54 protein-coding genes, 1 tRNA gene and 1 riboswitch (2 of these 56 only partly in view) are annotated in these 56,270 nt (G+C 67.6%); of the genes, 20 read left to right on the top strand and 35 right to left on the bottom strand.

What is annotated here, in order from left to right; genetic code table 11:
• Window positions 1–404, bottom strand: the 5' portion of a protein-coding gene (gene pyrE / locus ABZ345_RS03570; protein WP_359843105.1) for an orotate phosphoribosyltransferase. 151 nt of this gene lie to the left of the window's left edge; only the first 404 of its 555 coding nucleotides appear in the window; its start codon is at window positions 402–404; its stop codon lies off the left edge, out of view.
• A gap of 65 nt (window positions 405–469) precedes the next feature.
• Here pyrE and ABZ345_RS03565 point away from each other — a divergent pair, with 65 nt between their 5' ends.
• Window positions 470–1,042, top strand: a complete 573-nt coding sequence (locus ABZ345_RS03565) for a hypothetical protein (protein ID WP_359842541.1) — start codon at window positions 470–472, stop codon at window positions 1,040–1,042.
• A gap of 9 nt (window positions 1,043–1,051) precedes the next feature.
• Here the strand turns inward: ABZ345_RS03565 and ABZ345_RS03560 are convergent, their stop codons facing one another.
• The 5 genes from ABZ345_RS03560 to ABZ345_RS03540 all read right to left on the bottom strand — a co-directional run bounded on the left by ABZ345_RS03560 (window position 1,052) and on the right by ABZ345_RS03540 (window position 4,698).
• A complete protein-coding gene (locus ABZ345_RS03560; RefSeq protein ID WP_359842539.1) occupies window positions 1,052–1,495 on the bottom strand; it encodes a hypothetical protein in 444 nt (147 codons plus the stop codon).
• The gene (locus ABZ345_RS03555; protein ID WP_359842537.1) at window positions 1,492–2,418 is read right to left on the bottom strand and encodes a hypothetical protein; all 927 of its coding nucleotides are present in this window, start codon (window positions 2,416–2,418) and stop codon (window positions 1,492–1,494) included. Before ABZ345_RS03555 ends, ABZ345_RS03560 begins: the two co-directional genes overlap by 4 nt.
• Entirely contained in the window at window positions 2,415–2,729 is a 315-nt protein-coding gene (locus ABZ345_RS03550; protein WP_359842535.1) for a hypothetical protein, read from the bottom strand. The genes ABZ345_RS03555 and ABZ345_RS03550 overlap by 4 nt, the downstream gene beginning before the upstream one ends.
• Window positions 2,730–2,766: 37 nt before the next feature.
• Window positions 2,767–3,540, bottom strand: coding sequence for an SDR family oxidoreductase (locus ABZ345_RS03545; protein WP_359842533.1), 774 nt, complete (start codon window positions 3,538–3,540; stop codon window positions 2,767–2,769).
• A gap of 423 nt (window positions 3,541–3,963) precedes the next feature.
• Window positions 3,964–4,698, bottom strand: a complete 735-nt coding sequence (locus ABZ345_RS03540) for a hypothetical protein (RefSeq protein ID WP_359842531.1) — start codon at window positions 4,696–4,698, stop codon at window positions 3,964–3,966.
• Between the two features lie 25 nt (window positions 4,699–4,723).
• Between ABZ345_RS03540 and ABZ345_RS03535 the strand changes: the two genes are divergently transcribed.
• Window positions 4,724–5,959, top strand: a complete 1,236-nt coding sequence (locus ABZ345_RS03535) for a cytochrome P450 (RefSeq protein ID WP_359842529.1) — start codon at window positions 4,724–4,726, stop codon at window positions 5,957–5,959.
• Window positions 5,960–6,104: 145 nt separating this feature from the next.
• Here the strand turns inward: ABZ345_RS03535 and ABZ345_RS03530 are convergent, their stop codons facing one another.
• The 3 genes from ABZ345_RS03530 to ABZ345_RS03520 all read right to left on the bottom strand — a co-directional run bounded on the left by ABZ345_RS03530 (window position 6,105) and on the right by ABZ345_RS03520 (window position 10,551).
• A complete protein-coding gene (locus ABZ345_RS03530) occupies window positions 6,105–6,473 on the bottom strand; it encodes a hypothetical protein (RefSeq protein WP_359842527.1) in 369 nt (122 codons plus the stop codon).
• 55 nt (window positions 6,474–6,528) lie between these two features.
• The gene (clpB, locus tag ABZ345_RS03525) at window positions 6,529–9,114 is read right to left on the bottom strand and encodes an ATP-dependent chaperone ClpB (RefSeq protein ID WP_359842525.1); all 2,586 of its coding nucleotides are present in this window, start codon (window positions 9,112–9,114) and stop codon (window positions 6,529–6,531) included.
• Window positions 9,115–9,192: 78 nt separating this feature from the next.
• Window positions 9,193–10,551, bottom strand: a complete 1,359-nt coding sequence (locus tag ABZ345_RS03520) for a chondroitinase-B domain-containing protein (protein ID WP_359842523.1) — start codon at window positions 10,549–10,551, stop codon at window positions 9,193–9,195.
• A gap of 61 nt (window positions 10,552–10,612) precedes the next feature.
• Here ABZ345_RS03520 and ABZ345_RS03515 point away from each other — a divergent pair, with 61 nt between their 5' ends.
• Window positions 10,613–10,996: a VOC family protein gene (locus tag ABZ345_RS03515; protein ID WP_359842521.1), complete on the top strand. Its 384-nt coding sequence runs from the start codon at window positions 10,613–10,615 to the stop codon at window positions 10,994–10,996.
• On the opposite strand, the gene ABZ345_RS03510 is transcribed toward ABZ345_RS03515, so the two are convergent.
• Both ABZ345_RS03510 and ABZ345_RS03505 read right to left on the bottom strand, forming a co-directional pair.
• Complete coding sequence (locus ABZ345_RS03510; RefSeq protein ID WP_359842519.1) at window positions 10,894–12,561, bottom strand: MDR family MFS transporter; 1,668 nt, start codon at window positions 12,559–12,561, stop codon at window positions 10,894–10,896. The two genes, ABZ345_RS03515 and ABZ345_RS03510, sit on opposite strands and share 103 nt — an antisense overlap.
• A 181-nt stretch (window positions 12,562–12,742) precedes the next feature.
• The gene (locus tag ABZ345_RS03505; protein ID WP_359842517.1) at window positions 12,743–13,342 is read right to left on the bottom strand and encodes a pyridoxamine 5'-phosphate oxidase family protein; all 600 of its coding nucleotides are present in this window, start codon (window positions 13,340–13,342) and stop codon (window positions 12,743–12,745) included.
• A gap of 318 nt (window positions 13,343–13,660) precedes the next feature.
• Between ABZ345_RS03505 and ABZ345_RS03500 the strand changes: the two genes are divergently transcribed.
• From ABZ345_RS03500 to ABZ345_RS03490, 3 genes are all read left to right on the top strand, one after another.
• On the top strand, window positions 13,661–14,764 hold the full coding sequence (locus ABZ345_RS03500) for an FAD-binding oxidoreductase (RefSeq protein ID WP_359842516.1): 1,104 nt from the start codon (window positions 13,661–13,663) through the stop codon (window positions 14,762–14,764).
• 5 nt (window positions 14,765–14,769) lie between these two features.
• A riboswitch (ZMP/ZTP riboswitch) is annotated at window positions 14,770–14,854 on the top strand.
• A gap of 13 nt (window positions 14,855–14,867) precedes the next feature.
• Window positions 14,868–16,085, top strand: a complete 1,218-nt coding sequence (gene glyA / locus ABZ345_RS03495; RefSeq protein ID WP_359842514.1) for a serine hydroxymethyltransferase — start codon at window positions 14,868–14,870, stop codon at window positions 16,083–16,085.
• Between the two features lie 97 nt (window positions 16,086–16,182).
• Window positions 16,183–17,070 (top strand): SDR family oxidoreductase, encoded by an 888-nt coding sequence (locus ABZ345_RS03490; protein ID WP_359842512.1) that lies wholly within the window; start codon window positions 16,183–16,185, stop codon window positions 17,068–17,070.
• Between the two features lie 437 nt (window positions 17,071–17,507).
• On the opposite strand, the gene ABZ345_RS03485 is transcribed toward ABZ345_RS03490, so the two are convergent.
• From ABZ345_RS03485 to ABZ345_RS03450, 8 genes are all read right to left on the bottom strand, one after another.
• Window positions 17,508–17,936, bottom strand: a complete 429-nt coding sequence (locus ABZ345_RS03485) for a helix-turn-helix transcriptional regulator (RefSeq protein ID WP_245847813.1) — start codon at window positions 17,934–17,936, stop codon at window positions 17,508–17,510.
• 5 nt (window positions 17,937–17,941) lie between these two features.
• Window positions 17,942–19,105, bottom strand: a complete 1,164-nt coding sequence (dnaJ, locus tag ABZ345_RS03480) for a molecular chaperone DnaJ (protein WP_359842510.1) — start codon at window positions 19,103–19,105, stop codon at window positions 17,942–17,944.
• 19 nt (window positions 19,106–19,124) lie between these two features.
• Window positions 19,125–19,757 carry a nucleotide exchange factor GrpE gene (gene grpE / locus ABZ345_RS03475; protein ID WP_359842508.1) on the bottom strand — a complete coding sequence of 211 codons (633 nt, stop codon included), beginning with the start codon at window positions 19,755–19,757 and terminating at the stop codon, window positions 19,125–19,127.
• A complete protein-coding gene (dnaK, locus tag ABZ345_RS03470) occupies window positions 19,754–21,619 on the bottom strand; it encodes a molecular chaperone DnaK (protein ID WP_359842506.1) in 1,866 nt (621 codons plus the stop codon). Before dnaK ends, grpE begins: the two co-directional genes overlap by 4 nt.
• A 298-nt stretch (window positions 21,620–21,917) precedes the next feature.
• On the bottom strand, window positions 21,918–22,808 hold the full coding sequence (locus tag ABZ345_RS03465) for a DUF4097 family beta strand repeat-containing protein (RefSeq protein ID WP_359842504.1): 891 nt from the start codon (window positions 22,806–22,808) through the stop codon (window positions 21,918–21,920).
• An 80-nt stretch (window positions 22,809–22,888) separates the two neighbouring features.
• Complete coding sequence (locus tag ABZ345_RS03460; protein ID WP_359842502.1) at window positions 22,889–23,443, bottom strand: hypothetical protein; 555 nt, start codon at window positions 23,441–23,443, stop codon at window positions 22,889–22,891.
• A 4-nt stretch (window positions 23,444–23,447) separates the two neighbouring features.
• Complete coding sequence (locus tag ABZ345_RS03455; RefSeq protein WP_359842500.1) at window positions 23,448–24,008, bottom strand: TetR family transcriptional regulator; 561 nt, start codon at window positions 24,006–24,008, stop codon at window positions 23,448–23,450.
• A gap of 8 nt (window positions 24,009–24,016) precedes the next feature.
• Entirely contained in the window at window positions 24,017–24,340 is a 324-nt protein-coding gene (locus ABZ345_RS03450) for a multidrug efflux SMR transporter (RefSeq protein ID WP_359843103.1), read from the bottom strand.
• Between the two features lie 144 nt (window positions 24,341–24,484).
• Between ABZ345_RS03450 and ABZ345_RS03445 the strand changes: the two genes are divergently transcribed.
• Complete coding sequence (locus ABZ345_RS03445) at window positions 24,485–26,704, top strand: (Fe-S)-binding protein (protein WP_359842498.1); 2,220 nt, start codon at window positions 24,485–24,487, stop codon at window positions 26,702–26,704.
• 58 nt (window positions 26,705–26,762) lie between these two features.
• Here ABZ345_RS03445 and ABZ345_RS03440 read toward each other — a convergent pair whose 3' ends face one another.
• From ABZ345_RS03440 to ABZ345_RS03425, 4 genes are all read right to left on the bottom strand, one after another.
• Window positions 26,763–27,143, bottom strand: coding sequence for a phage holin family protein (locus ABZ345_RS03440; protein WP_359842496.1), 381 nt, complete (start codon window positions 27,141–27,143; stop codon window positions 26,763–26,765).
• Between the two features lie 32 nt (window positions 27,144–27,175).
• Window positions 27,176–28,444, bottom strand: a complete 1,269-nt coding sequence (locus ABZ345_RS03435) for an LPXTG cell wall anchor domain-containing protein (RefSeq protein ID WP_359842494.1) — start codon at window positions 28,442–28,444, stop codon at window positions 27,176–27,178.
• 159 nt (window positions 28,445–28,603) lie between these two features.
• On the bottom strand, window positions 28,604–29,155 hold the full coding sequence (locus ABZ345_RS03430; protein ID WP_359842492.1) for a MarR family transcriptional regulator: 552 nt from the start codon (window positions 29,153–29,155) through the stop codon (window positions 28,604–28,606).
• A gap of 175 nt (window positions 29,156–29,330) precedes the next feature.
• On the bottom strand, window positions 29,331–30,605 hold the full coding sequence (locus tag ABZ345_RS03425) for an SdrD B-like domain-containing protein (protein ID WP_359842490.1): 1,275 nt from the start codon (window positions 30,603–30,605) through the stop codon (window positions 29,331–29,333).
• A 196-nt stretch (window positions 30,606–30,801) separates the two neighbouring features.
• On the opposite strand from ABZ345_RS03425, the gene ABZ345_RS03420 reads away from it, so the two are divergent.
• Window positions 30,802–31,782, top strand: coding sequence for a cation diffusion facilitator family transporter (locus ABZ345_RS03420; RefSeq protein ID WP_359842489.1), 981 nt, complete (start codon window positions 30,802–30,804; stop codon window positions 31,780–31,782).
• On the opposite strand, the gene dcd is transcribed toward ABZ345_RS03420, so the two are convergent.
• Entirely contained in the window at window positions 31,779–32,360 is a 582-nt protein-coding gene (gene dcd / locus ABZ345_RS03415) for a dCTP deaminase (RefSeq protein WP_359842487.1), read from the bottom strand. The genes ABZ345_RS03420 and dcd overlap by 4 nt on opposite strands.
• Before the next feature lie 71 nt (window positions 32,361–32,431).
• Between dcd and ABZ345_RS03410 the strand changes: the two genes are divergently transcribed.
• Window positions 32,432–32,505, top strand: a tRNA-Gly gene (locus ABZ345_RS03410).
• Between the two features lie 44 nt (window positions 32,506–32,549).
• On the opposite strand, the gene ABZ345_RS03405 is transcribed toward ABZ345_RS03410, so the two are convergent.
• Window positions 32,550–32,987 (bottom strand): MarR family transcriptional regulator, encoded by a 438-nt coding sequence (locus tag ABZ345_RS03405; protein ID WP_359843101.1) that lies wholly within the window; start codon window positions 32,985–32,987, stop codon window positions 32,550–32,552.
• Between the two features lie 115 nt (window positions 32,988–33,102).
• On the opposite strand from ABZ345_RS03405, the gene ABZ345_RS03400 reads away from it, so the two are divergent.
• The 3 genes from ABZ345_RS03400 to ABZ345_RS03390 all read left to right on the top strand — a co-directional run bounded on the left by ABZ345_RS03400 (window position 33,103) and on the right by ABZ345_RS03390 (window position 35,393).
• The gene (locus ABZ345_RS03400; RefSeq protein WP_359842485.1) at window positions 33,103–34,086 is read left to right on the top strand and encodes an aldo/keto reductase; all 984 of its coding nucleotides are present in this window, start codon (window positions 33,103–33,105) and stop codon (window positions 34,084–34,086) included.
• Between the two features lie 337 nt (window positions 34,087–34,423).
• On the top strand, window positions 34,424–34,792 hold the full coding sequence (locus ABZ345_RS03395) for a roadblock/LC7 domain-containing protein (protein ID WP_359842483.1): 369 nt from the start codon (window positions 34,424–34,426) through the stop codon (window positions 34,790–34,792).
• Between the two features lie 229 nt (window positions 34,793–35,021).
• Window positions 35,022–35,393, top strand: a complete 372-nt coding sequence (locus ABZ345_RS03390) for a hypothetical protein (RefSeq protein WP_359842481.1) — start codon at window positions 35,022–35,024, stop codon at window positions 35,391–35,393.
• Window positions 35,394–35,510: 117 nt separating this feature from the next.
• Here the strand turns inward: ABZ345_RS03390 and ABZ345_RS03385 are convergent, their stop codons facing one another.
• Complete coding sequence (locus ABZ345_RS03385; RefSeq protein WP_359842479.1) at window positions 35,511–35,927, bottom strand: hypothetical protein; 417 nt, start codon at window positions 35,925–35,927, stop codon at window positions 35,511–35,513.
• 122 nt (window positions 35,928–36,049) lie between these two features.
• Here ABZ345_RS03385 and ABZ345_RS03380 point away from each other — a divergent pair, with 122 nt between their 5' ends.
• On the top strand, window positions 36,050–36,382 hold the full coding sequence (locus ABZ345_RS03380) for a hypothetical protein (RefSeq protein WP_359842477.1): 333 nt from the start codon (window positions 36,050–36,052) through the stop codon (window positions 36,380–36,382).
• Here ABZ345_RS03380 and ABZ345_RS03375 read toward each other — a convergent pair.
• Complete coding sequence (locus tag ABZ345_RS03375) at window positions 36,372–37,886, bottom strand: sodium:solute symporter family protein (RefSeq protein WP_359842475.1); 1,515 nt, start codon at window positions 37,884–37,886, stop codon at window positions 36,372–36,374. The genes ABZ345_RS03380 and ABZ345_RS03375 overlap by 11 nt on opposite strands.
• Window positions 37,887–38,128: 242 nt before the next feature.
• Here ABZ345_RS03375 and ABZ345_RS03370 point away from each other — a divergent pair, with 242 nt between their 5' ends.
• Window positions 38,129–38,767, top strand: a complete 639-nt coding sequence (locus ABZ345_RS03370) for a response regulator transcription factor (protein ID WP_359842473.1) — start codon at window positions 38,129–38,131, stop codon at window positions 38,765–38,767.
• Here ABZ345_RS03370 and ABZ345_RS03365 read toward each other — a convergent pair.
• Window positions 38,729–39,307: a helix-turn-helix domain-containing protein gene (locus tag ABZ345_RS03365; protein ID WP_359842471.1), complete on the bottom strand. Its 579-nt coding sequence runs from the start codon at window positions 39,305–39,307 to the stop codon at window positions 38,729–38,731. The genes ABZ345_RS03370 and ABZ345_RS03365 overlap by 39 nt on opposite strands.
• Window positions 39,308–39,390: 83 nt before the next feature.
• Here ABZ345_RS03365 and ABZ345_RS03360 point away from each other — a divergent pair, with 83 nt between their 5' ends.
• Complete coding sequence (locus ABZ345_RS03360) at window positions 39,391–40,425, top strand: NAD(P)/FAD-dependent oxidoreductase (RefSeq protein WP_359842469.1); 1,035 nt, start codon at window positions 39,391–39,393, stop codon at window positions 40,423–40,425.
• A 151-nt stretch (window positions 40,426–40,576) separates the two neighbouring features.
• Window positions 40,577–42,412, top strand: coding sequence for an acyl-CoA dehydrogenase (locus ABZ345_RS03355; RefSeq protein WP_359842467.1), 1,836 nt, complete (start codon window positions 40,577–40,579; stop codon window positions 42,410–42,412).
• A 73-nt stretch (window positions 42,413–42,485) separates the two neighbouring features.
• Here ABZ345_RS03355 and ABZ345_RS03350 read toward each other — a convergent pair whose 3' ends face one another.
• The 5 genes from ABZ345_RS03350 to ABZ345_RS03330 form a co-directional block, all read right to left on the bottom strand.
• Entirely contained in the window at window positions 42,486–43,214 is a 729-nt protein-coding gene (locus tag ABZ345_RS03350; protein ID WP_359843099.1) for a DUF1206 domain-containing protein, read from the bottom strand.
• Between the two features lie 109 nt (window positions 43,215–43,323).
• On the bottom strand, window positions 43,324–45,303 hold the full coding sequence (locus tag ABZ345_RS03345) for a VanW family protein (RefSeq protein WP_359842465.1): 1,980 nt from the start codon (window positions 45,301–45,303) through the stop codon (window positions 43,324–43,326).
• Between the two features lie 80 nt (window positions 45,304–45,383).
• A complete protein-coding gene (locus ABZ345_RS03340; RefSeq protein ID WP_359843097.1) occupies window positions 45,384–45,677 on the bottom strand; it encodes a co-chaperone GroES in 294 nt (97 codons plus the stop codon).
• Between the two features lie 36 nt (window positions 45,678–45,713).
• Entirely contained in the window at window positions 45,714–47,534 is a 1,821-nt protein-coding gene (locus ABZ345_RS03335; RefSeq protein ID WP_359842463.1) for an NHL domain-containing thioredoxin family protein, read from the bottom strand.
• A 222-nt stretch (window positions 47,535–47,756) separates the two neighbouring features.
• Window positions 47,757–48,614 carry a pentapeptide repeat-containing protein gene (locus ABZ345_RS03330; protein WP_359842462.1) on the bottom strand — a complete coding sequence of 286 codons (858 nt, stop codon included), beginning with the start codon at window positions 48,612–48,614 and terminating at the stop codon, window positions 47,757–47,759.
• Between the two features lie 119 nt (window positions 48,615–48,733).
• Between ABZ345_RS03330 and ABZ345_RS03325 the strand changes: the two genes are divergently transcribed.
• Window positions 48,734–49,753, top strand: coding sequence for an NAD(P)-binding domain-containing protein (locus ABZ345_RS03325; RefSeq protein WP_359842460.1), 1,020 nt, complete (start codon window positions 48,734–48,736; stop codon window positions 49,751–49,753).
• Between the two features lie 3 nt (window positions 49,754–49,756).
• Here ABZ345_RS03325 and ABZ345_RS03320 read toward each other — a convergent pair whose 3' ends face one another.
• A complete protein-coding gene (locus ABZ345_RS03320; RefSeq protein WP_359842458.1) occupies window positions 49,757–50,425 on the bottom strand; it encodes a dienelactone hydrolase family protein in 669 nt (222 codons plus the stop codon).
• Between the two features lie 117 nt (window positions 50,426–50,542).
• Here ABZ345_RS03320 and ABZ345_RS03315 point away from each other — a divergent pair, with 117 nt between their 5' ends.
• The 3 genes from ABZ345_RS03315 to ABZ345_RS03305 all read left to right on the top strand — a co-directional run bounded on the left by ABZ345_RS03315 (window position 50,543) and on the right by ABZ345_RS03305 (window position 56,061).
• Window positions 50,543–52,843 (top strand): hypothetical protein, encoded by a 2,301-nt coding sequence (locus ABZ345_RS03315; RefSeq protein WP_359842456.1) that lies wholly within the window; start codon window positions 50,543–50,545, stop codon window positions 52,841–52,843.
• A gap of 125 nt (window positions 52,844–52,968) precedes the next feature.
• Window positions 52,969–55,266, top strand: a complete 2,298-nt coding sequence (locus ABZ345_RS03310; protein WP_359842454.1) for a hypothetical protein — start codon at window positions 52,969–52,971, stop codon at window positions 55,264–55,266.
• Between the two features lie 21 nt (window positions 55,267–55,287).
• Complete coding sequence (locus ABZ345_RS03305) at window positions 55,288–56,061, top strand: Cof-type HAD-IIB family hydrolase (protein ID WP_359842452.1); 774 nt, start codon at window positions 55,288–55,290, stop codon at window positions 56,059–56,061.
• On the opposite strand, the gene ABZ345_RS03300 is transcribed toward ABZ345_RS03305, so the two are convergent.
• Window positions 56,058–56,270: the 3' portion of an NTP pyrophosphohydrolase gene (locus tag ABZ345_RS03300; RefSeq protein ID WP_359842450.1), read on the bottom strand. It continues 132 nt past the right edge of the window; 213 of the gene's 345 nt are visible here — the last part of the coding sequence; its start codon lies beyond the right edge, outside the window — the gene reads right to left on this strand; its stop codon occupies window positions 56,058–56,060. The two genes, ABZ345_RS03305 and ABZ345_RS03300, sit on opposite strands and share 4 nt — an antisense overlap.

Below are 56,270 nucleotides of genomic sequence, written 5' to 3'. Positions count from 1 at the left end.
AGCACAGAACTACCCGTGGTGGAAGTGTCCTCGACGGCGAGCACGCGCTGGCCGCGCACGTCGATGCCCTCGATCTGGCGCTGCATGCCGTGCGCCTTGTTCGCCTTGCGCACCACGAAGGCGTCGAGCACGTCACCGTCGATGGCGGCGGAGTGCATCATCGCGTAGGCGACCGGGTCGGCGCCGAGGGTGAGACCGCCGACAGCGACGAAGTCCCAGTCGCTGGTGAGCTGGCGGAGGAGCTTGCCGATCAACGGGGCCGCCGCGTGGTGCAGCGTCGCCCTGCGGAGGTCGACGTAGTAGTCGGCTTCCTTGCCGCTGGAGAGAGTTACCTTGCCGTGCACGACGGCCAATTCGCTCACCAGACGAGCGAGTTCCGACTTCGCGTTCGCGTCCAAGACCACTTCAGTTCGCACGGGTCGTCAGCTTCGCACACACAGGCGATCGGTGCCTCGTACGCTGCATCACCGTGAGCTTGTTGAGCACGGATTCCTTCGTCGTCGAACAACCCTGGTCGGCCATGAGCCTGTTGCTGCGACCGAAGTACCGGGTCGAGGCCTACGACGGGCGTGACCTGCCTCTCGGTTTCGCGGACGAGACGAGGCGAGCGTTAGGCGTCGGGTTCCTGCGCGCGATGAGCCTCTCCCGGTGGACGCCGTTCCACCTGCGCGCGGTGGCCGCGGACGGCCGGACCGTGCTCGTCATCACGAAGCCGGCCGGTTTCTTCAGGAGGCCGACGAAGGTGGCGTGGCCGAACGGTCAGCCCATCGGCTCGATCGTGCCCCAGCGAGGCAGGTACGCACTGCTCGACGCGAACGGCACCCAACTCTGCCTGCTCGGCGACGTCGCCCACTTCCAGGTCGGGCACATCAAGAAGCGCAACGGCAACCGGGTGCGCCGGGACGTGATCCAGATTCGTCCCGGCACCTCCGGCCCGGTCCGGCCGCTCGTGGTCGCGGCGGCCTTGGCGTTCGACGTCGTGCGAGGGATCGGCACCAACCACCTCAGCAGCGACGCGGGCAGCTTCCTGCCGATCGAGTGATCCCGGCCGCTACCAGGCGTCCTTGCGGAAGTGGCTCGGACCGTCGTCCTCGTCGTCATCGTCACGACGCGGCCGCTGCTGAGCGGCCGGGTTGCCCGACGCGATGATGTCGTCGATGTCCTGCCCGTCCTCGATCGCGGTGTAAGCGCGCTGGAGGTCGGGGACACCGGTGGCGAGCGCTTTCTGCACACCGTCGTCCATGACGCGGCCGGACGCGATGTCCTTCCAGCTGAACTCGCCCGAGTCGATGCGCTGCTGGAGGTCCTTGAACTCCTTGGGCGCCTTGCCACTGCGGGCGTAGCGCTCGATCTCGGCGAGGTCCTGCTCGGACACGCCACGCGAGCGCGGCTGGTACTGGGCGGCCTGCTGCGCGGTCTGCACCGCTGCCGCCGTCCTGGCGTCGACGTCGTCGAACAGCGCCTGCAACCGGGCCTGGTCGTAGGGGAACGTCATTGCTGTCCTCCACCCGAACCAGCCGAACCCGAACCGCCCGAACCTGAACCGCCCGCCCCACCTGAACCGGCACCGGCGCTGTTGGCGCCGCTGTACCGGGTGGACGCGGCGTGGCCGGACTTGCCGAGCTTGTAGCCGTCCCACGCGATGCTCTTGAGGCCGGACCCGACGGCGGACTTGCCGTTGTCGTACTTCTGCTTGCCGTCCTGCACGCCGTCGACCACGTCGAGGGCGTCGTTGACGTCGCGCACGTCCTTGAGCTTCATCAGCGCCGTGCCCATGGCTTTGATGCCGTCGACCATGCCCTTGACGCCCTCGATGATCTGCTGGATCGAAAGGATGATCTTGCGGATCCGGTCGACGATCTGGATGCAGTCGTAGACGACCCACACGGCCTTGCCCCAGCCGACCACCGGGATGGGCGCCAGGATCACCGCTTCCATCAGCTTGGTGACGAGCATGTCGAGCAGCGTGAGCGCGAGGCCGCACGCGGTCCGGCACGTCTGGGCCATGGACTGGAACTTGTTGCCGATGATCCGGGCGACCTGGGAGTCCGCCTCGATCGCGATCACCCACATGGTGTCCATGCGGCGTTCGAAGCCCTGCGCGGCCTTGCCGTTCCAGTGCGGGCCGAGCTGGTTGACGCCTTCACCGACGTTGTGGCGCACGGAGTCCAGGGCCTTGGCGACCTGGTCCCACGCGTTGGCGTTGGCGTCGATCTTCTCGAAGTCGCCGAGCAGAGGGTTGATCAGCGACTCGACGAGGTTCTCGCCGGTGACCTTCTCGTAGATCCAGTTGACGCCCTGGATCTTCCAGCCGGCCTTCTCGATGAGCTCCTTGGTGCTCTGGCGGCCAGGACGGTCCTCGGCGGCCGCACTGAGCGCGGCCGACGGGTCCTGGACGTCCGCGTACGCCGTGGTCATCGGCCACCTCCGGCCTGGTTCATCAGCGTGACGCCGTGGAGGTCGACCTTTTCGTAGGAGTCTGCGGTCTTCTTCAGAGCGTCGGAGTCCTTGAGCATCATCTTGTTCGCGAAGTCCAGCGTCTCCCCGTAGAGGTTCGCGACACCGGTCACGACGGGGTGCAGCAACGTCAGCAGGCCGGTGAACCCGCTGGTGTCACCGCCCTTGGAGATCGCGTGGTCCTTGATGGTCAGGAAGTGCTGGGCGTTGCGGTCCAGCAGTTCGCTGTACCCGCGCAGCTCGTCCGGCTCGACGTGGAACTGTTCACTCACGCCCGCTCCGACGCGCCGTTCGGCCCAGCGGTTCCGATCACGTGCGACCGCGTCCGCCCGCGAACCGGGACGCCATCTTGCGCACCAGGGACCGCGGCAGCACCTTCGTGATGCTCACGATCGCCTTGTACTGGGCGCCAGGAATCGACAGGACCTTGCCCCGCCGCAGGTCGCGCAGGGCCTCGTGGACCAGCCGGTCGGCGTCGACGTAGAGCCAGTCCGGCGTCTTGGACATGTCGATGCTGGCCCGCTTGTGGAACTCGGTCTTCACGAAACCGGGGCACAGCGCCATGATCCGCACGCCCGAGTGCGCGACCGCGAGGGACATGCCCTCGGAGAACGACGTCACCCACGCCTTGTCGGCGCTGTAGCTCGTGCCGCGGCCGGGCAGGAAGCTCGCGACGCTGGACACGTTGATGACATCACCCTTGCCGCGCGCCATCATGCCGGGGATCGCGGCTCTGGACAGGCGCAGCACCGTGGCGACGTTGACGTCCAGCTGGGCCTGCAGCTTCTCGACGTCCGCGGCGAAGAACTCACCGGTGTTGGCGAAGCCGGCGTTGTTGACGAGCAGGTCGACGGGCGACTCGGCGAGGCGTGCCTCGACCTTGGCGCGGTCGGACTTGTCGCTGAGGTCGGCGGGCAGCACGTCCACGTGGACGCCGTGCCGATCGTGCAGCTGCTTGGCGAGTTCCTCGAGCGCGGACGCGGTGCGCGCGACCAGGACGAGGTCATATCCCTCGGCGGCGAGCCTGCGGGCGAAGGCGGCCCCGATCCCGACGGTCGATCCGGTCACCAGTGCGGTTGGCATGCCACCGCACGGTAGTCGGGTCTAGGTCGGGGTCGGAAGCACGCCGATGATCACGCTCCGTTCTTCGTCGGACGACGAAGAACGAACAGGCGCAGCGCGAGGCCCGAAACGACCAGCGCGACCCCGCCGAACAGCAACCACCCAACCGATGCACCCGTGCTGGCCAGCGTCACCACGGACGCAGTGCCGGCGACGGCTGCTGCTGGAACTATTTTTGCTCCGTACATCGTGATTCCCTCCGGGGGGTTGGGGACACGACGCCTTACGCACGGAGTATCTGAATCCACCTCAAATGTTTTACACAGAGTGAAGTGTGACGTAGCTCACACCCCTTTAGGGACGGTCTGGAATACCCCTGGTACGACCGGTGACACAGACGGTAATCAGCACGCACGCTCACCCAGCGTTACGAGGAAGGCTCGGTTACGGCTGCTTGCGGCCGAACGACGGCCGGTAGACCTCGCCGCCCTCGTCGTCCTCCGCCACCGGCTCCTCCTGCTCCGAGGGGTCCGGGTCGAACGGGTCGATGACGTCCGCCAGCTCACCGATGTCGCGCAGCAGCCGCTCCAGGCGCGCGGGCGACGAGTTCGGTGGCGCGGCGGCCAGCACCCAGTCGTTCTCCATCCACACGACCGTGACGTCGCCGCCGATCTCCTCCGCGGCGTCGATCAGGTCGGGCGTGATGATCTTGCGGGCGGCCGGGACGTCGGTGACGAAGGCGTAGCGCGAACCCACCGGGCCGAGGAGGTCCGGCATCGGCATCTTGTCGTTGTCGCGCTGGAACGGGACCGTCGACAGCCAGAGCTCGATCACCACGGACAACGCTCGGCGACAGCGCACGCCGACCAGCACGGAGTTGACCTTGCCGCCGGTCTCGTGGTCGAGCACGTAGACCTGCCTGCGCCCGTCCGCGGTGAAGGTCGAGCCTGCGACCACGTCACGGGCGAGGCCGGTGCCGTAGTACGCGATGGCTCCCGCCTCCCACCGAGTCGGCAGCACGTGGTCTGTCTCCTCGAACTGCCAGCCGCGCAGAGCAGCCCAACGGCGCCGTTCACGATTACGCGCGGTTCGTTGCGCCCGGTCGGTCGCGAGCAGGGCGAACCCTGCCACGCCCGCCACCGCGGCGACGGTGAACCAGACCCACGCCGGTATGCCCACGGATGAAGCGTAGTGGGTCCAGCCCGTGGAACGAAGATCACTTCCGCGCGTCGTGAACTGGGCGTGCCGTTTCGACGTGCTTCAGGGCATGTCCGCCACGTTCCCGTTCACCCTGAACCCCCACCTCGACGAAGACCCCGAACCGCAGCGGCTGCTGGAGGAGGGCCACAAGGTCGTGGCCGCGACCATGGGCCCGATGGAACTGCACCTGGCGCTGTCGTACCAGGCGGTGCGCCAGGTACTGACCGATCCGCGGTTCTCCAGAGCCGAGGCCGTCCGTCCCGGCGGCGCGATCACGATGACCAGGTCGGCGGCCAACCCGCTGGTGCTGACCAGCATGGACCCGCCCAAGCACACCAGGACGCGCAAGCTGGTGGCCAGCGCCTTCAGCCCGCGCATGATCGACGCGCTGGAGCCGGAGGTGCAGCGGATCGTCGACGACCTGCTCGACTCCTTCGCACCACCGGTCGACCTCGTGCCGCTCTACAACGAAACCATTCCGATCATGGTGATCTGCGCGTTGCTCGGCGTGCCCTACGCCGACCGCGACCAGATCCGCGTCTGGTCCGCCGACCTGATGTCGCAGACGATCTCGCCGGAAGGCACGCGGGCCGCCGAACAGGCCGTGCAGGGCTACATGAAGACCATCGCCGAGAAGAAGCGCGTGGAGCCGGACGACGCGCTGATCTCGGCACTGGTGCGCGTGCACGACGAGGACGGCGACTCGCTGTCCGAGCCGGAGCTGCTGGCGAACCTGCAGATGCTGCTCGTCGCGGGCCACGAGACGACGGTGAACCAACTCGGCAACTCGATCGTCACCCTGCTCCGCCACCCCGAGCAGCTGGCGTTGCTGCTGGAGCAGCCGTCGTTGATCGGACAGGCGGTGGACGAACTGCTGCGCTACACCCGGCTCTTCGCGGGCACGCTGCCGCGCGTGACCACCGAGGAGGTAGAGCTGGACGGCGTGCTCGTGCCCGCCGGCGCCGCGGTCGTCCCGATGATCTCGGCGGCGAACCGCGACCCGTCGGTGTTCCCGAACCCGCACACGTTCGACATCACCCGCAGCGGGGCGGCGGCACAGCTCGGACTCGCCCACGGACCGCACTACTGCCTGGGCGCGCAGCTCGCGAAGATGGAGCTGCGGGTGGCGTTGCTGTCGTTGTTCACCCGGTTCCCCGGGCTGCGGCTGGAGTCCGATGAGCTGACCTACCGACAGGGCCGCGGCTCCCGCGTGCTCGAATCGCTCGCCGTCACCTGGTGATCAGGCGTACGGCACCACACGGAACTGCGGGTGGCGCCGCGGTCCCTGTCCACCCGAACCCAGGCCGCAGCTGGAGTCCGACGAACTGACCTATCGGCAGGGCCGCGGCTCTCGCGTACTCGAATCGCTCGTCGTCACCTGGTGATCAGGCGTACGGCACCACGATGACCTGGTCCGCGTCCTCGTACACGACGCGGCCAGGATCGTCGGACTCCACACGGCACCACTTCACACCGTGCGCGTCGAGGATCGCCAGATAGCCGGGCAGGCGCTCCATCAGGTGCGTCGCCTCGGGCTTGAACCACGCGTGGGCACCGGGATTGACCTCGCGGTCGTAGACAGTCGCATCGACCGTCGACGGATCGGTGTAGGCCGCGTCGTACCAGGCGTTGTTGGTGCTCACGAACGCTTCTTGTGCGTCGGTGAGCTCACCGCGCCGACGCAAGCCGTTCGCCAGCCCGAAGATGCCGGTGAAGTGCCCGCGAGCGTTGGGCTCGACCGCCTGGTACCTCACATAGTGAAAATCCCCCACAGCGGCCAACTTACCTGCCGCTGTGGGGGATTCGGACTCAGACCTCGCGGCCCACGATCAGGCCCGAGTTGTCGTCCAGCACGTCGACCCGAACCGTGTCACCGTCCCGAACCTCGCCGGCCAGCAACTCCTTCGCCAGCTGGTCACCGATCGCCGACTGCACCAGCCGCCGCAACGGCCGCGCTCCGTACACCGGGTCGAAACCGTTGAGCGCCAACCAGTCGCGAGCCGAAGCGGTGACGTCCAAGGACAACCGCCGAGCCGCCAGCCGGTCCGCCAGCCGAGCGATCTGGATGTCCACAATGGACGTCAGTTCCTCGGTCGCCAGCGCGTGGAACACCACGACGTCGTCGAGCCGGTTCAGGAACTCCGGCTTGAAGTGCCGTTGCACCACCGACATCACGGCGTCCTTGCGCTCCACCTCGGTGAGCGACGGGTTGGCGATGACCTGGGAGCCCAGGTTCGAGGTCAGCACCAGGATCGTGTTGCGGAAGTCCACGGTCCGGCCCTGGCCGTCGGTCAGGCGACCGTCGTCCAGCACCTGCAGCAGCACGTCGAACACGTCCGGGTGCGCCTTCTCGACCTCGTCCAGCAGCACCACGGAGTACGGGCGGCGGCGCACCGACTCGGTCAGCTGGCCGCCCTGGTCGTAGCCGACGTAGCCGGGAGGCGCACCGACCAGGCGGGCCACCGAGTGCTTCTCGGAGTACTCGCTCATGTCGATGCGGATCATCGCCCGCTCGTCGTCGAACAGGAACGCCGCCAGCGCCTTCGCCAGCTCGGTCTTGCCGACGCCGGTGGGGCCGAGGAACAGGAACGAACCGGTCGGGCGGTCCGGGTCGGCCACGCCGGCACGGGTGCGGCGCACGGCATCGGACACAACGCGAACAGCCTCGGCCTGGCCGACGACCCGGCGGGCGAGCTCGTCCTCCATCCGCAGCAGCTTCGCGGTCTCACCCTCCAGCAGACGGCCGGCCGGAATGCCGGTCCACGCCGAGACGACGTCGGCCACGTCGTCCGGGCCGACCTCCTCCTTCAGCATCGCGGCTGAGTCCTGTGTGGACTCGGCCGCCACCGAGAGTTCCTTCTCCAGCGCGGGAATCCGGCCGTAACGCAGCTCGGCCGCACGACCGAGGTCGCCGTCGCGCTCGGCACGTTCCGACTCGCCGCGCAACGACTCCAGCTGCTCCTTCAACGAACGCACGCGGTCGATGGAGCCCTTCTCGTTCTGCCACCGGGCGGTCAGGGCGGCCAAGGTCTCGCGCTTCTCGGCCAGTTCGGCGCGCAGGGCCGACAGCCGTTCCAGCGAAGCCGCGTCGGACTCCTTGGACAGCGCCATTTCCTCGATCTCGAGACGCCGGACCGCACGTTCCACCGTGTCGATCTCGACCGGGCGTGAGTCGATCTCCATGCGCAGCCGGGACGCGGCCTCGTCGACCAGGTCGATCGCCTTGTCCGGCAGGAAGCGCGCGGTGATGTAGCGGTCCGACAACGTGGCCGCGGCGACGAGGGCAGCGTCCGTGATGCGCACACCGTGGTGCACCTCGTAGCGCTCCTTCAGGCCGCGCAGGATGCCGACGGTGTCCTCCACCGACGGCTCGCCGACCAGAACCTGCTGGAAGCGGCGTTCCAGGGCGGCGTCCTTCTCGATGTGCTCGCGGTACTCGTCCAGGGTCGTGGCACCGACCATCCGGAGCTCACCGCGGGCCAGCATCGGCTTGATCATGTTGCCGGCGTCCATGGCCGACTCGCCGGTCGCGCCGGCGCCGACGATCGTGTGCAGCTCGTCGATGAACGTGATGACCTGGCCTGCCGAGTCGGTGATCTCCTTCAGAACGGCCTTGAGCCGCTCCTCGAACTCACCGCGGTACTTGGCGCCCGCGACCATCGAGCCCAGGTCCAGGGACACGACCCGCTTGCCGCGCAACGACTCCGGCACGTCACCGGCCACGACGCGCTGCGCCAGGCCCTCGACGATCGCCGTCTTGCCGACGCCGGGTTCGCCGATCAGCACCGGGTTGTTCTTGGTGCGGCGGGACAGCACCTGCACGACCCGGCGGATCTCGGAGTCACGGCCGATCACCGGGTCGAGCTCGCCCTTGCGGGCGCGTTCGGTCAGGTCGACGCCGTACTTCTCCAGCGCCTTGTAGGTGCCCTCGGGATCGGGCGACGTCACGCGCGCCGAGCCGCGGACCTTCTCGAAGGCCTCGCGCAGCGCGTCCGGCGTCGCGCCGTGGCGACGCAGCAGGTCGGCCACCTGGCCGCCGTGCTGCGCGAGCCCGACGAGCAGGTGCTCGGTGGACACGTACTCGTCACCCATCTCGGTGGCGAGCTCCTGTGCCCTGCCGAGCACCCGCACGGCGTCGCGCGAGAACTGCGGTGCGGAGACCGTCGAGCCTGACGCGCTGGGCAGGGAGCGGGAGACCTGCTCCAGCTCCTTGCGCACCAGCGTCGGGTCGGCGCCCACCGCCGAGAGCAACGGCGCGGTCAACCCGTCCGTCTGGGCCAGCAGCGCGCTGAGCAGGTGCGCCGAACTCACGTCCGGGTTGCCGTTGAGGGTCGCTGCCTGCACAGCCGCGGAAACAGCCTGCTGAGTCTTCGTCGTCGGGTTGAAAGCGTCCATTCCTCCACCTCGTGGTCAGCCTCCAGCATGGACCATCATCCCGCACAACGTCAGAAAAGTTGAGCGTGTTCCGCTCAACTATGAGAACGGGCCCACATCACTCACGGTCAACGGCTTGCGCACGGGCCGTGACCCGTTCGACGCCTCCACAGCCCCAACGTCCGGCGGGGACAGGCGGTTGCGTCCGAGGACGTCGAACTTGCCGTACCCGCGCACGCCGGCCCTCAAAGCAGCCCGCGTCGGTTCCAGCAACCCGTGCGAACCCCTCACCAGCACCGGGTCCGCCAGCAGGAAGCCCGGCCCGGAGATGCCCGGCTGCGGTGACCACACGAGGTTGCCACCGTAGACAGGCGTCGTGACAGTGGCCGCGTTGCCGACACCGAGGCCGCCCACCGCGCTGACCAGGTTGTTCGCGAAGGTCAGATCGGATGGCGGCTTCACCCCGCCGCCGAAGTCGATCCCGCGGCCGGCGGAAGCGATGAACGAGTTGCCCGTGACGACCGCGTTGCGCACCTGCGCGTGCCCGGTGAACGGACCCGACGGCGGCACGCCAGGAGGCGGGTTACCGGGCTTCTCGTCGCCCGCGAACAGCAGGAACGCGTCCTCGAGCGTCTCGACGTAGTTGTCGGTGATGACGTGGTCGTCCTCGCTCAACCGGATGCCGTGCGCGGCCTTGAGCCCGTCGGCGAACACGAAGTTGCCGTGGATGACGTTGGCCTGCCCGGCCCGGATGTTGATCTCGCCCGCGGATTCGCGGACCGTGTTGTAGCGGAAGGTGTTCGCCGAGCTCTTCAGCGACAGGACCTCGGCGTCGCCGGACAGCCTGACCAGCAGGTTGTACTCGAACACCGTGTGCGCGTGGAAGTAGTCGCCGGGCGGACCGAAGCCGCCGACGCGCAGCGCCTCGCCGCCCTGGATGCCGTAGGCGAGGTCGTGCAGGTAGTTGTGGTCGACGAGGGTGTTCGTCGGCGTGAACGGGTTCTTGCCGATCTGGATCATGTGCCCGAGCTGCGCCTTCGGGCCCATCTCGTTGTGGTCGACCCTGTTGCGGTCCCCCTTCTGCCCGTGGACCTGCACGAACTCCGCGGCAGACGAACGGAACAGGCTGCGGGTGATCCGCGAGCCGGCCGTGTTGTCGAGCCGGAAGTTCGCGCTGCCGGTGAACGTGAAGCCTTCGACGGTGACGCCCGAACCCGTGACGATCACGGTCCCGGAGGCGAACCCGGCGCCCAAACGCTTGCGCGCCTTCAGGTGCACCCGGTCCGCAACGACCGTGACCGGCGCATACGTGCCGTCTTCGACGACAACGCACGCGCCGGGTTTCGTGATCGCCTCGGCCAGCGCCGCATCGGTGGCCGCCGCTGTGCACGGCGCCGCCGACGCGACTCCCGGTACGAGCAGGCCTGCGACTAGGAGGGCTGGTGACAACAGCCTCATGAACGCGCCCTTTCCCGAAATTCGGGCGGCGGTTCCACCAGGCTAGGCGAAGATCAGCCCCATGACCTCAATCGTCCACAACGTCACCGTTGACGCTCGTGACTCGTACGCCCTCGCGTCGTGGTGGGGCCAGGTCCTCGACCTGCCGCTGCACCCCGACGACAACCCCGGCGACCCGGAGTGCATGGTCCAGCTCCCCGGCGGCATCAACTACCTCTTCATCAACGTCCCGAACGACAAGGAGCTGAAGAACCGCCTGCACATCGACCTGCAACCGACCGACGGCACCCGCGACGAGGAGGTCGAGCGTCTCGTCGGCATCGGCGCGACGCTCTTCGAGGATCACCGCAGGCCGGACGGCACCGGCTGGGTCACCCTGCGCGACCCCGAGGGCAACGAGTTCTGCGTGGAACGCAGCGCAGCCGAACGCGCCGCGGCCTCCTGATCACCGTCACTCGTTCGTACCAACAGCTTGTCCACAGTGGGGGTCGAGTTATCCACAATCCGCTGTTCAGTATCCACAGGTGAATCAAGCTCAGTGGCGACCGTCTGTGCACCAGAAGCCGTTGGAGTGACATCCACGGAGTCCCGCAGCGGCTGCTCCTTGATCAACAGCACCGCGATCACCGTGAAGACCGCGAGACCGGCGGCGATCAGGAACAGCTCGCCCATCGCATCGCCGTAGGAGTCCCGCACGACTGGGGAGAGGGAACCGCGGTCGAGCGTCTTCGTGCTCACGTGAGCGGCGAGCACCGCACCCAGCACCGAGACGCCGGCCGTCCCTCCCAGCGACCGCAGGAACGTGGCCGTGGAACTGGCCGCACCCAGGTCCGCCATACCCACGCCGTTCTGGACGGCGAGCACGAGGTTCTGCATGGTCAGCCCCACACCGACACCCACGAGCAGCAGGTACGCGCCCATCAGCGTCAGGTTCGTGCTGTGGTCGATCGTGCCGAGCAACGCAAGGCCGATGACCAGCGAGAACGCGCCCCAGACCAGGTAGCTCTTCCACTTGCCGCTCTTGGCGATGAGCTGCCCGCTGACCGTGGACGAGATGCTCAGCCCCAGCACCAGCGGCACCGTGAGCAGCCCTGCCTTCGTGGGCGAGAACCCGCGCGCGATCTGGAAGTACTGCCCCATGAACACCGACGCGCCGAACATCGCCGTGCCGACCGCGATGCCCCCGAGCATCGCCAGCAGGACCGTGCGGTTCTTGAACAGGTGCAGCGGGATGACCGGGGAGGACGCCCTGCGCTCGACGAAGTAGGCGGTGAGGATCGCGAGGGCGGCACCACCGGCGAACAGCGCGCTCTCCTTCGAGAACCAGGCGAAGTCCTTGCCGGCGAACGACACCCACATCAGCACGAGGCTCACGCCACCGGTGATGAGCGTCGCGCCCAGGTAGTCGATCTTCACGTGCTGCTTCTTGGTGGGCAGGTGCAGCGTCTTGTGCAGCACGGCCAGCGCCACGAGCGCCAGCGGCACGCAGACGAAGAAGCACCAGCGCCAGCCGGGCCAGTCGACGAGGAAGCCGCCGACCAGCGGACCGCCGACCGTGCCGGCGGAGATCACCATGCCGGTGTAACCGCTGTAACGGCCACGTTCACGCGGGCTGAGCAGCGCACCGACCACGACCTGGCCGAGCGCCTGCACGCCACCCATGCCCAGACCCTGCAGGACGCGGAACGCGATGAGCTGCTCCATGTTCTGGCTCAGCCCGGACAGGACCGAGCCGACCACGAACACCACGATGGCCGTCTGCAGGAGCATCTTCTTGTCGAACAGGTCGGAGAGCTTGCCCCACAGCGGCGTGCTGGCCGTGGACGCGAGCAGCATCGACGTGATGACCCAGGTGTACTGGGTCTGGGTGCCCTTGAGCTCGGCCAGGATCGTCGGGAGTGCGTTCGAGACGATGGTGGAGCTGAGGATCGCGACCAGCAGCGCTACCCAGATGCCGGACAGCGCTTCGAGGATCTCCCGATGCGAGTTGGGCCGATTCAGAACGGACACCTCCAATAGTTAGTTGATGCCATACAACTATATCGGGAGGTAGTTAGCTAGGCCAACTGATTCGAGTGGCTGCTGAGTCACATCCGAGGGTCGCGTCAGGCACTAGAGCGCGCGCCGCGCACGAAGAGAGGGGCCGCCAGGCACGGTCGCCTGACAGCCCCTCCTGAAGCAACGACGCAGGTCAGTCGGCGGTCTTGCCCGCCTTGGCCCCGAAGTAGTCGCCGCCCTTGCGCTTCACGTCATCCGTGCCCCAGTCGCGCACGCGGTCGACCGGGACCATCCGCGGGATGTGCTTGCGGCAGTGGATGTAGGCCTCCTGCACCTCGACCACCACCCACCGCCCCACCTTCCTGTCCTCGGTGTCGTACTCCTCCCGAGGGGCGATCCGGGCGCGGCCGTTCACGTGCAGCCCGATCAGGTCGTCGGCGAAGTCCACCATCAGGATCCCGACGTGCGGGTTCTCCATGATGTTGCCCAGGGACGCCATCACGCCGTTGCCGCGGTACTCGGGATACGCGACGGTCCGGGAGTCGATCACCTGGATGAACCCCGCCGGCCCGGCCCGCAGGGTCGAGTCGCACTCCCCGTCGGCATCAGCGGTCGAGATGAAGGCCATCTCCATCCGGGCGACGAACTCGGCCATCGCGGGGTTCAGGTGATCCAGGACCTGTTCGTCGTAGAAGCGTGTGGCGCGGTCCTGTGTCTCCAGGGCACATTGGAGGAAGTGCTCACCGCGTGAGCCGGGACGCTCGACACGGTCGGGAGAGGTGGTTTCAGTCAACTCAGGCAGGGACACCCGCCACACGGTTCCACGCAAGCACGCAACTCGGTACAGACGGATGCTCACATTCACACTGTTGCGCTAACAACTAGTTGCGTAGGGTAATCAGGCTTCGCTCGAAGGTGGCATCAAGGAACCAAACCCACCGATCAGGGGTTACTGTCCACCCTGTCGGGGGACGGATGCTTGACGAGGACGACAGCGCCTTGCTGGCGCCAATGAGAACGTGGAGACTGCGCGCGGACCATGACTGCGAACGCTGTGCTGAGCCCCATCCCTACCCCGCCCCACCGAGAACCTCCGCCTGGTGTCACCGCGATGGTGCGGATGATCCGGGAGAGCTTCGCGGTGGTGGAGCCGCACGCCGAAGAAGTGGCGAAGTTCTTCTACGGCATGCTCTTCTCGCTCTCGCCTGCCACACGCGAGATGTTCCCCGCGAACATGGAGGTGCAGCGCAGCCGCCTGCTGCGCGCCCTCGTGCACGTGGTTCAGATGGTCGACCGCCCGGACGACCTCATCCCCTTCCTCCGCCAACTGGGTCGTGACCACCGCAAGTTCGGTGTCATCAACGTCCACTACGAGGCTGTCGGCACGGCGCTGCTGTCCGCGGTGAAGAAGTTCGCGGGCGCTGCCTGGACGCCGAAGGTCGAGATGGCGTGGGCCGAGGCCTACACGTTGATGGCGCGGGCCATGCAGGAGGCCGCCGACGCCGACAACGGCCCCGCCTACTGGCACGCCACGGTGCTGGAGCACCAGCGCGTCTCGTGGGACCTGGCCGTCGTGCGGCTGCAGCCCGACCACCCGGTCAGCTACAAGGCCGGGCAGTACGTCAGCGTGGAGACCCCGCAGCGCAAGCGCCTGTGGCGGTACTACTCGCCGGCGAACGCCCCGCGCGAGGACGGCGTCATCGAGTTCCACATCCGGTCCGTCGACGGCGGCTGGGTGTCACGCTCGGTCGTCGGCCACACGCAGGCCGGTGACACGTGGCGCATCGGACCGCCCATGGGACGTCTCTCGGTCGACCGCACGGCCGGTTCGGACATCCTGATGGTCGCCGGCGGCACGGGTGTCGCGCCGATGCACGCGATCATCGACGAGATGGCGCAGTTCGGCGAGAACCCCCGCGTGCACCTGTTCTACGGCGGCCGCACCCGCGAGGACCTCTACGACCTGGACAACCTCCAGCGCATCGCCACGACGAACCCGTGGCTCACGGTCGTGCCGGTCCTCGAGTCCGACCCCGGCGTCCGAGGTGTCGAGCAGGGCAGCCTCGCCGACGTGGTCACCCGCTACGGCGCGTGGGAAGAGCGCGACGTCCTGGTCTGCGGCAGCCCGGCCATGATCAGGTCCACCGTCTCCCGCATGCTGGTCGCGGGAACACCGCTCGACCGGATCAAGTACGACCCGTTCACGCTGGACTAAGCTCGGCACGTCTTCGCAACTGGCGTGCCGAGGGTGGAACTGACCACCGGGAAGCGACGGCCGCGAGCACCGAACGCCTGGGTGCCCGGCACGGAGATGCGCCGTGCTCTCGAACGTCGACCCGCAGATCGCCACCCTCATCCAGGCCGAAGCGACGCGCCAGTCCCGCAAGCTGCGCATGATCGCCTCGGAGAACGACGTCTCAGCCGCCGTGCTCGAAGCAACAGGCTCGGTGCTGACCAACAAGTACTCCGAGGGCTACCCCGGCAAGCGCTACTACGAGGGCCAGCAGGTCATCGACCAGGTGGAACAACTGGCGATCGACCGCGCCCGAGCCCTCTTCGGCGTGGACCACGCCAACGTCCAGCCCCTCTCCGGCGCGCCTGCCAACCTGGCCGTCTACCTCGCTTTCCTGACGCCGGGCGACACGGTCATGGGCATGTCGCTGCCCATGGGCGGCCACCTGACGCACGGCTGGAACGTGTCCGCCACCGGCAAGTGGTTCAACGCCGTCCAGTACGAGGTCCGCAAGGACACCGGCGTCGTCGACATGGACGAGGTCCGCGCCCTGGCCCTGGCCCAACGCCCGCGCGTGATCTTCTGCGGCGGCACGGCGATCCCGCGCACCATCGACTTCCCGGCCTTCGCCTCGATCGCCCGGGAGATCGACGCGGTGCTCGTCGCCGACATCGCGCACATCGCCGGCTTGGTCGCGGGCGGTGCCCACCCGTCCCCGGTCGGACACGCACCGGTGATCACGACGACCACGCACAAGACGTTGCGCGGCCCACGTGGCGCGATGATCCTCTGCGACGCCGAACACGCGAAGGCGATCGACCGCGCGGTGTTCCCCGGCCTGCAGGGCGGTCCCCACGACCACACCACCGCCGCGATCGCCGTGGCGTTGCACGAAGCGTCGCAGCCCGAGTTCCGCGAGTACGCGCACACGGTCGTCGCGAACGCTCGCGCACTGGCCGACGCGCTGCTGGAACGCGGCTTCGACCTGGTCTCCGGCGGCACCGACAACCACCTGGTCCTGGTCGACCTGACCTCGAAGGCGATCGCCGGCAAGCCCGCCGCCCAGGCTCTGGACCGCGCGGGCATCGAACTGAACTACAACGCGGTTCCGTTCGACCCGCGCAAGCCCTTCGACCCGTCCGGCATCCGCCTGGGCACCGCCGGCATCACCACCCGCGGCCTCAAGCCGTCCCAGATGCCGTTGATCGCCGACTGGATCGACCGTGCCATCGCCTCCGCCGGCAACGAGCCCGCGCTGGCCCGCATCGCCGCCGAGGTCGAGAAGCTGCTCGGCACCCTCTAGCAGCACTGACGTAGTCCCGGAAGAAGTGACGAGACTTGGTCTCATCATCCTGCTACGGTTGATGAGACCAAGTCCCATCACTTTTGAAGGAAGTGCCATGAAGGTCTTCGTCACAGGCGCCAGCGGCCACGTCGGTTCGGCATTGGTCCCGGAACTGCTGCGGCACGACCACTCGGTCGTCGGCCTCGCCCGCTCTGACGCGTCCGCAGCGAAGCTCGAAGCCCAGGGAGCCGCCGTCCTGCGCGGCGACCTCGACGACCTGGACGGTCTCCGCAAGGGAGCCGCCGAAGCCGACGCCGTGATCCACTTGGCGTTCAAGCACGAGGAAATGTTCGCGGGCGACTACGCCGCCGCCTCAACCGCCGATCTCGCGGTGGTCCGCACGTTCCTGGACGAGCTGTCCGGCACCGGCAAGCCCCTGATCGGCACCGCCGGCACCCTCTCCTACTCCGGCCTGGGCCGCACGGCCACCGAGGAGGAGCGGGTCCCGGACGACCACAGCCGCGGCACCGCGCGGAACCTGATCATCGACGCCCAGAACGTGCGTGGCGCGGTCGTCGTCCTGCCTCCGACCGTCCACAGTGAACTGGACACGGCGGGCTTCATCCCGCTGCTGGTGCGGATCGCCCGCACCACAGGCGTGTCGGGATACCCCGGCGACGGCACGAACCGCTGGTCCGCGGCACACACGCTCGACGCGGCCCGCCTCTACCGCCTGGCCGTGGAAAAGGCGCCGGCCGGTTCGGTGCTGCACGCGGTGGCAGAGGAAGCGGTGACCTTGAAGGAGATCGCCGAGGTGATCGGGCGGAAGCTGAACGTGCCGGTCCAGAGCGTCCCGGCGGAGCACTTCGGCCCACTCGCGATGATGGTCTCACGGGACGCGCCGACGTCCGGTGCGCGCACGAAGGCGTTGCTGGGCTGGGAAACGACGGAGCCTGGGCTGCTCGCCGACCTGGAGGCCGGGTTCTACTTCGAACAGCGGTGAGGCCGCGGGTTTCCCGCCCGCGGGCGGGTTTCCCGCCCGCGCGACCACTCCGCGAGGAGCTTGCCGGGAGCGTTCTCGCCCGTGCACTCCTCGACAAGGGCCTCGAAGGCACGTGGTGTGTGGCCTCAGGAATGCGCATCGTTCACCTGCCGCTCTGGTCGCCACCTGTCGCCGCCCGCCCCCTTCCGCTTGCGGGGAAGGTGACCATGTTTTCCGGACGTCTATCAGACGGCGTCAGGCGTGAATCGGGACCAGGTTCACCTGTACGGGTGACCACGCCCGCTGGTCTGCTCATCTCGGCCTGAAGTCTCATCTCGGCCTGAAGTCATCTGGCGCAGCTGAACCGTGTGAACAGCGCGACGCCGCGTCCACACGGTGGTCGAAGAAGGAGACCACGCGCGGACGCGGCGTCGCGAAACCTGGTTACAGGCGCTCGATCACTTGCGGGGTTTCGGCTTCCACACCACGAGCGCGGTCTCCTGCCGGATCGGGACCAGGTCCCGCCGGTAGGAGGCGTGCACCGCGGCAGCCGTGGAGTCGGCTGCCGCCAACGCCTGAGCGAGTTCCTGCTGAAGCTCGGCGACCCGCATCCGCAGCGCGTCGACCTGGTTCTCCAGCTCGATGATCCGCTTGATCCCGGCGAGGTTCACGCCCTCTTCCTGGGAAAGGCGCTGAACTTCGCGCAGCAGCACGATGTCCCGCATCGAGTACCGGCGGCCGCCGCCGGAGGTGCGGCCGGGCGAGACCAGACCCATCCGGTCGTAGGACCGCAGGGTCTGGGCGTGCAGGCCCGACAGCTGCGCCGCCACCGAGATCACGAAGAACGGCGTGTCCTCATCGGTCCCCGGAGGGAACGGAAAACCCACCGGACTCACCGCCCTTCGAGAAGTGCGTTCAGATCACCACGCGGGTCGTGGTCGGCCGTCACGTCGGTGTAGGCCTCGAGGGCCTTGCGGGCCTCGGACGACAGGTTGTTGGGCACCGCGACCTCCAGGGTGATCAGGAGATCGCCCGCGGTCCCGTCCCGCTTCGTGATCCCCTTGCCCCGAGCCCGCAGCACTCGCCCGGAGGCGGTTCCGGCAGGCACCTTCAAGGTCACCTTGCCGTCCAGCGTGGGCACCGTCAACGTCGTCCCCAGAGCCAGCTCCGGGAACGTCATCGGCGCGGTCAGCGTCAGGTCGTTGCCCTGGCGGCCGAACACGCTGTGCGGGTTGACGTGCACCCGCACGAAAAGATCGCCGGACGGTCCACCGTTGCGACCGGGTTCACCTTGTCCCGCAAGGCGAATCCGCTGGCCGTCGTCGACACCCGACGGGATCCGCACGGTCAGCGTGCGGGTGCGGGTGCTGACGCCGTCGCCACCGCACTCGGGGCACGGGTCGTCGATGATCCGGCCGGTCCCGCGGCAGTCGCGGCACGGCTCGCTGAACGCGAACGCGCCCTGCGAGCGGGTCACCAAGCCGGAACCCGAACAGGTCGCGCAGGTGTGCGGCGTGGTGCCCGGCTTCGCACCGGAACCACCGCACGTCGTGCAGGCGGCCGGAGACGAGAGGCGCAGCGGCACGGTGGCGCCGCGCACAGCCTCGGTGAAGTCGATGCGGACGTCGGTCTCGACGTCCTCGCCACGACGCGGGCGCGTGGCCGAACCGGCCGTGCCGCCGCCTCCGCGCCGGTTGAACAGGCCGCCGAGCAGGTCGCCCAGGCCGCCGCCACCGGTGCCCTGGGCCGCGCGGCCGAACAGGTCGTTGACGTCGAAGCCGCCACCGCCGCCGAAGCCGCCGGGGAAGCCACCGCCGCCCGCGAACAGGCGACGGGCCTCGTCGTACTGCTTGCGCTTGGCCGGGTCCGACAGCACGCCGTAGGCCTCGGAGACCGACTTGAAGCGGGCCTCGGCCTTGGCGTCGCCGGGGTTGGCGTCGGGGTGCAGCTCGCGGGCGAGCTTGCGGTACGACTTCTTGATCTCGTCCGCCGACGCCTCGGAGGAGACGCCCAGCTCGCGGTAGAAGTCCTTTTCGATCCAGTCCCTAGCACTCACCGGACGTCTCCTCCTCTCGTCAGTTCTCTTCGGCCTGCGGTGCCGGAGCGGCGGCAGGCTCGTGGTCGGTCACCGCGACGAGCGCGGGCCGGACGAGCTTGTCGCCGAACGTGTAGCCGCGGCGCAGGACTGCGGTGACCGTCGGACCGTCGACGTCCGGGGACGTGCTGTGCTGCACGGCCTCGTGCACCGACGGGTCGAACGCTTCACCCTCGTGCGCGAAAGGCTCCAGGCCGGTCTTGGCCAGGGTGGAGACGAGCTTGTCCGCCACGGCCTTGAACGCACCGGTCAGGTCGCCGTGCGCGGCGGCCCTCTCGATGTCGTCCAGGACCGACAGCAGCTCGCCCGCCACCGACGCCTTCGCGTTGTTGATCACTGCCTCGCGGTCGCGTTCCACCCGCTTGCGGTAGTTCGCGTACTCGGCGGTGAGCCGCTGCAGGTCGGCGGTGCGCTCGTCGAGCTGGGTCTTCAGCTCGGCGGCCACCTCGTCCACGATCTCCGCAACGACCGGTTCGTCAGCCGGAGCAGCGCCTTCCTCGGCAGCGTGGGCCTGCACCCGGACCTCACCCGTTTCGGGGTCGGTCCGGGGCAGGTCGTTCACGACTACCTGAGGCTGCTCCTCGTCAGGGGCGGCGTGCCTCGGCTCGGTCACTTCTTCTCGTCCTCGTCCACGATCTCGGCGTCCACGACGTCGTCCTGGCCGGCCTTGGCACCCGCACCGGCGGCACCCGGCGCGTCAGCACCAGGGGCCTCGGCACCGGCGGCACCCGGCGCGTTGGCGTAGATCGACTGGCCGATGGCCTGGGACTCGGTCGCGAGCTTCTCGACCGCCGTCTTGATGGCGTTGATGTCGGTGCCCTTGAGCGCCTCGTTCGCCTCGGCGATCGCGGCGTTGACCTTGTCCTTGATCTCGGCCGGGAGCTTGTCGTCGTTCTCCTTGACGACCTTCTCCGTCTGGTAGACGAGAGTCTCCGCCTGGTTGCGGACCTCGGCCTCCTCGCGGCGGCGCTTGTCCTCCTCGGCGTGAGCCTCGGCGTCCTTGACCATGCGGTCGATGTCGTCCTTCGGCAGCGCGGAGCCACCGGTGATCGTCATCGACTGCTCCTTGCCGGTGCCCAGGTCCTTCGCGAAGACGTGGACGATGCCGTTCGCGTCGATGTCGAAGGTGACCTCGATCTGCGGCACGCCGCGCGGGGCCGGGGGCAGGCCGGTCAGCTCGAACATGCCGAGCTTCTTGTTGTGCGCCGCGATCTCGCGCTCGCCCTGGAAGACCTGGATCTGCACGGACGGCTGGTTGTCGTCCGCGGTCGTGAAGGTCTCGGAGCGCTTCGTCGGGATCGTGGTGTTGCGCTCGATCAGCTTGGTCATGATGCCGCCCTTGGTCTCGATGCCGAGGGACAGCGGGGTGACGTCGAGCAGCAGGACGTCCTTGACCTCGCCCTTGAGGACACCGGCCTGCAGAGCCGCGCCGACGGCGACGACCTCGTCCGGGTTCACGCCCTTGTTGGGCTCGCGGCCGCCGGTCAGCTCCTTGACGAGCTCCGCGACGGCGGGCATGCGGGTCGAGCCACCGACGAGCACGACGTGGTCGATGTCGCCGACGGAGATGCCGGCGTCCTTGATCACGTTGTTGAACGGCGCGCGGGTGCGGTCGAGCAGGTCGGACGTGATGCGCTGGAACTCGGCGCGAGACAGCGTCTCGTCGAGGAACAGCGGGTTCTTGTCACCGTCGACCGTGATGTACGGCAGGTTGATGCTGGCGTTCGAGGAGCTGGACAGCTCGATCTTGGCCTTCTCCGCAGCCTCGCGGATGCGCTGAAGGGCCATCTTGTCCTTGGTCAGGTCGATGCCGTTCGCCTGCTTGAAGCGCTCGACCAGCCAGTCGACGACGCGCTGGTCCCAGTCGTCGCCACCGAGGTGGTTGTCACCGGAGGTCGCGCGGACCTCGACCACACCGTCGCCGAGCTCGAGCAGCGAGACGTCGAACGTGCCGCCACCGAGGTCGAAGACCAGGATGGTCTGCTCCTTCTCGCCCTTGTCGAGGCCGTAGGCCAGAGCGGCCGACGTCGGCTCGTTGACGATGCGGAGCACGTTGAGACCCGCGATCTGGCCGGCCTCCTTGGTGGCCTGGCGCTGCGCGTCCTCGAAGTAGGCGGGGACGGTGATCACGGCGTCCGTGATCTCCTCGCCCAGGTACGCCTCGGCGTCGCGCTTGAGCTTCATCAGCACACGCGCGCTGATCTCCTGCGAGGTGTACTGCTTGCCGTCGATCTCATCGGTCTTCCAGTTGGTGCCGATGTGCCGCTTCACCGAGCGGATGGTGCGGTCGACGTTCGTGACGGCCTGGTTCTTCGCGGGCTGACCCACGAGGACCTCGCCGTTCTTCGCGAACGCGACGATGGACGGGGTCGTCCTCGAGCCCTCCGAGTTGGCGATGACCGTCGGCTCACCGCCTTCGAGGACGGCGACGACGGAGTTGGTCGTCCCGAGGTCGATGCCGACTGCACGCGCCATTGGAGTTCCTTCCGCTAGTTCTTGTTGAGCGTTGCTGACTCAAGTTTGCCATCTGCTCAACCTTGAGCCTACCCGACTCAAGCTTTCTGACTGGACCAACGGCCGAGAAGGTCTGGGTGTTCCCTCACAACGCGCCGAAGACCACCCCTTGTGGAGTGGCCCTCGACACATTCCCGTTCGAAGCAGATCTGCAGTCGGGCCCCTTCAGACGCAGGCCTCCAGACCGCGGCGAAGACACCGAGGAAGCGTGAAGGCCGCCGACGAGCGGCGGCCTCACGTTCCCCCTGATTCGGCCGCCTCAGACGGCCAGCACCTTCACGTCCCCCGAGTCCGCGGACAGCCTGAGCTCGAACTTCGCTGCCGGGTCGGTTGGCACGTCGATCTTGCGGTTGTCGTTGCCCAAGTCGCCGGTGACCTTGTACGGGCCGCCCGATCCCGGCACCCGCAGCGTGATGTCGCCGGAGCCCGTGTTGACGCGGGCGGTGTGTGCCGAGGCGAAGGTCAGCTCCACGTCGCCGGAGTCGGCGTTGGCGGTCACGTCGTTGTCGAGTGCCGTGCCGTTGATGCGGCCGGAGCCGGTGGTGACGAGCACCTTGCCCTGCACCTGGTCCATGGTGATGTTGCCGGAGCCCAGGTCCGTGGTGACGCTGCCCTTGACCCTGAAGGCCTCGAACTTGCCCGAGCCGCCGTGGCCCTTCACGTCACCGGAGATGTCGCGGACGCTGATGTCCCCCGAGCCGCTGCTCACCTGGACGTTGCCCGCGATGTCGCGAGCCTCGAACTTGCCGGAGCCGATGTGGTAGTCGACCGCGGCGAGCCCCTCGAAGACGGCATTACCCGACCCGACGTCGGGGCCCGCGATGGTGATGTCCGCCCACGGCACCTGGACCTCGTAGTTGATCGAGCAGTTGTTGCCGCAGTCGCCCAGCACCAGCGCGCTGCCCTCGATCCGGTGGGAGACACCGGACGGCTTGTTGTCCTTCGCGTGCTCCACCGTGCGGTGGATCTTCGTCTCGTTGCTGCCCGGCACGTAGCGGATCGCCACGTCCCCCGAGCCGGTGCGCACCTGCACCGACGTGAACTTCTCCGCGACCGTGTGGTCGTCGGTGAACTCGTACTTCATGATGCGGATGCCACACCCGGAGAGCAGAGCCCCCATCAGCACCGCCACCAGCGCCGTCCTCAGCATGAGCACAAAACTAGAGGTGGCGGGGCTCAGCTACACGGCAGTCAGCCCCCGAAGGCGGGGTGGGGTTGTCCCTACCTGGATCAGACGAGGTCTTCGAGGACCGCGCGCAACGCAGGAGCCGTGCGCGCGGGGTCGTTCAGGAACCGCGTCGAGGCCAGAACGTGCGCGGGTGCGATGCGCTCCCACAACAGGCCGTCGACGGGCAGCTCGGCGATGTGCAGCTCCACGCTCTGCGCCCACCGGCCGATCCGCGACTCGATGCCGCGCAGCACGTCGCCGATCGGCAGCGCCACCGGAGCCTGCACGCGGTGCAGCTGCTCGATTCCGGTCTTCAGCGCCAGCACCGCGTCCCGGCTGGCAGGCCGGGTCAGCAACGCCTCGGCGTCCTCGGGGACCGCGGGCTCGGCGCCTCGCGTGCACGCGTCGAGCGCGTCGGCCCACCAGCCCGGCCACTCACGCGTCACGGCGGCGCGGTCGACGCCCGCCGGCACCTGCACCGGCAGCGGCGGGTCCAGGCCTGGGACGTGCGGCTCGACGTCGACCGACAACGCCAATGAGTCGCGGACGTAGAGCGCTGCCAGCAGCCCGGGGCTCACCCCGTGGCTGATACCGGACACCTCTCGCGCGAACCTCATGGCTTCATTGTTCCCGTGCCGGAGGGGTGAAATCGTCGCGGCCGCAGATCAAGAAGGACACGATTGGCTCCAGCTCGTCCTCGTTCGGCGCAACATCGGCTATCAGACCCTGGATCAGCAGCCCGTCGATGGCGGCGAGGAACACGCGGAACGCCACCGGGTCCGCGGGGCGCACGACCTCCACCGCGAGGTCGAGCCACCGGCGTGCGGCGGCCTTCAGTTCGGGACGACGACCCGCCAGCAGGTACAGCTCGTACTCGGCGAGTGTGCGCGCACGGTTCTCGTTGACCGCACGAGCAAGCGAGCTCGCGATCTCACGGGAGCTGCCGCGAGCGATGATGTCGAGCATGTCGTCGCACAGCTCTTCGGCGACCCACAGCAGCGTGGCGATCAACAGGTCGTCGAGCGACGCGAAGTAGTAGGTCGGCGCTGTCGTCGGTACGCCGGCCTCGCGCGCCACGCTGCGATGCGTCACGCCGGACACGCCGTCGCGTTCGATCACCCGCAGGGTCGCCTCGACGATGGCACGCCGCTTCTTCTCGCCGCGCGCCTTCCTGCCGTCCATCACCGCGGTCAGTGCGTCCTCCCGAGCTCGAGCGTCACCACGCCCCCGATGATCAGAGCCAGCCCGATGACCATAGTGGGGTTGAGGGTCTCGCCCAGGAACTTCCAGCCGATGATCGCCACGGCTGCGACGCCGATGGCGGACCACACGGCGTAAGCGACGCCCACGGGCATACCCAACTTCAACGCGCGCGAAAGAGCTGTGAAGGCGATTGCATATCCGACGACAACCACGACTGACGGCCACGGTCTGCTGAAGCCGTCGGACAGCTTCAACGACACGGTGGCGGCGATCTCTCCGACGATCGCCGCAGCGAGATACAGGTACAGCACGGCGACCTCCAGGTGCTCAGCGGAACTACTTGAACAAGTGTTCCACAAGTTTTTCACCGGAGGCCGGCTTCTTTACCGGTACGTGAGGAGACACCGGCCACGTCCAAGTGGTTACCCACGAGTAACGTGTCCTAGACTCCCGCCATGACCCTCCAGCTGGTTCTCGGACTCGTCGCCGTGGCGGTGAGCGTCGTCGCCTGGGGCGTGTTCGTCGCCGCCGTGCTGAAGCAGATCAAGATCATCCGGCTCGGCCAGCCGGACCCCACCCGCACCGGCCCGTTCTGGCCGCGGTTGCGGACCTTGGTCGTCGAGTTCGTCGCGCACACCAGAATGGCGAAGTTCCGTTCGGTCGCCCCGTGGCACTGGATGGTGATGTGGGGCTTCCTGATCGGCTCCGCAGTGCTGTTCGAGGCGTACGGCGAGGTGTTCGACCCGCACTTCCACTGGCCGGTCATCGGCACGTGGTCCGTCTGGCTGCTGCTGGTCGAGCTGCTGGGTCTCGGCACCGTCGTCGGCGGCGTGGCGCTGGCGATCATCCGCCAGGTCAACCACCCGCGCCGCGCCGACCGGATCTCGCGCTTCCAGGGTTCGGACTTCAAGTCCGCGTACTTCGTCGAGGCGGTCGTGATCATCGAGGGTCTCGGCATCCTCGGCGTGAAGGCGTTCAAGCAGTCGAGCGGCCTGGAAGAGGCCCCGCTGTGGACGTCGTTCGTGACGCAGCCGCTGGCCCACCTGCTGCCGTCCGCCGCGATCTGGGTGTCGGTCATGGCGCTGGTCAAGCTGCTGTCCGGCATGATCTGGCTGATCGTGGTCGGCCGGAACCTGACGATGGGCGTTGCCTGGCACCGGTTCTCGGCGTTCTTCAACATCTATTTCAAGCGCGAGGACGACGGCGGCGTCGCGCTCGGCGCCCTGAAGCCGATGATGTCCGGCGGCAAGGTCCTGGACCTCGAGGAAGCCGACCCGGACAAGGACGTGTTCGGCGTCGGCAAGGTCGAGGACTTCACCTGGAAGGGCGTTCTCGACTTCTCCACCTGCACCGAGTGCGGCCGCTGCCAGTCGCAGTGCCCGGCCTGGAACACCGGCAAGCCGTTGTCCCCCAAGCTGGTCATCACGCAGCTGCGCGACCACATGTACGCCAAGGCGCCGTACCTGCTCGCGGGCGGCTCGCGCGACATGGCCGGTGACGAGGTCGGCCTGGTCGAGGACAAGTACGAGGACTACAAGAAGCGCCTCGAGGGCATCGACGTGCTGGCGATGGCCGAGTCCGAGCGCCCGCTGGTCGGCGGCCCGGACGAGCTCGGCGTCATCGACCCCGAGGTGCTGTGGTCCTGCACGACCTGTGGCGCGTGCGTCGAGCAGTGCCCGGTCGACATCGAGCACGTCGACCACATCGTCGACATGCGCCGCTACCAGGTGCTGATCGAGTCGAACTTCCCGACCGAGCTCGGCGGCATGTTCAAGAACCTGGAGAACAAGGGCAACCCCTGGGGCCAGAACGCCAAGGACCGCCTGGCGTGGACCGAGGGCCTCGAGTTCGAGGTGCCGGTGTTCGAGGGCGAACTGGGCGACGCCGAGTACCTGTTCTGGGTCGGCTGCGCCGGTGCGTTCGAGGACCGCGCGAAGAAGACGACGCGTGCCGTCGCCGAACTGCTGCACACCGCGGGCGTCAAGTACACGGTGCTCGGCCCGGAGGAGACCTGCACCGGTGACCCGGCTCGCCGCGCCGGCAACGAGTTCCTCTTCCAGATGCTCGCGCAGCAGAACGTCGAGGTCCTCAACTCGGTCTTCGAGGACCGGCCCGTGGGTCAGCGCAAGATCGTCGTCACGTGTGCGCACTGCTTCAACACCTTGGCGAACGAGTACCCGCAGGTCGGTGGCACGTACGAGGTCGTGCACCACACGCAGCTGCTGAACAAGCTGGTGCGCGAGCGTCGCCTGGTGCCGGTCGCGCCGGTCACCGAGGACGTCACGTACCACGACCCGTGCTACCTGGGCCGCCACAACAAGGTCTACGAAGCACCACGTGAGCTCATCGGGGCTTCTGGCGCGAAGCTGCGCGAGATGCCGCGTCACGAGGAACGGTCCATGTGCTGCGGTGCCGGTGGCGCTCGCATGTGGATGGAGGAGCGGATCGGCAAGCGCATCAACGTCGACCGCGTGGACGAGGCTCTCTCGACCGCGCCGTCGAAGATCGCGACCGGCTGCCCGTTCTGCCGCGTGATGCTGACCGACGGCGTGACCGCGCGTCAGGCCGACGGCCAGGCCGGGGCGCACGTCGAGGTCGTGGACGTCGCGCAGATGCTGCTCGAGTCCGTTCGCCGCGGTCAGCCGACCCCGGCTGCGGAAGAGGCAAACGCTTAAGCAGCAAGAGAAAGCCCCTCGGTCCGGTGTGGGCCGAGGGGCTTTTTCGTGCCATGGGTCAGTCGTTGTCGGTGATCTTGTCGTAGACCACGTTCAGCACCCAGCCGGTCAGGGCCACGATGATCGCGCCCCAGAACGCGGGCCAGAAGCCGTCGACGCGGAACGGCAGGTCCAGCTGCTCGGCGAGCCACCCGGTGAACATGAACAGCAGCGCGTTCACCACGAGCCCGATCAGGCCGAGGGTGACCAGGTAGAACAAGCAGCCGAAGAACTTCACCAGCGGCTTCACGATGGCGTTGACCAGGCCGAAGATCACCGCGACGCCGATCAGCGTGAGGATTCTCGAGCCGGTGGTGCCCTCGCCCAGATCAATGCCGGGGAGGGCGGTCGACACCCAGACCGCCACGGCAGTCAGCAGCACATGCACCAAGATGCCCATGCCGCAGACTAACCGTGGCGGGTCCTAAGTGGTCAGGAACGTCGGCGGCGCGCCACGAAGAACGCCCCGGTACCGGCCGCGAGCAGCAGCGCGCCCAGTGCCAGGAACCCCAGCGGTGACGCACCCGTCGACGCGAGCCCGGACTTGTTGCCCGCCTTGGCCACGGCCGGCGTGGTGGTCGGCGTGGTCGTTTCCGGCGACGAGGCCGGGGTCGACGGCGTGGCGGTGCTCTTCTCGACCACCTTGATCACCTTGCGGAAGGACTGGCCCTGGTTCTTGTGGTCGACGTCCTTGTACCCACCGACGAACGGGCGCACGAACGGGTAGATCTCCGTGACCTCGGTGCTGGCGAGCTCCAGCTTCATCTCGACCGTGACCGACTCGCCGGGAAGGATCTTCCTGACCGTCTCGAAGTCCTGCATCGTGCCGGTGACGTTGTCGCTGCGCGAGAGGATCTTCACGTCGGTCTCGGCGATGCTGAACATGACCACCGACATCTTGCCGGGGAGGTCGCCCTTGTTGACCAGCTTGAACTTGACGTCGATCTGGTCGCCGACGGTGTAGGTGTCCTTGGCGGGGCTGATCGTGGTGTCCTCGAGGGCGCTGTCGGCCTTGGGCTCGAAGTAGCGCATGTCGATCCGCGTGTTCCGGTCGCCGCCGATCTTCGCCTGACCGGTCAGCCAGTCGATGTCGGTGGAGCCGCGCGGCTTGGCCAGCGCCAGGCCCTGACGCGAGAGATCCGGAGCGGTCAGGGTGTAGTCACCGATCTTCAGCTCGAATCGGAACAGGCCATCCGCGCCTGGCTTGGTGGCGACGTCGACCTGCGTGCCGTCCGTCGCCTTGCCGCTGACCTTGATCTCGCCGGTGGCCGGAGCCTCGCCGTCCTGCTTCACGCCGTCGCCGTTGGTGTCGACGAAGCTGTGGCCCTCGATGAAACGGCCCCACAGCGGGAAGTCGAGCTTCAGGTCCTCGGTGGCGGGTCGCGCGCCGAAGGGCAGGTCGAAGCCGTTCTTGTCCTGGTTGACGACCAGGTACTTCGGGCCCTTGGGCAGCACGGCCCTGTAGCGGCCGTTCGCGTCGGTGCCGAACTCGCCGACCTTTTCGTTGGTGTCGACGTTGGTCACCCAGACGCCGGGGCCGTTCGCGCGGACGGTCTCGCCCGCGTCGTAGGACTCGTTGCCGTTGCGGTCGAGGAAGATGACTCCTTCGACCGTGATCGTCTCGTCCTGCGCCGCGGCGGGCAGACCCGCGCCGGCCAGCAGGAAGGCGGCCGTCGTGGCGACGGCCAGATGCTTCTTCACTTGTCCCCCAGAAATCCAGCTACTCCAATCGTGTAATCGGAATCCCGGGGGACGAGTGTTGCGTGATGCCTGTCACTCCGACAGCGGATAGCCACCCATGTCGCACCCCTCCCTCTCGCGCCAGTTAGCACGATATCGGATAGTACGAGTTCGTAGCAATTATTCCTTGGTGTCGAGTGCGAGCCTCGTGCGGCGGTGGGCGGGACCCAGTTCGCCCGACAGCACCTCCATCACCTGACGCAGCAGGTCGCGCAGGTTCTCCAGGTCGGCGCCGGGCAGCGCGGTGAAGAGGTCTTTCTCCCGTTGCGCCTGTCCGGCCACGATGTCGAGGAAGATCTTGCGGCCGGCGTCGGTGAGCGTCGCGGGCAGCGAACGGCGGTCGCTCGGGTCGAGCTCGCGGACCACGAGACCGGCCTTCTCGAGCCGGTCGAGGCGGCTCGTGATCGTCGTGGCCGGGCTCAGCGTGCCGTTCGCGAGCTGCTTGGGCGTGAGCCGGTGCGGGGGCCCGATCCAGAACAGGCGGGCGAGGATCTCGTAGTCGGCGCGGTTCAGCCCGTGCGGCGCGGCGATCTCCGTGGCGAGGAAGTCGAGGTACTTGCTGATCTGGTGCACGCGGTCGACCACGCCTTCGACCACCGGATCGATCGCCGGAACCATGGCCCTCCACGACTCGACCTCGGCATCGGTGTCGTCCGCACCACGCTTGCCCATCCCACGATGGTAGTTGCGCCGACATGCAGAACGGCCCGCGTCTCTCCCGGACGCGGGCCGTTCCGTCTTACCCCCTGGTGATCAGCGTCCCCCCGGAGCAGATCCCAGCCTTAAGACACCCGAGCGGCTCATGATGTTGCCCGGTGCCGCGAATGTCACTCGAATGCAGTAACGATCAGACGTTCTTGCGACGGCGGGCACCGAACAGCGCCAGGCCACCGAGCACCAGTGCACCCAGGCCGACCGCACCCACGCCCACGGGGTCCGCACCGGTGTTGGCCAGCGCGGCGACCTTCTTGATCTCCGGAGCCTGAGGGGCCTTCGGGGCCGGGTCGCCCTGCGGCTGACCCGCCACGGCGTTGATCTTGCGGGTCAGGACGTTGTTGGACAGGTCGGTGTCGGCGTTGTCGTTGCCGACCTCCCACTTGATCTCACCGCCGGTGAACTCCTTCTCCACCACGACCTTGGCGCCGAGGAACTCCCCGAGCAGCGGGCTCTGCTTGAGACCGTGCGGCAGGATGACCTGCTGTCCCTGCACGATGGCGCCGGGAGCGAGCCCGCCGATCGGCCCCACGATGCGCACACCCTCCGGCAGCGTCAGCGTGCCGCTCAGGCTCTCCGGCGCGTTGCCGTTGGCCCACAGCGAGCCGTAGACGTCGATGGTGTCGCCCACCTTGAAGGTGTCCTGGTTGGTCGCGTACGGGTTGGTGACGACGATCTGGACCGCCTTCAGATCGGGCCGGAGCTTGATGAAACCCGCGTCGATCCCCTTGACCTGCTCGCCCTTGCCGACCTTGTAGACGTAGGTCTTCGTGGTGATCCAGTTGAACTTGGAGTCGCCGTACGGCTTGGTCAGCACGAGCGGGTCGCCGGTGTTCTTGGTGGAGGTGAGCTCGTAGTCGCCGGCGGGCAGGTTGTCGAAGCAGTAGCCGCCGTCCGCACCCGTCTCGACGAGCTTGTCGATCGCCGCCAGGTAGATCCGGCGCCCGGACAGCACCGGCTCGCCGTCCTGCCGCTTGCCGTCCTCGTTCGTGTCGCTCCACCCCGTGCCGCAGATGGAGCCACCGCGAAGTCCGAAGTTGACTCCTTCGACAGCGTCCTTGAGGTCCACCTCGACCGTGGAGGGCGTGGTGTTGGCCAGCTTCGAGTCGACGTAGCTGACCTGGTAGTGGCCGAGGTCCGCGCGCTTGATCAACCAGTTGCCGTAGTTGTCGGAGTAGTACGGGGAGCTGTTGCCGTTCTCGCCCTTGACCATCACCGGCACGTCCGGAATTCCCGGCTCGTTGTCCTGCTTCTTGCCATCGCCGTTCAGGTCGTTGAAGACAGTGCCGCCGATGTACCCCGTCGGCCGCGTGTCGTCCTGCGCGAATGCGGTGCCGGAAAGTGCGAGCGGCACCGCGACCAGCGAGGTCGCGACGGTGACGGCTGTGGCCTTGATCTTGAAGCTCATTTCACTGCCCCCAGGAACATTTGTGCAGCACAAATAGAGGTGCACATTTTCAGTGGATTTCCCGGCCGCTCCCCAGCGGCCGGTCGCCTATAGAGTCGTTCGAGGGGCATGTCCGGTTGCTGGCCGAGATCGAACCGTGATTTTCGCCGGTCAACGCCCCGTGTGGGCTCGGGACGAGAGGCCTAGAGTGATCGCCATGAGCGAGAAGCCGTCGGGCTCGGGCGAAAGCACACTCACCGTCGTCCTGGCCCTGCTGGTCAATCTGGCGATCGCGGTCATGAAGGCCGTCGCGGGCGTTTTGACCGGTTCGGCGGCAATCCTCTCCGAAGCCGCGCACTCGGTGGCAGACACGTTCACCGAGGCGCTTCTGCTCACGGCCCTGCGCCGCTCGGACCGCCCGGCCGACCGCCGCCACCCGTTCGGCTACGGCAAGGAGCGCTACTTCTGGTCCCTGCTCGCGGCCGTCTCGATCTTCGCCTCGGGCGCGATGTTCGCGTTCTACGAGGGCTTCCGCACGGTCTTCGGCGAGCCGGAGGAACAGACCAAGCCGCTGATCGGCTACATCGTGCTGGGCCTGGCGTTCCTACTGGAGTCGATCTCGTGGACGCAGGCGTTCCGGCAGGTTCGCTCGGAAGCCGAGACGCACGGCAAGGGCTTCTGGAAGTTCCTGCGCGAGTCGGACGACCCGACCGTGAAGACGGTCTTCCTGGAGGACTCCGCCGCCCTGATCGGCCTGGCACTGGCCTTCGCCGGCGTGGGCCTGCACCAGCTGACCGGCTCAGCGGTGTGGGACGGCCTCGCGTCACTGGCGATCGGCGTGCTGCTGGCCCTGGTGGCGTACATCCTCGCGCGCACCAACCGCGGCCTGCTGATCGGCCGGCAGGCGGACCCGTCGATGGTGAAGGCGATCTGGCACCGGCTCGCCGAGGTACCCGAGGTCGACGCCGTCGTGGACGTCCTGACGATGCTGATCGGCACCGACCGCGTCCTGCTGTGCGCCCGCCTGGACTTCGACGACTCGTTGGGCGCCAACGAACTCGAGCACGCCTGCGTGCGGATCTCCGCGGAACTGCGCGAGGAGTTCAGCGACCTCGACGAGATCTTCCTCGAACCGGTGCCCCGCACCGATCCCGATCTCCGGCGCCGCGTGCTCGACCGCTACGGCGACCTGAGCTAGCGACGCGTGTCGGTGCGGTGGAAGTTCAGGTAGGCGCGACTCGGCGTCGGCCCGCGCTGCCCCTGGTACCGGCTGCCGGCCTGCTTCGAGCCGTACGGGTGCTCCGCCGGGCTCGACAGCTTGAACAGGCACAGCTGCCCGATCTTCATGCCGGGGTGCAACGTGATCGGCAGGTTCGCGACGTTCGACAACTCCAGCGTGATGTGGCCGGAGAAGCCGGGGTCGATGAAGCCCGCCGTCGAATGCGTCAGCAGCCCGAGCCTGCCGAGGCTGGACTTGCCCTCGAGACGCCCGGCCAGGTCGTCCGGCAACGTCACCATCTCGTACGTGCTGCCGAGCACGAACTCGCCGGGGTGCAACACGAACGGCTCGCCCTCCGGCGCCTCGACCATGCTCGTCAGCTCGTCCTGCTGCAACGACGGGTCGATGTGCGTGTACTTGGTGTTGTTGAAGACCCGGAAGTACCGGTCCAGTCGCACGTCGATGCTCGACGGCTGAACCATCTCGACGTCGAACGGGTCGAGCAGCAGTCGGCCCGACTCGACCTCTTTGCGCAGATCCTGGTCACTCAGCAGCACTCGGACAGGCTAACCGAGACGCCGGAACGAGGCGTTGCCGCGCTGTGTATGATCGCTACGAGCTTGAACTTGCGGGTGTAGTTCATTGGTAGAACGACAGCTTCCCAAGCTGTAGAGGCGGGTTCGATTCCCGTCACCCGCTCCACACCGAGGGCCCAGGTCGCACAGACCTGGGCCCTCGTTCGTTGATCACGTCGCCTTCCCCGTCTCCGAGTCGACCATCAGGCGCAGCAGGTCGCGCAGGGCGTGCCGCTGGTCCGTGCCGAGCGCGGCGAGAGGGTTGCGGGCGAAGCGCAGGCGCTCGCGGAGGTCCTTGGCCGTGGCCGCGCCGTCGTCCGTGGTGACGAGGAGCTTGACCCGGCGGTCGTTCGGATCGGGTTGGCGCTCGACCAGTCCGCGAGCCTGCAGGCGGTCCACCACGCTGGTCAGGTTGGAGGGCTCGGCTCCGAGGCGCTCGGCGATGCGGCGCATGGGCAGGGCGGCCTCGTCCAGGATCAGCAGGGTCTTCACCTGCTGTGCGGTGAGACCGTGGTGGGCCGCGGCGGAGTCGTACTCGCGGGTGTAGCGGTCGGTGATCGACGCGAAGAGCGTGATCACCTCAGAGGACAAAGGATCATCCGCAGACATCACGAGCCGAGCTTACGTGAACTAGTTAACAATAACAATGGTTGACTATGATGGTTATGGAGCATAAGTTTCTCTCTGCAACCACAGCACCGACCAACCTCGACTGGGAGTCACGATGAAGCAGCGCACGCTCGGCACCGACGGACCCGCCGTCTCCGCCGTCGGCCTCGGCCTGATGGGCATGTCCGAGTTCTACGGAGCCACCAACGACAGCGACTCGGTCACCACCATCCGCCGCGCCCTCGACCTGGGCGTGAACCTCCTGGACACCGCCGACGTCTACGGCGCCGGCCACAACGAGCAACTGCTCGGCCGTGCCCTCGTCGGCCGACGCCGCGACGAGGCCGTGGTCGCCACCAAGTTCGGCTCGCGGATCCACGAGGGCAGCTTCGCCGTCGACTCCAGCCCGCAGTACGCCAAGGAGGCCGTCGACGCCTCGCTCGCGCGTCTCGGCCTCGACCACATCGACCTGTACTACCTGCACAGGCGCAACCCGGCGGTGCCGATCGAGGACACGATGGGCGCGCTGGCCGAGCTCGTCGCCGCGGGCAAGATCCGCCACATCGGCCTGTCCGAGGTCAATGCCGACACCCTTCGCCGCGCGCACGCCGTGCATCCCGTCGCCGCGCTGCAGAGCGAGTACTCCCTGTGGGAGCGGAGCCTCGAGGCGAAGATCCTGCCCGCCGCCCGCGAGCTCGGGATCACGGTGGTCCCGTACTCCCCGGTCGGCCGCGGGTTCCTCTCCGGCGCGATCAAGGACGTCACCGAGCTCGCCGCGGACGACTACCGCCGGCACGACCCGCGGTTCCAGGGCGAGAACCTGCGCCAGAACCTGCGCCTGGCAGACCGGGTTCGCGCCGTGGCGACCGAAGCCGGGGTCACGCCCACCCAGCTCGCGCTGGCCTGGCTGCTGCACCAGGGTGACGACATCGTGCCCATTCCCGGCACCAAGCGCGTCAGCTACCTGGAGGAGAACGCGGCGGCCGCCGACATCGAGCTCACCGCGCACCAGCTCGCCGAGCTCGAGGCAGCCCTTCCGCCCGGCGCCGCGGCCGGTCTGCGCTACCCCGAACAGCTCATGAGCCGCGTCGACAACTGAGCCACCAGGTCGATACATGGATCGTGAATGAAAATTCATTCCGGCTTTTCTGCACGAATTGGAATGTTTCACTCAATCAGGTGACGCTTGCTTCGGTTAAGTGGTGTCGACAGGTAAGAAGTAACGCCTGACGGTCGCTCTTTCGATGAAGGTGAAGTACTCGATCGGATGACCAACTCGCCTGATACCCGCTCTGCAAGCCCCAGTTCACCCGGAGTGACTTCTCAGACGTGATGACCAAAGTCTGAGGTCATCGCGTACGGCGCAGTGCGCGGGACGTGGAGGTGGAATGTTAGTCCTGAGCGGATCGGCTTTTCCAATTCAGGAGTGGAGTGAGTTGGACTACGACGCACTGAGCGCCGAGATGCGGAAGCTCCGGGAGAACGTCACCGGAGTGACCGACACGGTGATAGCGTCAGCCGACGGTATTCCCATCGTCGCCGATGTGACGAAGAACGTCGAACCCTCGTACATCTCCGCACTGGCCGCCAGCGATCTCGGAATCGCGCGCCAGGCAGCGGAGGTGATGGGCATGGGCGTGCTCAGCCAGACCGTGGTGTTCGGCAGCGAGGGCTACATGGCCGTGTACGCCATCGGCAGGCTGTCCTTGCTGGTCGTGCTCGGGGACAAGGGGATGAATCTCGGCCGCCTCCTCCACGAGTCCAGGCCCGTGCTCGAGCGTGTCGGCGAGATCCTGGCTCCGTAACCGCACCGCCGTCGACCGGCGTCAGGTGAGCGACCAAAAGGCGCCTTCTCGGACGCTCTGCTCACACCAGCACACCACTTCCGAGAAATGGCCGCAGCACATGTCCACGCCAGGTTCGTTCTTCTCGTCAACGATTTCTTCTGCATGGAGACGTGTCCGCATGCGACCGAGACACAGGAAATCGGCCACGTCAGCTCAATCACCAGCCGACACAGGAAAATGGAGTCTGATGAACATCGATGTCGCGTTGAAAGAGGCCATGTCCATCGCCGGCGCGGTTGGCGTCGCGTTGGTCGACTACGACAGCGGAATGTCGCTCGGCACCAGCGGCGGGGGCGAGTGGTTGAACCTGGAAATTGCGGCAGCGGGGAATACCGAGGTGATCCGGTCGAAACTCCGAGTGATGTCGTCGCTCGGGCTCAACGACAGCATCGAGGACATCCTGATCACGTTGCACCGCCAGTACCACCTGATCCGGTTGATGAGCGGCGTGAAATCCAGGGGCTCGCTCTTCCTGTACCTGGTGCTGGAGAGAGAGGTCTCGAACCTCGCGATGGCCCGGCATCAGCTCAAGCGCATCGAGTCGAGCCTGGAAGTGTGAGCCGGTTCGCCAGGTAGACGCATCAGCGGTGCGTCGCGGTCACGCTCGAAGGCCCTCCGTGCGAGGGCCTTCGTCGCGACCCACGCGTCGGTGAAGTCGAGTTGAGCTGCGGAGCGGCTAGTCGACCGGGAGGCCCCACGGGCGGCGGTCCAGCTCCACCCAGCCGCCGCCCTGAGCCAGTGCGGCCCGCACACCCGCCACGTGGTCGGCGAACGATGCGAGGTCGCCGTGCAGCAGTTCGGCGCGTTCGACGTCCAACGGGTGTGTGTCGTCGTGCCACAGGTCGACGGGGAACGACGCCACGAACGGCATGGACTGCAGCAGTTGCAGCAAAGCCACCGAGGGCTGGGAGGACTCGGCCAGGTAGTCCGAGCGGATCGACTCGCACGCGGCCAGCAGATCGCGGACCTGGCGGATGGCGTCGGCCCCGGTGCCGTCCCACGACGGGTCCGGGTAGACGCGGTCGCTCAGCTCCAGCCAGAGCCGCCAACCCGCGGCCAGCTCGGCGTCATCTGCAGGAAACCACGTACCCATGCCATCCACTGTGCATGCGTCACGGCGCATGAGTCTCGTGACGATGACGCACGCCACGACAACCATCGGGTCACACAAGCGTCTTGAACCGCATGACGCACATGTGGCAAGGGCGTACCGCGGTGCTGAGCATTGCGATCGGGCTCGCGCTGGGCGTGTTGCTGACGGTGCTCGCCGTGCCGGCGCTCAAGTACGAGGTCACCGAGCACGCCAACCTGCTGACGCGGGTGCTGGCCTACGGATTCCTGCTCGTGCCCGTCGCCGTCGTCACTGTCCTGAAGAGTCCGTTCCCGATCACCCACACGACCGGGCTGGTCGCGGGGGCGACCGTTGTGCTGGCGACTACGGCACAGACCTACACCGGCACGCCGATGCCCTACGTGTGGCTCGCGGCGGCGACCCTGTTCGGGTGCGCCGCCGCGAGGATCATGAAGAACGAACGGGCTATGCCGTGACCTTCTCCGGCTCGGACTCGTCGGAGTCGGAGTTGAGCGAGTCGAGCAGGATGTCGCGCTCGGTGGACGGCTCCTTCTTCAGGAAGCCGATCGACAGGTAGAGCACCAGCGAGAGCATCAGCGGCCACGAGACCAGCACGCCCTTGGTCACCCAGGCGGCCTTGTTCATCTGCTCGATGTACAGGAACGCCCACATGCCGAGGCCACCGACGACCGAGGCGATCGCCGCGGTCGAACCGACCTTGCGGAACCATGGGAGTAGGCCGAGCATCAGCGGGATCGCGATCGGGCCCATCGTGGCGGCGACCAGGTCGACGACGACCTTGAGCACGAAGCCCTGGCCACCGGAGGCGATCGCGATGATCATGCTGATGCCGATGAAGGCGAACGTCGTGATGCGGGCCAGCAGCAGCTGGTTGTCCGCCGTGAACGTCTTCACCTTCTTCCACACGTGCGGCAGCATGTCGCGGTTGATGACGGCGGCGATGACGTTCGCGTCCGACGACACCATGGCCATGGTGTGCGAGAAGAAGCCCGCCAGGACCAGTCCGATCATGCCCGCGGGCAGCATCTGCTTGCCCATCTCGATGTACGCGTTCTCCGCCTGCGCTCCTTGCAGGCCCGGCACGATCAGCGGCGCGGCCCACATCGGGAAGAACAGGACGAGCGGCCACACGAGCCACAGCGCGGACGAGAGCAGGGCCGAGCGCTTGGCGGCGAAGCCGGACGGCGCGGCCATGTAGCGCTGCGCCAGGTTCCACATGCCGCCGTTGTACTCGAGCGTCTTGATCAGGAAGAGCGCCATGAGGAACGTCGACGTGTAGGGGCCGGCCAGCGGGTCGCTGTGGCTCTCCGGGAGCTTGTCCCAGATCGTCGCGGGGAAGTCCCAGCCGAGGCGACCGGCGACGGCGAAGAACATCGCGAAGCCCGCGGCCGCCTGGATGACGAACTGGCCGAAGTCGGTGAGCGCGTCGGCCCAGAGGCCGCCGAGCACGGAGTAGACCATCGTGACCAGGCCGATGATGATGATGCCCCAGGTGATCGGGACACCCGCGAAACCACGCAGCAGGATCGAGACGGCCGCCCACTTGGCGGCGATGTCGACGACCTTCAGCAACGCACCCGCGTACGCCATGACCTGCTGGGTGGGCAGGTTGTAGCGCTTGGCCAGGTACTCGAGCGGCGACTTGACGTCGTGCTTCGCCCGCAACCGGTTCCAGCGCGGCGCGAAGAGGAACGCACCGATGCCGACGCCGATGCCGATCGTCAGCGACCACCACACGTAGACCGTGAGGCCGAGCCGGTACGCCTCAGAGGCGAACGCGACGAACATGACCGCGCTGTAGCCCGACATGTGGTGGGAGATGCCGGACAACCACCACGGCATCTTGCCGCCTGCCGTGAAGAAGTCGGCGATGTTGTGGACCCGCCCGCGTGACCAGAGTCCGATCGCGACCATCACGAAGAAGTAGCCGACGACTACGACCCAATCGAGGGTGCCCATGTGACCTCCTTGCGTGCACACACGTGTGCCCGCGAGAGCACCAGGCCTGATGGCGGCGGAACCTGGCACATCCGCACGGGATATGTGACGTAGGTCTTACGAGACTGTTGCCGTGTGATGGAAGACCTTCGCCGGTCTTGAATCACATTCGTGACCCTTGTTCATCCACGTGAACCGGCTATTCCGCGTCACACGTCCAGGGGAACCACGTCTCACCTCCAGACGCACGAACGGAGGTGTTGATGCTCCCGCCAAACCGGCCTGCCCCCGGTGTCGCACTGATCGACCCCGTGCCGCTCTACCGGGAGGGCCTGTCCGCGTTGGTGAAGCGGACCGCCGGCCTGCGCTGGCTGGGCTCGACGGGCGATCTGCACGCCGCCGTTCGCCTGCACGAACGACTGCGCCCCGACGTGCTGCTCATCGACTCCGTGCTCGACCCGGTCGGCCACCTGGCCCGGCTGCTGGTCGAGCGCGACCCGCACCTGCTGATCATCGGACTGGTCCGCGACGCGCACTCGCACGCGAACTACGTGACGTCCGCACTGGAGGCGGGGGTGCGCGGCGTCGTGCCGCGGTCAGCCAAGCCCGAGCAGATCGTGCGGGTCATCGCTGAGACCTGCCGGTCCCGCGGCTACGTGCACCCCGACCTGCGACCGCGCGAGCGGCCGACGCTGACCCGGCGCGAGTACGAGGTGCTCACGCTCATCGCGGACGGCATGGAGAACCAGCAGGTCGCGGACGAGCTGATCGTGTCCGTGGAGACCGTGCGCACCCATGTGAAAGGCATCCTGCGCAAGCTGAGCGCGCACGACCGCACCCATGCGGTGTCGCTCGCCTACCGGTCAGGACTGCTGATCGGCAGCCCAGCCGTGTTCGAGTAGCCCGAACACCTCGTCGGCCGCCCGTTCGCGGTCAGGCCGATCGAAGATCACGTCCCGCGCTTCCAGGGCGAACCGGGCCAGTGCCGCGCACCTGACGTCGTCCTCCGGCGCGCCGATGTCCGCGGCGATGACGCGCGCCAACGCCTCCTGATGGCGCATCCACATCCGGTGCCCGTACGCGCGCAACGCCGGCGTCGTCTGCACCAGCTGCTGAAAGTCGGCGAACAACGGGTGGTCAGCGTGCCCCTTGGCCGCTGCCGCGAAGTAGTCCCGCAGTGCCTTCGGGATCGACGTGCCGGACGGACGATCGCGCACCGTGCGCAGCAGCGCGGCCTCCTGCTCCGCGTCCTCGTCGAACAGCAGCGCCTCCTTGCTGGGGAAGTGCTTGAACAGCGTCGTCACCGACACGTCCGCGCGGTCGGCGATCTCCTTCACGCCCACGTCGTCGAACCCGCGCGCCATGAACAGCTCCAGCGCCGCGTCGGCGATCGACTGGCGGGTCTGCAGCTTCTTGCGCTCACGGCGGCCGAGTTCGGTCACGAGCAGGATCCTACCGTGCGAGTTGAGCCACTTCAAAAGTGTAGTGGTTGCACTTTTTAAGTCAGTACGCTTTTATCGATGGCATGACCACACCACGCATCGCCATCGCAGGGGCCGGACTCGGCGGCCTCACCTGTGCCCGCGTTCTCCAGCTGCGCGGCTTCGAGAACGTCACCGTCTTCGAGCGCGAGAGCTCGCCGGAGGCCCGCCAGCAGGGCGGCACGATCGACCTGCACGCCGGCAGCGGCCAGGAGGCCATCCGCGCCGCCGGCCTGTTCGACGAGTGGCGCGCGCTCGCCCGCTTCGAAGGCCAGGAGCAGCGCAAGGTCGACCCCGTGACGGCCGAGTTGATCGAGCACGAGCCACCGGAGGGCGACTTCCGGCCGGAGATCGACCGCGGCCAACTCCGTCAGCTCCTGCTCGGCTCACTCGCACCCGGAACCGTCAATTGGGGCCTCGGCATCGGCTCGGCCAAGCCGGGCGAGATCACCTTCCTGGACGGCTCGACCGCCGAGTTCGACCTGGTCATCGGCGCCGACGGGGCCTGGTCGCGAGTGCGTCCGGCCCTCTCACCCGCCGTGCCGCACTACACCGGCGTGATGTTCATCGAGACCCGGCACGACAACGACGTGCCACTGCTGGACCTCACCGGCCAGGGCACGATGGTCGCCGACGACGAGGGCCTGATGCTGTGGGCTCAGCGCAACAGTGGCAATCACATTCGCGCGTACGCGTGCATGCGCGCGCGTGAGGATTGGAAGCCCTCCAACGCCGAACTGCTGGAGCTCTACGCGGACTGGCACCCGTCGCTGCAGGCGTTCCTCTCCGGCGAGCTCATCCACCGGCCGCTGTACGCGCTGCCCGTGCCCCACACGTGGGAGCACACGCCGGGCGTGACGCTGCTCGGCGACGCGGCCCACCTGATGCCCCCGCTGGGCGTCGGCGCGAACCTGGCGATGGAGGACGCGGCCGATCTTGCGCTCGCGATCGCCGAGCACGGTGTCCGAGAAGGTGTGCGGACCTACGAATCTGTCATGTTGCCTCGTGCGATCGACGCACAGGAGCGCACGAACGCAGGATTGCTGGACATGGTCCCCGCGCGTCCGCTACGCGTCTGACCGGCACTCATGCCCGATTCAGGCGTTACGGCGCAGTGTCTGGTTCGCCACCAGTGGGTGGTCGCCCTTGCCGGGGTTACTGTCGAGTAATACTCTGTTGTTACCGGTCAGTAGGCGACCCCGCCGCGACCCTGAGGAGTGAGCTGACGAGATGGGCCACTACAAGAGCAACGTCCGGGATCTCGAATTCAACTTGTTCGAGGTCTTCAACGTGCAGGACCACCTCGGCAAGGGGCCGTTCGAGCAGTCCGACGAGGACACCGCGCGGGGGGTTCTGTCCGAGATGAAGACCCTGGCGGAGGGTCCGCTCGCGGACTCGTTCGCCGACGCCGACCGCAACCCGCCGAAGTACGACCCGGCGACGTTCTCGGCAACGCTTCCCGAGTCGCTGAAGAAGTCGTACCAGGCCATCTGGGACGGCGAGTGGTACCGCATGTTCCTGCCAGACGAGCTGGGCGGCTTCGGCACGCCCCCGTCCGTGGCGTGGGCCGCTTCCGAGATGATCCTGGGCGCCAACCCGCCGATCTACATGTACCTGGCCGGCCCGAGCTTCGCGACGGTCGTCTACAACAACGGCACCGAGCGCGACAAGCAGTGGGCCCAGCTGATGATCGACCGCGGCTGGGGCGCCACGATGGTGCTGACCGAGCCGGACGCCGGTTCGGACGTCGGCGCCGGTCGCACCAAGGCGATCAAGCAGGACGACGGCTCCTGGAACATCGAGGGCGTGAAGCGGTTCATCACGTCCGGTGACCAGGACCTCACCGAGAACATCATGCACATGGTGCTGGCGCGTCCCGAGGGCGAGGGCGTCGAGCCCAAGGCCGGCACCAAGGGCCTGTCGCTGTTCCTCGTGCCGAAGTTCCACTTCGACCCGCAGACCGGTGAGCTGGGCGAGCGCAACGGCGCCTTCGTGACCAACGTCGAACACAAGATGGGCATCAAGGCGTCCACCACGTGCGAGCTGACGTTCGGCCAGCACGGCGTGCCCGCCAAGGGCTGGCTGCTGGGCGAGGTGCACGACGGCATCGCGCAGATGTTCGACGTCATCGAGTACGCCCGCATGATGGTCGGCACGAAGGCCATCGCGACGCTGTCGACCGGCTACCTGAACGCGCTGTCCTACGCCAAGGAGCGCGTCCAGTCCGCCGACCTCACGCGTATGACGGACAAGACCGCCCCGCGCGTCACCATCACCAACCACCCGGACGTCCGCCGCAGCCTGATGCTGCAGAAGGCGTACGCCGAGGGCCTGCGCGCCGTGTACCTGTACACCGCGACGTTCCAGGACAAGGTGATGCTCGGCGGCGACGACGCCAAGCTCGCGGCGGCGGTCAACGACCTGCTGCTGCCGATCGTCAAGGGCGTCGGCTCGGAGCGCGCGTACGAGCAGCTGGCGCAGTCGCTGCAGACCCTGGGCGGCTCGGGCTTCCTGCAGGAGTACCCGATCGAGCAGTACATCCGCGACTCGAAGATCGACTCCCTGTACGAGGGCACCACGGCCATCCAGTCGCTGGACTTCTTCTTCCGGAAGATCATCCGCGACAAGGGCCAGGCGCTCGCGTTCATCAACGGCGAGATCCAGTCCTTCCTCGACAACGAGGGTGGCAACGGCCGCCTGAAGGAGGAGCGCGCGCTGCTCAAGCAGGGTCTCGAGGACCTGCAGGGCATGCTCGGCTCGCTGGTCGGCTTCCTGACCTCGTCGCAGGAGGACGTCCGCAACCTCTACAAGGTCGGCCAGAACTCGGTCCGCCTGCTGATGACCGCGGGTGACGTGCTCGTCGGCTGGCTGCTGCTGCGCCAGGCCGAGGTCGCGCTGGAGAAGCTCGGCGGCACGCCGTCGGCCAAGGACAAGGCGTTCTACGAGGGCAAGATCGCCGTGGCGTCGTTCTTCGCGAAGAACGTGCTGCCGGAGCTCACCGCCCGCCGCAAGATCGCCGAGTCCACGGACAACGCGCTGATGGACATCGACGAGAGCGCCTTCTGAGTCGTTCTTCTCGAACAGACGACGGGTCCTCGCACCTCCTGCCCGAGGTGCGAGGACCCGTTTTTCAGTTCTGTCAGCCCTTCAGCGCGCGGGCCGCCACGAAGCAGTAGACGCCGAACGCGGCGATGCCGATCGCGACCGCGCTGAGCAGGAACATGCCGTAAGGCTGTTCCGCCAACGTGTGCAGGGCCTTGTCCAGGCCACCGGACTGCTCCGGATCCGCCTTGACCGCGGCGAGTCCGATCAGGACACCGATCACGCCGTACGCGACGCCCTTGCCGATCCAGCCGATCCGGCCGACCGGCTCGATCCACGACGGCGCGCGCCCCATGTCGAGGTCCTTCTCGAAGGACTTCTTGACGCCTTTGTAGACGATCACGCCCGCGGTGATGATCACGCCGATCGCGATCGCGCCGACGATCCACTGGCCACCCGGCCACGAGAGCACCTGCGCGGTCAGTTCCTGTTGCTGCTGCGTCTGATCGCCGGCGCTGCCGCTCGTGGCGTACTTGAAGGCACCGAACGCGATACCGCCCGAGGTGATGGCGCGTGCGGCGGAACCGACGCGCTTGGAGATCCGCTTGCGCTGCTTGGTGACGTAGGTGTAGCCGACCAAGGCCAGCAGCAACTGCCAGAGCGAGAAGAAGACCAGGCCGATGCCCACGGCCCACAGCAGCCAGGCGCCTTTCTCCGCGAGCTCGGTCAGCGCGCCCTTCGAGTCCGTCCGCTCGGCGTCGCCGCCGAACGCGACCTGGAGCGCCAGCCACGCGATGAGCACGTGGACCGCCCCGTACACAACCATTCCCACCCGCCCCAACGTCTGGACGACGGGATGTCTTCGCGCCTCATTCGCAACAGTGGCCACGAACGGGTGAATACCCGCGCGTGGCCACTGTGAACCGAGCTTTGTCTCAGCCGCCGGGCGGCGGCTCGCAGACGATCTTGAACTGCGGGTCGTAGCGGACGGTGCGCGACTCGCTGCGGGACTGGCCGGTGCGACGGTCCTTGATCGTGCGGGTGTCCGTCACCGAGAAGCCGGGAGCGCCGTTGCTCGGCGAGCAGTCGGCCTTGTTGACCTTCTTCTCCTGCGGCTGGGTGGGGTTGAAGTCGCCGCTGGTGGAGCCGGTGACGTCGTAGTTCTTGGTGCCCCAGAGCCTGATCGTGATCGTCGAGCCGGTCCAGATCGTCTGGATGGCGACGCCCGTGTCGTCCGGGTTCGTGAACGCGATGTCGATCAGGCTGTTGCCGTTGCCGTCCATGAACACGGTGGCCTCGCGGCCCTTCGGGTACCGCGTGATCCAGTAGCTGTGCTCCCGGTGGCCCGCGTCCTTCATGCCCGCGTAGTAGCCGGCGTTGTAGAGCGTGGTCGCGAACTGCGAGATGCCGCCACCGACCGCCTTGCCGGGGATCCCGTTCTCGATGATGCCCGCCTCGACGTAGCCCTGTGCGGTGCCGCGGGGGCCGGTGTACTTGTTGAGGCTGAACGTCTCGTGCGGCTTGACGATCGCGCCGTTGACCTTCTCGGCCACGACCCGGATGTTGACGCCCGAGGCGGCGGCGAAGCCACCGGTCTGGAACTCGCCGATGACCTCCTTGATGCCCATCTTGTTCGCCTGGTCGGTGGTGACCTTCGCGGGCGTGTGCTTGTACTCGAACTTGATCTCGCGCGCATCGGTCTTCGCCAGCGTCTCGAAGTAGGGCTGGAGGTTCTTGTCCCAGTCGAGGTCGAGGCCGTCCACCGACTCCTTGACGGTCGGCCGGCCGCCCTCGAAGACGATCTCGGCGTCCTTGCCCTGCTTGACCGTGTCCTTGAGCTGCGGGCCGACCGCCTCGGCGAGCTTGTCCTTGTTGGGCTTGACGTTCAGCGCGCCACCGTCACCCGGCTCGAACACCAGCGTGCCGGCGATCTGCTCGGGCGTGAGGTTCGCGTCCTTGCCCTCGCCCTTGATCTTGACCGGGGCGGAGACCGCGACCTTCACGACGTCGTTGAGCGCCTTCTCGACGCCTTCCTTGGTCGTCTTGACCGGGGTGAAGTCCATCGGGACCTCGACCGGGTTGCCCGACGCCCAGTTCGAGACGACCTTGTTGACGGCCTCCTCGGCCTTCAGCTTCTGGCCGTTGTGCGGGTCGACGGCGACCGGCTTGGCGCCCTCGAACTTGATGGAGCCCTCGATCGGCTCGTGGTCCAGCTTCGGCCGCATGGCCTCGAGCGCACCGGAGACCTTGGCGTCGTCCGCCTTCGTGGCGACACCGACCTCGCGGCTGGTGAAGAACGAGGTGACGCGCGTGATCGGGCTGAGCGGCTGGCTGCCCGCGCGGTCGATCGTGGAGTTCCAGTCGAGCTCCAGGCCCGCCGACTTGGGGTCGAGCTCGGCGGTGACGTCACCGGCCTTGAGCGCGACCGGCTTGCTCAGCCGCGGGCCGATCTCGTCGCGGAGCTTCTTCTCGGCATCGGCGTGGCTCATGCCGCCGACGTCGACGCCCGCCACGGTCACGCCGCGGGGCACGTTGCCGCTGGAGACCAGGATGTCGAGGCCGTAGAGCAGGCCGAACGCGCCGACAACGGCCGCGGCCACGATCAGGGCCTTCTTCTTGCCGTTGCGCGGCTGTTCCTCGTCCTCGCCCGGTTCGATCATCACGGGTCCGTAGACACCGGAGTCCTCGGGCCTCGGCAGCGACACCGGCTGCATGAACTCGGTGGCGTCCTCGCTCGCGGGGAAACCGACACCGGGCACGGCCGCACTGATCGTCGGCTCGTGGTCCGGCTCTTCGGACGGCCACGCCTCGGGCGCGCCGGTGCTCACGGGCGCGATCTTCGTCGTCTGCTCGGAGGCGGTACCTCCGGGATTGACCGGCGGTATCGCTCTCGTCTTGTCAGCGTCGTACGGCACAGCTCTCCCCGTTGCCCTGTCTCTCCACTGAGGCGGCGTATACGTGTGTAGCTATCTGGCCAAGATCACGAACCGGCGGCTCACAGGTACAGACCAGTACCGTGCTCGGTGAGTTCGCTGGCAACTGCGTGGAGATCGCGTTCCCTCATCACGAGATACGTGGCGCCCTGCACCTCGACCTCAAGCTGATCTTCCGGGTTGAACAACACCCGGTCGCCGACCTTCACGTGTCGCACGCTCGTACCCACTCCGAACACGCTGCCCCACGCCAACCGCTTGGCCACGCTGGCCGTGGCGGGGATCACGATGCCTCCGCTGGAGCGCCGCTCGCCGTCCTCGGGCGAGATTTGCACCATGACGCGGTCGTACAGCATCTGGATCTCGAGCTTGACATCAGGCACCCGCAGAGTCTACGTGGCCGCCGGAGGTGCCTCGTCCATGCCGCCCATGAGCAGTGGCAGCCGTGCAGGTCCATTGGCGACCACTCGAACCGGCACCCCCCAGTCCTGCCTGGTCAGGCGACAGACCGGGTGTTCGTCGGCAGGATCGTCACTGCAACTGGCGGCCTGCGCTACTACGTGCAGGACGCCGTTCGTGACCTGATCGTTGATCCGCAACGCCCGTACCAGTTCGGTGCCGACCCCGGCACCTTCGAGGATGAGCTCCGGCGGTGAGCTGGTGATCTCCAGCCGCGTGGACGGCCCGTACCTTTCGTCCAGTTTGGCACCCTTGGGCGGCGTGAAGATCACGGCCAGCTCCAGCTCGCCGGGGGCGATGTCGCTGCTCGGGCGCTTGACCGCGTGCTCCTTGCCGTCGATCTTCGTGGCGGCGGCCGAGAAGCGTTCGAGCCGGTGGGCGGCGCTGGCCACGACCACGAGCTCGTTCTGGATCACGAGCGCGTCGGACGGTTCGGCGATGTCCGTCGCGATCGTGGTCAGCGTGCCGGTCTCGGGGTCGTAGCGCCTGATGGCGTTGTTGTAGGTGTCCGAGATGGCGATCGTGTGGTCGTCGAGGACCGTGACGCCGAGCGGGTGCTGCAAGAGGGCTTCGTCGGCGTTGCCGTCCTTGTGGCCGAACGCGAAGAGGCCCTTGCCGATGACGGTGTGGACCTCGCCGTTCTCCAGGTAGCGCAGTGCGCTCGTCTCGGAATCGACCATCCACAGGCGGTTTTCGTCGGCGGCCAGGCCGGAGGTCTGCGCGAAGAAGGCTTCGGCGGCCGGGCCGTCGTTGATGCCCTCGACGGTGGTGCCGGCGAGACGACTGATCGTGTTGGTCTCGGGGTCGAAGAAGCCCAGCGTGTGGTTGCCGGCCATGGCGATGGCCACGCCGCCGTTCCACCACGCGACGTCCCACGGGCTGGTCAGGTCGATCTTGTCCGCGGGCCCGTCGGTCTCACCGTCGCGCCACTGCTCGCCGGTGCCCGCGATCGTCGTGACCTCGCCGGTGTCGAGGTTGAGGCCCCGCAGCAGGTGGTTGACGGTGTCGGCGATGACGACGTCGTAGCCGTGGGTGTTGGGGACTCGCGTGAGACCCGCGGGCTCGGAGAAGGTCGGGTTCAGGCCGTCTTCCCTGCCCCGTTCGCCGGTGCCGATGCGGCGGATGACGGTCTCGCCGTCCGCTTCGAGCTCGACGATGCTGTGGTGGGCGGAGTCGCTGACCAGGATCGTGTTGCTCGGGGTGACGATCGCCTTGGCGGGGAACCTGAGCGTGGTGTTTTCGGGTGCCGGAGCGACGTAGGGCCCGGTGCCGCGGTGCAGAGTGCCTTTCTCCTCGTGCTCCTGCTCGAGTTCCCTGATGATCGTGTTCAGCGCCTCGACGTGGCCTTCACCTGCGGCTACGTGGACGACGTAGCCCTCGGGGTCGATCAGGACGAGCGTGGGCCAGGCCTTGACGGCGTAGTTCTGCCACGTGGTGAGCTCCGGGTCGTCGAGGACCGGGTGGTGCACCTCGTAGCGCTCGACGGCTGCTTTCAGGGCGTCCGGATCAGCCTCGTGGACGAACTTCGGCGAGTGGACGCCGATGGTGACCAGTACGTCCTCGTGTTGCTTTTCGAGGGGGCGCAGCTCGTCGAGGACGTGCAGGCAGTTGATGCAGCAGAAGGTCCAGAAGTCGAGCAGCACGATCTTGCCGCGCAGGTCGGTGAGTTTGATCTGCTCGTCGCCGGTGTTCAGCCAGCCGCGTCCTACCAGCTCAGGGGCACGGACACGGGCACGGCGCTTCACGGTCGTCACGTCCCGATCCAACACTGTGGACGGTCGTGTCCATTCCACAGTCCATCATGTGGGCACACCTGCGTTGAGAAGATTTGTTCTGGGCCTTGGCCTACAACGTCGCTTGTCGTGGCGTGACCTACAGCCTGATCGGACTGCTGGCGCTGGCCGGCCTGACCACCGGCCGGGTGGTGATCATGACCATTGCCCTCCGCGGTACGACACCGGAAGAGCGTCCCGACATCATCCTTGCGCTTCGGGGAGTTTCAACCCCGGCTTCTCTCCCGCGTCGAACACCAGCATCACCCGCACGACCGCCTCGGACAGGTCGACCTCACCGCCCGCGAACCGGGCCCCGCGGAACGACACCTCGCCCGCGCTGAACTCCGCCCCCTCGAACTTCACGCGGCCGCCTGTGAACTCGGCCTTGTCGAACGTCACGCGGGCGCCGTCGAACGTGGCGCCGCCGAACCACACCTCGCCGCCGCTCACCTTCATGCCGTCGAACGAGATCCAGCCGCCGGAAAAGCGTGCCAGGCTCAGGAAGAACGTTCCGGACGACATGTGGATGCCGGAGAAGTCCGCCGACCTCAGCACGGCGCGGACGAGGTCGAAGTCGTGGCCCTGCCAGCTCACCGGGGCGCCGTCGCGCAGGTGCCGGGAGATCACGCTGGTGATCGACAGGCGTACCTCGGACTCGGCGTCGTGGTACCACTCGGAGTCCAGCGACGGCTCGTACGGGACGCGTAGGTAGGAACAGAGGACGTCGATGCAGACCTGGCGTTGTTCCGGCCACTCGTCGGCCAGTGAGGCCATCGCGTAGATGCCGGCCAGGCGGACGGTCGGGGCCTCGTTGCCGATCTGGTTGCAGGCGGCGCCGAAGCGTTCGTTGAGCAGCTTGGTCCGTTCGCGGGTTTCGGCGACCTCGGTGACGCGTTGCTTGCGGTAGGCGACGACCAGTGCGACTACGCCACCTACGCCTGCCACCACGGTCAGGGCGACCTTGATGATGTCCAGCCGGGCGGTCGACGCGGCCGGAAAGCCCAGTGCGGCCCACAGAAGTGCGGCTGCCAGGGCGAAGACCGTTAGGCCGATGAGCACAACCAGACTTATGTGCCTTTTGATTGACCAAATCCGCCCATAATCCACGAAGATGGACCGTAACCGCCCAGCTGAACCTTTGCGCCTTGTTTGGCGTAGAGGACGCCGGGAGGTGCGTGATGGTGGAGTACCTGGTGGTCGGTGCGGGTCCGGCGGGCTTGCAGATGGGGCGCTTCCTGCACCAGGCGGGTCGCGACTACGTGATCCTCGAGGCGGGGGCGGAGCCGGCGGGTTTCTTCCGCAGTTTTCCCCGGCATCGAGTGCTTTCGACGGACGACAACTCGTTGTTCGAGGGTGTGCCGTTCGCGCGGTACAGCAAGAGGACGTTTCCCGGCGCGGACGATCTGGTGCGGTATCTGGAGGAATTCGCTCGGCCGTTGAACATCCGGTACAACACGCCGGTCACCGACGTGAGCCGCTACGGGGCGCGGCACGTCATCCTCGCCACCGGCAAGAAGCCTTACGTGCCAGGCATTCCGGGGGTCGGCGAGGCCGAGACGTATGCGAGTGCGAGCACTGATCCCACGGAGTACGCCGGGAAACGGGTGCTGATCATCGGACGCGGGCACAGCGCGTTCGAGACGGCCGACAACATCGCCACGACCGCGCGGCTCACGCACACGGTCGGGCGGGCGGTGCAGTGGATTGCCAAGCGCGGCAACGAGTTCGTGGCGATGATCGACGGCACCGGGGAGCTGCGGTACGACAAGGTGATCGTCTGCGCCGGGTTCAGGAGGGACACGAGTCTCGACGTGCCGTACGCGCACGTGGTCACCGGCGACTCGATCAAGGCCATCAGGCACGCGGTCCGGGCGTTGCACCGGACGTTGGAGGCCGAGCACCACGGTGTGCCGTGGCCGCACCGGAAGTTGAGGAACCGGCCCGACTCGCTCGCCGCCACCGTGGCCAGCAGGGCCGGGCAGATTCCCGAAGGGCTGGCGGATGTCGTTGTGCCGCAAGGACAGCACGCGCTCCTCTACGACGAGATGCCCACCACCGAGCGCAACGGGTTCGTCGTCACGAGCACGCAGATCACCCACTACCGCAAGAACGAGCTGATCGCCGTGGAACGCCGGTTGCACCGCAAGCCGCTGGAGAGGTTCTTCTCGCAGCAGCTCGCGGTGCCGTGCATTGCCTGAGCCTTAAACAGGAAGGGTGCGTACGAGGAACGCCGCGGTCCGGTCCCAGGCGCGGTTCGCGGCTTCCTCGTCGTACCAAGGGCCCAGGTGGTTGAGGAACGCGTGGCCCGCGGGCTCCAGGGCGATCTCGGCGCCGTCGTGCGACTCCACCGCGTCCGCGACCTTCTGGTACCCGGTGATGAACGAGTCCTCGGTGCCGAAGTGGAACAGGATCGGGCAGGAGACCTGGTCCAGCGTGCCGATCTGGTCCGGGACGCCCGAGCCGTAGAACGAGACGGCGGTGTCCGGGTCCGAGCCCACCGCGGCGGCGTAGGCCAGGGTGCCGCCGAGGCAGAAGCCGAGCACGCCGACGCCGCCGGTGACCTCAGGCAGCCCGCGCAGGTAGGCGACCGAGGCGATGACGTCCTGCACGGCCAACGGGAAGTCGAGGTTGCCGACGACCTCCATCGACTTCTGGATGCCGGCCTCGTCGTGCTCGCCCACCCAGCCCGGCTCGAAGCGGTGGAACAACTCGGGCACGGCCACGACGTAGCCGAGCGCGGCCAACTGTTCCGCGACGCCGCGCAGGTAGCCGTCCAGGCCGAAGATCTCCTGGATCAGCACGATGCCGGGGCCGGAACCGGACGGAGGCAGCCAAACCGGCAACGGCATGTCGTCAACACGATGGGTCATACCAAGATCCTGCCCGAAGTCGCGGCTTTCCAACGAAGATCGACTGCTCGACGGCTTCTTCTCCGCTGCGACCGGCATTACAGTGGGCGGCCTCACTGGGGGATCTTGGGGGATTTCATGAGATGGCGATCCGTCCTGCTCGTCGGCGTGCTCGCACTGGCCGGGATTCAACCGGTGGCGGCACAAGCTGCTCCGGCCGCGAAGGCGGCGGACGAGGGCACCAGCTTCGTCCCGATGTCTCCGCGGCGGGTGCTGGACACCAGGAACGGCACGGGCACCGGGGGAAAGGTCGAGCCGGTCGAGTCCGGCCTGCAGCTGGACCTCTCCGCGGCGCTGCCGGCCTCCGCGACCGCTGTGGTGCTGAACCTGACCGGCACTGAGCCGACCACCGCGACCCACCTCCGGGTGTCGCCGGTCAACTACAACGTCCCGGACATCTCGAGCCTCAACCTCACCGCTGGTGAGACGAGGGCCAACCAGGTCACCGTCGTGCTGCCGGCGGACCGCAAGATCTGGCTGTTCAACAACGCCGGCAGGGTCCACCTGATCGCCGACGTCGCGGGCTACTACACCACCGACACCGCGTCGATGTTCACCACGACCGCCCCGACCAGGCTGGTGGACACCCGCACCAGCGCTCCCGTGGGCCAGAGGGCGACGATCGAGGTGGACTTCTCCGGCGTGGTGCCGGCCTCGGCCACCTCGGTGACCTTCAACCTGACCGGCACCGAGCCGACCGCGTCGACCTTCGTGACGGCGTTCCCGTCCGGCACCGAACGCCCCGACGCGTCGAGCCTGAACCTGGTCGCGGGCCAGACCTCGCCCAACCTCGTGACCGTCGCGCTCGGCACCAACCGCCGGGTGCTGCTGTACAACAACGCGGGCAACACCCACCTGATCGTGGACCTGGTCGGCTACTACGCGTCGGGCATCGGGCACCAGTTCTTCCCGGTGTCTCCCGTGCGCGCCCTCGACACTCGCAGGGCGGGCGGCGCTCTCGGTCCTCAGCAGACCAGGGCCGTCGACCTCGCCACCAGGATCCCGCCCAGCGCGACCGCCGCGGTGCTGAACCTGACGGGCACCAACACGTCCTCGGCCACCTACGTGACCGCGTACGCGAACGGCACTTCTCGCCCGATCACGTCGAACCTCAACCTGGATCCGGGGCGCGACACGGCGAACAGCGCGGTGGTCAAGCTCGGTGGCGACGCGCAGATGACGCTGTACAACAACGCCGGCTCGACGGACCTGATCGTCGACGTCGCGGGCTTCTTCGCCACGCCGGCACCGTGCGTCGACGACTGCCTGTACGGCTGGGGCGGGTTCTCCTCCAAGTACGGCACGACGCCGTCACTCCGTCAGGGGCTGTCCGGCGTCACCTCGGTGGACGCGACCTCCCAGAACGCACTCGCGCTGAAGTCCGACGGCACGGTGTGGGCGTGGGGTGACAACCAGTTCGGCCAGCTCGGCGCGGGCGGCACGGAAGGCGACTCGAAGGTGCCGCTGCGGGTCTCCGGTCTCACCAACGTGATCGAGGTGGCCGTGGGCACCTGGGCGGGATACGCGCTCAAGTCCGACGGCACCGTGTGGGCGTGGGGCTGGAACGACCACGGCCAACTCGGCACGGGCGGCGGAGAACTCTCCAACGTCCCGGTGCGGGTGTACGGCCTCACCGACGTGATCGCCATCGCCGGTAGCCATCTGCAGGGGTATGCGCTGAAGTCCGACGGCACGGTGTGGGCGTGGGGCAACAACGTGTGGGACGGCCTGGGCGGCGCGAGCTGTCCGGCAGGCCAGGTCTGCCCACCGGGCACGCCGTTGCGAGTTCCGGTGCCGGTGGCCGGGGACAGCAAGGTCACCGCGATCGCGGCCGGCAGCGCGGAGACCGCGTACGCGTTGCGATCCGACGGCACGGCGTGGGCGTGGGGCCGCAACTGGGACGGTGAGACCGGAACCAACGCGCCGCTGAGGGACAGCGTGGGCTTCCCCGCGCAGGTGGTCGGACTGACCGGCGTCACGTCGATCACCGGCGGCGACGAGGTCGGGTACGCCACCACGTCCGACGGCAAGCTGTGGGCGTGGGGCGAGAACTACTGGGGCACGCTCGGCAGGCCGTGCGACGACCCCAACACCTGCATGTCCAGGGTCCCGGTCGAGGTCCAGGGCCTGACCGGCCCGCTCGTGATCGAGAGCGGCGCCGGCACCACGCTCGCCCTCAAGCAGGACGGATCGGTGTGGGCGTGGGGGCGAAACGGTGAAACCGGAGACCTCGGCAACGGCACCACGGGTTCCTGCAACGTGTGGCCGCTGCCCGCGGGCTGCCAGTCGAACTCGCCGGTGCAGACCTCGATCACCGGGGTGAAGGATCTCGCGTCAGGAGGGATCGGGAAGTTCGCGGTCGTGGCCTCGCGGAACTAGACGAGCAGATCTCGAGTCTGGGCGGTGTCCGGAGACGGACACCGCCCAGAGTTGTTTCAACGGTGGTGCTTTTCGCCATTTCCCGATTTACAGTGAGCCGGCTCATCGCGTTTCTGGGGGGATTCATGAGACGGCTCTACCTGCTCATCGGCGTGCTCGCACTGCTCGGGGTCCACCCCGTCGTGGCACAGGCCGAACCGGTCGCTTCGACGATCGGCGACGGCTACGCCTTCGTTCCCGTGGCCCCGCGGCGCGTCCTGGACACGAGGAACGGCACGGGAACCGGCGGCAAGGTGGAGCCGGTCAGCTCCTCGGTGCAGCTGGACCTCTCCGCGGTGCTGCCGGACACGGCGGCCGCGGTGGTGTTCAACCTGACCGGCACCGAGCCGACGACTCCTACCCACATCCGGGTGTCGCCGACCGACCACAACGTGCCGGACATCTCCAACCTCAACCTCGTCGCGGGCGAGACGAGGGCGAACCAGGTCACCGTCGTGCTGCCGGAAGACCGGAAGATCTGGCTGTTCAACAACGCGGGCGCGGTGCACCTGATCGCGGACCTCTCCGGCTACTACAGCATCGGCAACGGGGCGGGGTTCTCCAGCACCACCCCGACCAGGCTCATGGACACCCGCACCACCCATCTCGTGCCTCCGAGCAACTACCCGGATCTGGATTTCACCGGCGTGGTGCCGGACTACGCCACCTCGGTGACCTTCAACCTGACCGGCACCGAGCCGACCGCGGCAACCCACGTGGCCGCGTACCCTTCCGACTACGAAGGCCCCGGCGTATCGAGTCTGAACCTGGTACCAGGCCAGACCGCCTCCAACCTCGTGACCGTCAAGCTCGGCCGCAACAGGCGGGCCAACCTGCACAACAACGCGGGGGGCGTCCATCTGATCGTGGACGTGGTCGGCTACTACGGACCTGGCGGGCACCGGTTCTTCCCGGTAACTCCGGTGCGCGCCTTCGACTCCCGCAGCTCGACCGGCCCGTTCGGACCTCGGTGGGCCATGCCCGTCCAGCTCGCGCCCAAGATCCCGGCCAACGCGGCCGGCGCGGTGCTGAACCTGACGGGCACCAACACGACCTCACCGACCCACGTGATCGCCTACGCAAGTGGTTCGACGCAGCCGGCCACGTCGAACCTGAACCTGACTCCGGGGCGTGACACGGCGAACAGCGCTGTGGTCAGGCTCGGGAACGACGCGCTGATGACGCTGTACAACAACGCGGGTTCGACCGACCTGATCGTCGACGTCGCGGGCTTCTTCGCCGAGCCAGGGCCGTGCGTCTCCGGCTGTGTGTACGGCTGGGGCGGGAACTACTCCTACGGCAAGACGCCTTCCCGGCGTCCGTGGCTGTCCGGGATGACCGCGGTGGACGCGGGCGTCAACCACGCCTACGCGTTGAAGTCCGACGGCACTGTCCGGTCCTGGGGCGACAACCAGTACGGCCAGCTCGGCACGGGTGTTACCGGCGACGCCTCGTACGACCCGCTGCGGGTCACCGGACTCGACGGCGTGACCGATGTGGTCGCGGGCGATTGGTCCGGATACGCGTTGAAGTCCGACGGCACCGTGTGGGCATGGGGCTGGAACGACGCCGGGCAGCTCGGCACGGGCACCGCGGGCGACTCGAACGTTCCGCTGCGGGTGTACGGCCTCACCGGCGTGACGGCCGTCGCCGCCACCCACCAGAACGCGTACGCGTTGAAGTCCGACGGCACTGTGTGGGCGTGGGGCAGCAACGTGCGGGACGGCCTGGGCGGTGCCAGCTGTCCGGAAGGTCAGGTCTGCCCGCCGGGCACGCCGCTGCGAGTCCCCGTGCCGCTACCCGGAACCACCAAGATCACCGCGATCGCGGCGGGCGGAACCGAGACCGCCTACGCGTTGCGCTCCGATGGCACTGCCTGGGCGTGGGGGCGCAACTGGAAGGGTGAGACCGGAACAGGCGCGCCACTGCAGAGCAGCGAGCCCCGCCCCGCGCAGGTGGCCGGGTTGACCGGCGTGGTCTCGATCGCGGGCGGCGACGAAGTCGGGTATGCCACCACTTCCGATGGCAAGGTGTGGGCGTGGGGCGACGACTACTGGGGGACGCTCGGCACGGGAACCTGGTGCCGCAAAGCCGAAGAGTGCCGCTCCAGCGTTCCGGTCGAGGTGCAGGGCCTGACCGGCGTGACCAAGATCGACAGCAGTACCGGAACGACGTTCGCCCTCAAGCCGGACGGATCGGTGTGGGCGTGGGGACGCAACGCGGACCGCGGGAACCTGGGCAACGGCACCTGGGACACCTGCAGCACCTGGCCGCTGACTCGCACCTGCCGAGCGAGCTCGCCGGTGCAGACCACGATCAGCGGGGTGAGTGACGTCGCGGCCGCAGGGATGGCGAACTTCGCGATCGTGGATCTGCCGAGCTGAACCCTGCCCGATAATCGGCTGATGATCAGGCTGATCGCGACCGACCTCGACGGCACGCTGCTGCAACCGGGCGGCGTGCTGAGCGATCGCACACGCGCCACGCTCAACGCCGTCGAGGCGGACGTCGTGATCGTCACGGCACGGCCGCCGCGGTTCGTGCAGAACCTCGACCTCACCGGGACGGCGATCTGCGCGAACGGGGCGATGATCTACGACCTGACGAACCGGGAGATCACGCACGCGCAGACGGTGCCGTTCGACGTCGTGCGGAAGGTGTCGGAGGCGCTCGCGAGCGTGATCCCGAACGTCGGCATCGCGGTGGAGACCGGGCTCGAGACGTTGTCCGAGCCCGGTTTCCAGGGTTTCGGGCCGAAGAATCCACATCGGACACTGGAGCTGCTCGACCACGTTCTCGAGGAGGCGCACCAGGTCGTGCAGATGCTCGCCTGGGCACCGGACGGCGAGAGCGACCACATGATGGAGATCGCCATGCAGGCGGTCGGGCAGCACGTCTCCGTGACGCACTCCGGCGGAATCGGCATGCTGGAGATCAGCCCGCCCGGGGTGTCGAAGGCCGCGACGCTCGAATCCCTCTGCAACACAAGGGGAATCGGCAAGGACGAGGTCATCGCGTTCGGGGACATGCCGAACGACCTGTCGGTGCTCGGGTGGGCGGGCACGGCGTACGCGATGGGCAACGCACACCCCGTCGTCAAGCAAGCCTGCGTCAACCACGCGCCGCCGAACACCGAGGACGGCGTCGCCCAGGTCCTCGAACAGCTCTTCCGGCTCTAACGGCGCGGCACCGAGGTGGGTCCTGCCACCTCGGCACCCAGAGCCGTCACCCGCCGCCGCAGCTCGCGGTCGGCGGTCACCACCGTCACCGGACGGCCGGCGCCCTCTTCCTGCACCACCTCGACGATCTTGTCGTCACCGGAGCCCGGCGCGGCGACCACCCGGACGCCGTCGACACTGGACACGTTGCGCGCCTTGCCTTCCACGAC

Source organism: Lentzea sp. NPDC005914 (assembly GCF_040629405.1).
Lineage (GTDB): Bacteria > Actinomycetota > Actinomycetes > Mycobacteriales > Pseudonocardiaceae > Lentzea.
This window is presented reverse-complemented; position numbering and strand designations above follow the sequence as displayed.

Bases quoted from the DNA above. Each gene is read 5' to 3' on its own strand.
- ABZ345_RS03460 (WP_359842502.1), bottom strand. From the start codon at position 23,443: ATGAGGTTCGCGCGAGAGGTGTCCGGTATCAGCCACGGGGTGAGCCCC.
- ABZ345_RS03545 (WP_359842533.1), bottom strand. From the start codon at position 3,540: ATGCCAACCGCACTGGTGACCGGATCGACCGTCGGGATCGGGGCCGCC.
- ABZ345_RS03340 (WP_359843097.1), bottom strand. From the start codon at position 45,677: ATGCTGTACGACCGCGTCATGGTGCAAATCTCGCCCGAGGACGGCGAG.
- clpB (WP_359842525.1), bottom strand. From the start codon at position 9,114: ATGGACGCTTTCAACCCGACGACGAAGACTCAGCAGGCTGTTTCCGCG.
- ABZ345_RS03425 (WP_359842490.1), bottom strand. From the start codon at position 30,605: ATGAGCTTCAAGATCAAGGCCACAGCCGTCACCGTCGCGACCTCGCTG.
- ABZ345_RS03370 (WP_359842473.1), top strand. From the start codon at position 38,129: ATGCTCCCGCCAAACCGGCCTGCCCCCGGTGTCGCACTGATCGACCCC.
- ABZ345_RS03465 (WP_359842504.1), bottom strand. From the start codon at position 22,808: ATGCTGAGGACGGCGCTGGTGGCGGTGCTGATGGGGGCTCTGCTCTCC.
- ABZ345_RS03445 (WP_359842498.1), top strand. From the start codon at position 24,485: ATGACCCTCCAGCTGGTTCTCGGACTCGTCGCCGTGGCGGTGAGCGTC.
- ABZ345_RS03490 (WP_359842512.1), top strand. From the start codon at position 16,183: ATGAAGGTCTTCGTCACAGGCGCCAGCGGCCACGTCGGTTCGGCATTG.
- ABZ345_RS03500 (WP_359842516.1), top strand. From the start codon at position 13,661: ATGGTGCGGATGATCCGGGAGAGCTTCGCGGTGGTGGAGCCGCACGCC.
- ABZ345_RS03555 (WP_359842537.1), bottom strand. From the start codon at position 2,418: ATGACCACGGCGTACGCGGACGTCCAGGACCCGTCGGCCGCGCTCAGT.
- ABZ345_RS03455 (WP_359842500.1), bottom strand. From the start codon at position 24,008: ATGGACGGCAGGAAGGCGCGCGGCGAGAAGAAGCGGCGTGCCATCGTC.
- ABZ345_RS03520 (WP_359842523.1), bottom strand. From the start codon at position 10,551: ATGAGGCTGTTGTCACCAGCCCTCCTAGTCGCAGGCCTGCTCGTACCG.
- ABZ345_RS03310 (WP_359842454.1), top strand. From the start codon at position 52,969: ATGAGACGGCTCTACCTGCTCATCGGCGTGCTCGCACTGCTCGGGGTC.
- ABZ345_RS03400 (WP_359842485.1), top strand. From the start codon at position 33,103: ATGAAGCAGCGCACGCTCGGCACCGACGGACCCGCCGTCTCCGCCGTC.
- ABZ345_RS03560 (WP_359842539.1), bottom strand. From the start codon at position 1,495: ATGACGTTCCCCTACGACCAGGCCCGGTTGCAGGCGCTGTTCGACGAC.
- ABZ345_RS03320 (WP_359842458.1), bottom strand. From the start codon at position 50,425: ATGACCCATCGTGTTGACGACATGCCGTTGCCGGTTTGGCTGCCTCCG.
- ABZ345_RS03360 (WP_359842469.1), top strand. From the start codon at position 39,391: ATGACCACACCACGCATCGCCATCGCAGGGGCCGGACTCGGCGGCCTC.
- ABZ345_RS03405 (WP_359843101.1), bottom strand. From the start codon at position 32,987: ATGTCTGCGGATGATCCTTTGTCCTCTGAGGTGATCACGCTCTTCGCG.
- ABZ345_RS03390 (WP_359842481.1), top strand. From the start codon at position 35,022: ATGAACATCGATGTCGCGTTGAAAGAGGCCATGTCCATCGCCGGCGCG.
- ABZ345_RS03430 (WP_359842492.1), bottom strand. From the start codon at position 29,155: ATGGGCAAGCGTGGTGCGGACGACACCGATGCCGAGGTCGAGTCGTGG.
- ABZ345_RS03385 (WP_359842479.1), bottom strand. From the start codon at position 35,927: ATGGGTACGTGGTTTCCTGCAGATGACGCCGAGCTGGCCGCGGGTTGG.
- ABZ345_RS03440 (WP_359842496.1), bottom strand. From the start codon at position 27,143: ATGGGCATCTTGGTGCATGTGCTGCTGACTGCCGTGGCGGTCTGGGTG.
- ABZ345_RS03375 (WP_359842475.1), bottom strand. From the start codon at position 37,886: ATGGGCACCCTCGATTGGGTCGTAGTCGTCGGCTACTTCTTCGTGATG.
- dnaK (WP_359842506.1), bottom strand. From the start codon at position 21,619: ATGGCGCGTGCAGTCGGCATCGACCTCGGGACGACCAACTCCGTCGTC.
- ABZ345_RS03315 (WP_359842456.1), top strand. From the start codon at position 50,543: ATGAGATGGCGATCCGTCCTGCTCGTCGGCGTGCTCGCACTGGCCGGG.
- ABZ345_RS03325 (WP_359842460.1), top strand. From the start codon at position 48,734: ATGGTGGAGTACCTGGTGGTCGGTGCGGGTCCGGCGGGCTTGCAGATG.
- ABZ345_RS03305 (WP_359842452.1), top strand. From the start codon at position 55,288: ATGATCAGGCTGATCGCGACCGACCTCGACGGCACGCTGCTGCAACCG.
- ABZ345_RS03355 (WP_359842467.1), top strand. From the start codon at position 40,577: ATGGGCCACTACAAGAGCAACGTCCGGGATCTCGAATTCAACTTGTTC.
- ABZ345_RS03420 (WP_359842489.1), top strand. From the start codon at position 30,802: ATGAGCGAGAAGCCGTCGGGCTCGGGCGAAAGCACACTCACCGTCGTC.
- ABZ345_RS03350 (WP_359843099.1), bottom strand. From the start codon at position 43,214: ATGGTTGTGTACGGGGCGGTCCACGTGCTCATCGCGTGGCTGGCGCTC.
- ABZ345_RS03515 (WP_359842521.1), top strand. From the start codon at position 10,613: ATGACCTCAATCGTCCACAACGTCACCGTTGACGCTCGTGACTCGTAC.